The 57,671-nt window shown below is 47.8% G+C and carries 43 protein-coding genes, 3 tRNA genes and 2 pseudogenes (2 of these 48 running past the window's edge); 31 read left to right on the forward strand and 17 right to left on the reverse strand.

The annotated features are described in order from the left end of the window. The 3 genes from pyrH to F453_RS0108700 form a co-directional block, all read right to left on the reverse strand. On the reverse strand, positions 1-272 hold the 5' portion of the coding sequence (gene pyrH / locus F453_RS0108690) for a UMP kinase (protein ID WP_025789973.1). It extends 433 nt beyond the left edge of the window; 272 of the gene's 705 nt are visible here — the first part of the coding sequence; the start codon lies at positions 270-272; its stop codon lies beyond the left edge, outside the window. A 72-nt stretch (positions 273-344) separates the two neighbouring features. Beyond that, positions 345-1,100 carry a biotin--[acetyl-CoA-carboxylase] ligase gene (locus F453_RS0108695; RefSeq protein ID WP_018967676.1) on the reverse strand — a complete coding sequence of 252 codons (756 nt, stop codon included), beginning with the start codon at positions 1,098-1,100 and terminating at the stop codon, positions 345-347. A 2-nt stretch (positions 1,101-1,102) separates the two neighbouring features. Continuing rightward, complete coding sequence (locus F453_RS0108700) at positions 1,103-1,477, reverse strand: YraN family protein (protein WP_018967677.1); 375 nt, start codon at positions 1,475-1,477, stop codon at positions 1,103-1,105. 633 nt (positions 1,478-2,110) lie between these two features. Here F453_RS0108700 and F453_RS0108705 point away from each other — a divergent pair. The 8 genes from F453_RS0108705 (at position 2,111) to F453_RS0108740 (ending at position 15,467) form a co-directional block, all read left to right on the forward strand. Beyond that, positions 2,111-3,091: a hypothetical protein gene (locus F453_RS0108705; protein ID WP_009237318.1), complete on the forward strand. Its 981-nt coding sequence runs from the start codon at positions 2,111-2,113 to the stop codon at positions 3,089-3,091. 155 nt (positions 3,092-3,246) lie between these two features. Beyond that, positions 3,247-6,615: a SusC/RagA family TonB-linked outer membrane protein gene (locus F453_RS0108710; RefSeq protein ID WP_018967679.1), complete on the forward strand. Its 3,369-nt coding sequence runs from the start codon at positions 3,247-3,249 to the stop codon at positions 6,613-6,615. Between the two features lie 8 nt (positions 6,616-6,623). Next, on the forward strand, positions 6,624-8,099 hold the full coding sequence (locus F453_RS0108715) for a RagB/SusD family nutrient uptake outer membrane protein (RefSeq protein ID WP_026292529.1): 1,476 nt from the start codon (positions 6,624-6,626) through the stop codon (positions 8,097-8,099). A 7-nt stretch (positions 8,100-8,106) separates the two neighbouring features. After that, entirely contained in the window at positions 8,107-9,387 is a 1,281-nt protein-coding gene (locus F453_RS0108720) for a DUF4843 domain-containing protein (RefSeq protein ID WP_026292530.1), read from the forward strand. 93 nt (positions 9,388-9,480) lie between these two features. Continuing rightward, entirely contained in the window at positions 9,481-11,250 is a 1,770-nt protein-coding gene (locus F453_RS0108725; protein ID WP_018967682.1) for a PKD-like family lipoprotein, read from the forward strand. A 287-nt stretch (positions 11,251-11,537) separates the two neighbouring features. After that, positions 11,538-12,650 carry a TlpA disulfide reductase family protein gene (locus F453_RS0108730; protein ID WP_018967683.1) on the forward strand — a complete coding sequence of 371 codons (1,113 nt, stop codon included), beginning with the start codon at positions 11,538-11,540 and terminating at the stop codon, positions 12,648-12,650. Positions 12,651-12,771: 121 nt separating this feature from the next. Next, positions 12,772-14,817, forward strand: a complete 2,046-nt coding sequence (locus F453_RS0108735; RefSeq protein ID WP_018967684.1) for a TlpA disulfide reductase family protein — start codon at positions 12,772-12,774, stop codon at positions 14,815-14,817. Between the two features lie 191 nt (positions 14,818-15,008). Then, positions 15,009-15,467: a nucleoside deaminase gene (locus tag F453_RS0108740; protein ID WP_018967685.1), complete on the forward strand. Its 459-nt coding sequence runs from the start codon at positions 15,009-15,011 to the stop codon at positions 15,465-15,467. A 576-nt stretch (positions 15,468-16,043) separates the two neighbouring features. Here the strand turns inward: F453_RS0108740 and F453_RS16240 are convergent. The 3 genes and pseudogenes from F453_RS16240 to rsmI all read right to left on the reverse strand — a co-directional run bounded on the left by F453_RS16240 (position 16,044) and on the right by rsmI (position 18,387). Then, positions 16,044-16,235, reverse strand: a pseudogene (locus F453_RS16240) (hypothetical protein). Positions 16,236-16,840: 605 nt separating this feature from the next. Further along, entirely contained in the window at positions 16,841-17,680 is an 840-nt protein-coding gene (locus F453_RS0108745) for a Cbp1 family collagen-binding glycoprotein adhesin (RefSeq protein ID WP_009237310.1), read from the reverse strand. Further along, on the reverse strand, positions 17,677-18,387 hold the full coding sequence (rsmI, locus tag F453_RS0108750) for a 16S rRNA (cytidine(1402)-2'-O)-methyltransferase (RefSeq protein ID WP_018967686.1): 711 nt from the start codon (positions 18,385-18,387) through the stop codon (positions 17,677-17,679). Before rsmI ends, F453_RS0108745 begins: the two co-directional genes overlap by 4 nt. 96 nt (positions 18,388-18,483) lie before the next feature. Here rsmI and F453_RS0108755 point away from each other — a divergent pair, with 96 nt between their 5' ends. From F453_RS0108755 to F453_RS14240, 8 genes and pseudogenes are all read left to right on the forward strand, one after another. Next, positions 18,484-19,068, forward strand: a complete 585-nt coding sequence (locus F453_RS0108755; RefSeq protein ID WP_018967687.1) for a thymidine kinase — start codon at positions 18,484-18,486, stop codon at positions 19,066-19,068. 159 nt (positions 19,069-19,227) lie between these two features. After that, entirely contained in the window at positions 19,228-20,343 is a 1,116-nt protein-coding gene (locus F453_RS0108760; protein WP_018967688.1) for an AI-2E family transporter, read from the forward strand. Between the two features lie 106 nt (positions 20,344-20,449). Beyond that, positions 20,450-20,522 (forward strand) — tRNA-Lys (locus F453_RS0108765). A gap of 247 nt (positions 20,523-20,769) precedes the next feature. Further along, positions 20,770-21,915 carry an RNA polymerase sigma factor gene (locus F453_RS14710; RefSeq protein WP_018967689.1) on the forward strand — a complete coding sequence of 382 codons (1,146 nt, stop codon included), beginning with the start codon at positions 20,770-20,772 and terminating at the stop codon, positions 21,913-21,915. Between the two features lie 511 nt (positions 21,916-22,426). After that, on the forward strand, positions 22,427-23,986 hold the full coding sequence (locus F453_RS0108775) for a sulfatase-like hydrolase/transferase (protein ID WP_018967690.1): 1,560 nt from the start codon (positions 22,427-22,429) through the stop codon (positions 23,984-23,986). Between the two features lie 314 nt (positions 23,987-24,300). Continuing rightward, positions 24,301-25,158: an enoyl-ACP reductase FabI gene (locus F453_RS0108780; RefSeq protein ID WP_009237302.1), complete on the forward strand. Its 858-nt coding sequence runs from the start codon at positions 24,301-24,303 to the stop codon at positions 25,156-25,158. Positions 25,159-25,445: 287 nt separating this feature from the next. Next, complete coding sequence (locus F453_RS0108785) at positions 25,446-25,847, forward strand: hypothetical protein (protein ID WP_018967691.1); 402 nt, start codon at positions 25,446-25,448, stop codon at positions 25,845-25,847. A 360-nt stretch (positions 25,848-26,207) separates the two neighbouring features. After that, positions 26,208-26,417 (forward strand): annotated as a pseudogene (locus F453_RS14240) (hypothetical protein); the annotation flags it as partial. Positions 26,418-26,755: 338 nt separating this feature from the next. Here F453_RS14240 and F453_RS0108795 read toward each other — a convergent pair. The 7 genes from F453_RS0108795 to F453_RS0108825 form a co-directional block, all read right to left on the reverse strand. Further along, positions 26,756-27,505, reverse strand: coding sequence for an exodeoxyribonuclease III (locus tag F453_RS0108795; protein WP_018967692.1), 750 nt, complete (start codon positions 27,503-27,505; stop codon positions 26,756-26,758). A gap of 8 nt (positions 27,506-27,513) precedes the next feature. Next, on the reverse strand, positions 27,514-28,155 hold the full coding sequence (locus tag F453_RS0108800; protein ID WP_018967693.1) for a DUF4840 domain-containing protein: 642 nt from the start codon (positions 28,153-28,155) through the stop codon (positions 27,514-27,516). 77 nt (positions 28,156-28,232) lie between these two features. Beyond that, a complete protein-coding gene (gene folE, locus F453_RS0108805) occupies positions 28,233-28,814 on the reverse strand; it encodes a GTP cyclohydrolase I FolE (protein WP_009237295.1) in 582 nt (193 codons plus the stop codon). Positions 28,815-28,860: 46 nt separating this feature from the next. Continuing rightward, positions 28,861-29,532, reverse strand: a complete 672-nt coding sequence (locus F453_RS0108810) for an SPOR domain-containing protein (protein ID WP_009237294.1) — start codon at positions 29,530-29,532, stop codon at positions 28,861-28,863. A gap of 167 nt (positions 29,533-29,699) precedes the next feature. Further along, a complete protein-coding gene (locus F453_RS14245; protein ID WP_018967694.1) occupies positions 29,700-31,775 on the reverse strand; it encodes a BT_3928 family protein in 2,076 nt (691 codons plus the stop codon). Positions 31,776-31,863: 88 nt separating this feature from the next. Then, complete coding sequence (locus F453_RS0108820) at positions 31,864-32,421, reverse strand: DUF1599 domain-containing protein (protein WP_018967695.1); 558 nt, start codon at positions 32,419-32,421, stop codon at positions 31,864-31,866. A 229-nt stretch (positions 32,422-32,650) separates the two neighbouring features. Next, entirely contained in the window at positions 32,651-33,058 is a 408-nt protein-coding gene (locus F453_RS0108825; protein ID WP_009237291.1) for a hypothetical protein, read from the reverse strand. A 411-nt stretch (positions 33,059-33,469) separates the two neighbouring features. Here F453_RS0108825 and F453_RS0108830 point away from each other — a divergent pair, with 411 nt between their 5' ends. The 15 genes from F453_RS0108830 to F453_RS0108895 all read left to right on the forward strand — a co-directional run bounded on the left by F453_RS0108830 (position 33,470) and on the right by F453_RS0108895 (position 51,008). Further along, positions 33,470-34,903, forward strand: a complete 1,434-nt coding sequence (locus F453_RS0108830; protein ID WP_018967696.1) for a CCA tRNA nucleotidyltransferase — start codon at positions 33,470-33,472, stop codon at positions 34,901-34,903. Positions 34,904-35,573: 670 nt separating this feature from the next. Next, a tRNA-Ser gene (locus tag F453_RS0108835) sits at positions 35,574-35,660 on the forward strand. 18 nt (positions 35,661-35,678) lie between these two features. Next, positions 35,679-35,753: transfer RNA gene (locus F453_RS0108840), tRNA-Glu, on the forward strand. Positions 35,754-35,981: 228 nt separating this feature from the next. Next, positions 35,982-36,683: an ABC transporter ATP-binding protein gene (locus tag F453_RS0108845; RefSeq protein WP_009237288.1), complete on the forward strand. Its 702-nt coding sequence runs from the start codon at positions 35,982-35,984 to the stop codon at positions 36,681-36,683. A gap of 25 nt (positions 36,684-36,708) precedes the next feature. Beyond that, positions 36,709-37,971 (forward strand): ABC transporter permease, encoded by a 1,263-nt coding sequence (locus tag F453_RS0108850; RefSeq protein WP_018967697.1) that lies wholly within the window; start codon positions 36,709-36,711, stop codon positions 37,969-37,971. Between the two features lie 166 nt (positions 37,972-38,137). Next, positions 38,138-39,379 carry an ABC transporter permease gene (locus tag F453_RS0108855; protein WP_018967698.1) on the forward strand — a complete coding sequence of 414 codons (1,242 nt, stop codon included), beginning with the start codon at positions 38,138-38,140 and terminating at the stop codon, positions 39,377-39,379. 125 nt (positions 39,380-39,504) lie between these two features. Then, the gene (locus F453_RS0108860) at positions 39,505-40,644 is read left to right on the forward strand and encodes an efflux RND transporter periplasmic adaptor subunit (RefSeq protein ID WP_018967699.1); all 1,140 of its coding nucleotides are present in this window, start codon (positions 39,505-39,507) and stop codon (positions 40,642-40,644) included. A 1-nt stretch (position 40,645) separates the two neighbouring features. After that, positions 40,646-43,102 carry a S9 family peptidase gene (locus F453_RS0108865; RefSeq protein ID WP_025789972.1) on the forward strand — a complete coding sequence of 819 codons (2,457 nt, stop codon included), beginning with the start codon at positions 40,646-40,648 and terminating at the stop codon, positions 43,100-43,102. Between the two features lie 463 nt (positions 43,103-43,565). Then, positions 43,566-44,168 carry a cytochrome c nitrite reductase small subunit gene (gene nrfH / locus F453_RS0108870; protein ID WP_025789971.1) on the forward strand — a complete coding sequence of 201 codons (603 nt, stop codon included), beginning with the start codon at positions 43,566-43,568 and terminating at the stop codon, positions 44,166-44,168. Positions 44,169-44,250: 82 nt separating this feature from the next. Beyond that, positions 44,251-45,735: an ammonia-forming cytochrome c nitrite reductase gene (nrfA, locus tag F453_RS0108875; protein WP_018967702.1), complete on the forward strand. Its 1,485-nt coding sequence runs from the start codon at positions 44,251-44,253 to the stop codon at positions 45,733-45,735. Between the two features lie 366 nt (positions 45,736-46,101). Next, positions 46,102-47,334 (forward strand): cytochrome c biogenesis ResB family protein, encoded by a 1,233-nt coding sequence (locus F453_RS0108880; protein WP_018967703.1) that lies wholly within the window; start codon positions 46,102-46,104, stop codon positions 47,332-47,334. Further along, positions 47,331-48,119, forward strand: coding sequence for a cytochrome c biogenesis protein CcsA (gene ccsA, locus F453_RS0108885; RefSeq protein ID WP_018967704.1), 789 nt, complete (start codon positions 47,331-47,333; stop codon positions 48,117-48,119). The genes F453_RS0108880 and ccsA overlap by 4 nt, the downstream gene beginning before the upstream one ends. Positions 48,120-48,633: 514 nt before the next feature. Beyond that, positions 48,634-48,807, forward strand: a complete 174-nt coding sequence (locus F453_RS16245) for a thioesterase (RefSeq protein WP_081619149.1) — start codon at positions 48,634-48,636, stop codon at positions 48,805-48,807. A gap of 641 nt (positions 48,808-49,448) precedes the next feature. After that, entirely contained in the window at positions 49,449-50,162 is a 714-nt protein-coding gene (locus F453_RS0108890) for a hypothetical protein (protein ID WP_018967705.1), read from the forward strand. Between the two features lie 348 nt (positions 50,163-50,510). Continuing rightward, positions 50,511-51,008: a hypothetical protein gene (locus F453_RS0108895; RefSeq protein WP_018967706.1), complete on the forward strand. Its 498-nt coding sequence runs from the start codon at positions 50,511-50,513 to the stop codon at positions 51,006-51,008. Between the two features lie 372 nt (positions 51,009-51,380). Here F453_RS0108895 and F453_RS0108900 read toward each other — a convergent pair whose 3' ends face one another. The 4 genes from F453_RS0108900 to F453_RS0108915 all read right to left on the reverse strand — a co-directional run. Beyond that, the gene (locus F453_RS0108900; protein ID WP_018967707.1) at positions 51,381-51,956 is read right to left on the reverse strand and encodes a chromate transporter; all 576 of its coding nucleotides are present in this window, start codon (positions 51,954-51,956) and stop codon (positions 51,381-51,383) included. Positions 51,957-52,046: 90 nt separating this feature from the next. Further along, the gene (locus F453_RS0108905) at positions 52,047-52,607 is read right to left on the reverse strand and encodes a chromate transporter (protein ID WP_026292531.1); all 561 of its coding nucleotides are present in this window, start codon (positions 52,605-52,607) and stop codon (positions 52,047-52,049) included. Positions 52,608-52,899: 292 nt separating this feature from the next. Continuing rightward, positions 52,900-56,667 carry a phosphoribosylformylglycinamidine synthase gene (gene purL / locus F453_RS0108910; RefSeq protein ID WP_018967709.1) on the reverse strand — a complete coding sequence of 1,256 codons (3,768 nt, stop codon included), beginning with the start codon at positions 56,665-56,667 and terminating at the stop codon, positions 52,900-52,902. Between the two features lie 356 nt (positions 56,668-57,023). Continuing rightward, positions 57,024-57,671 carry the 3' portion of a DMT family transporter gene (locus tag F453_RS0108915; protein WP_009237274.1) on the reverse strand. It continues 240 nt past the right edge of the window, so only the last 648 of its 888 coding nucleotides appear in the window; its start codon lies off the right edge, out of view; the stop codon is at positions 57,024-57,026.

Below are 57,671 nucleotides of genomic sequence, written 5' to 3' on the forward strand. Positions count from 1 at the left end.
ATGGCCTCTAAAGCCGAGCTTAATGCCAACGAATTCATCACCGTTGCGCACATACCCATCTGATCGCCCTTAACGCGATCGAATCCCTTTTGCGCCCCACTAAGTCCGCGGAAGAAGTTTCCGCCACCGATAACGATACCAATTTGCACACCCATCTCGTGCACGGCCTTAATCTGTTGGGCATATTCTTGCAGGCGTTGAGGGTCTATTCCATGGCTTTGAGTACCCATCAGGCTCTCGCCGCTCAGCTTTAATAATATTCTTTTATACATTGTTTATAATGTGTTATTGGTTTGTTTACTCCTATTATAATATGTTCTGTTAATCTCGTTGCCACTCAATCGTTAAATCTCGAACCGCAGTTTGTCGGTCGAGTCGCTGTTGGTGGCATAGGGTTGCGAGTAAGTTCGCAGTTGGCCTTGCCTGTCTCGGAGGGTTATTATACCATTGGTATCCACCCCAACGAGTTCTGCTTCAAATGCACCCATACTGTCGTGGTAGCGATGAAAACCTGTTGCGCGATAGAGTGCAGCGTTATAATGCGCAGTGATAAGTTGGCTTTTCCCCGCCTCCAACAGACTTAATTGTGCGAGAAAACCCTCTACAATGCTCTTGAGCAAAGGCATTAGCGCCACCTGTTTACCCGTTATCTGTGCGAGCGAAACAGGATTTGGTGCGTCGCTAACAAACTGGGTTTGATTGATATTCAGACCAACGCCATATACAAAACGACTAATCTCGCCACGCGCGATGCTCGTTTCGATGAGTGTTCCACTGATTTTGCGGTCGCGCCAATAGATGTCGTTCGGCCATTTGATGCGGATATCGGGGGTGATATGGTCTAAAACGCCCTTGATGGCCAATGCTCCAGCCATTGATAAGACAAACTGTTGCTGCACGGCAACGAACGAAGGGCGTGCCATCAAACTGAAAAGCAGGTTCTGGCAGCGTTCGCTTTCCCAGCGATTAACACCTTGACCGCGCCCAGCCGTTTGCCAGTCGGCGCTCACCACCACCATTTCGTCTGCCTCAAACGCCACTCCTTTTATATAGTCGTTGGTCGAAGCCGTTTCTTCCAAGTGTATATGCCTAATCTTCATGCCTAAGCCAGCAAGGGGTTAAAGGCGTCTTCGATGTGTTCGAGTTGCGCGTTTTCGCGGCTAGTGCCAACGATCGTCACCACGTCGAAGCGCACCTGCTCCACCACATTAAACTGTTTGATGTAGTTGTTTGCGGCAATTCCCAGGTTTCTTATCTTCTGTCTGTTCACGGCATCGGCAGGTTCCGACACCTCATTAGATGTTCGTGTCTTCACCTCAACAAACACAACGGTGGTCATATCGGCTGTAATCGCCACTAGGTCGATATCTCGTTTGCCGCAATGCCAGTCGCGATCGCGAATAACGTAGCCTTGTTTTTGCAGGTGTTCGGCAGCGAAATCTTCGCCCCATTTCCCCAAATCGTTGTGCTTTGCCATGCTGTTTTACGTTTTCTTTATTGCAAAAGTAGCCTTTTTATGGCAGTTTGCAAAGTGTGGGCACGTGTTTTTTAATGGGCGGTTATAAAAATCACCGTCACTCTATTTTTAGCATTTAAACGTTCATTTTATGTCGATTGGTCAGTACAGAGCCGCTTGTAGTGTGGCTACAAGCCTTTTGTAGCGCGACTACAAGTCTTTTGTAGCGTGACTACAAGCCTTTTGTAGTGTGGCTACAAGCCTTTTGTAGTGTGACTACAAGCACTTTTGTAGTGCCACTCCACTTAATGGTAGTGATTTAAACGTTTTGTAACGATGTTACAAGGGCTGAAAAGATGGCGGATATTTGCCTGGATCGAACCATGTAAGAAAAAGATGAAATTCGATATATTTGCAGTTAATATTCAAACGAAGAAGCATCTGCTTTTATGCTTTATGACACATAAACGCCCCTAATTATCATTTTTTAACCAATAAAAAGGTCGTGCATTGGAGATAGGTGCCTAACTTTACACACACTTTTAAGAAAGAAGATGAGATGCCAATTTGCGGCTTGATGCGAGTGATGAAACGCATCATCCGCACCCGATGCCCTTGAATATTATATATTTCTAACCGCTTTAAACAAACTAAATGACAGCAATTACAAGAAAACTTCTTTTGGGAACGTTGCTCGCTTTTTCCTTAAGCGGCTACGCTCAGAAAAAGACAACACTCAGTGCAGAGGTTTATGGCTACAAACAAGAAATGGTTTATTTCGATTGTTTGCAGTCGCCTTTCTTCAATGCCGAGTTTCATTGCAATCCTGGCGATGAACACTTGTACTCGTTCGAGACTAAAAGTCCCGTATGCATGCTTATTAATGGACAGGTGAACGTGCTGCTGTTGCCTGGCGACAGCGTACACGCCGTGGTTCGCTACGATGGTAAACGTCCCTCGGAAGTGGTATTTAGCGGAAGCCCCAAAGCTGTGGCTGCTAACCGCATGATGAGTAACATCGACGGGATGAAACGTCAAATGCGTTATAAGAGTCAGCTGTTGGCCTGCGTTGTGGTAGACGTGAAGCCCCAACAACGCATCGACGACTCGCGAACATTGCTCTCGAAGGTGCAAGAAATGGTAGCTAAGGAGAAGGCTCAGCTGAGCGACGTGGCTGCCGAATACATTCTTGCTACCACCGAAGCTGCAGCATACATATCCTTTATGGAGTATCCGCAGATGTATGCAGAAACCCGAAAGACACCCATAACCGAACAAGGCATTGGCGATTATTGGAAGTTGATGGACGGTGTAAAGACCCGTTCGGGCGAGGGAGCATTATGCAGCCCCGACTACTTAAGTTTTCTAATGCGCTATTGTTTCTACGAAAACGAGAAAAAGGCTGTTGCCAAGAAGGCTACATACGCCCTTCCCCGACAGCTTGAAGGCATGTATAAGGAATTGGCATCTTTCTATCAGGGTGCACAACGCGATGCCGTGCTTTACCAACTACTTATTAGCTTCGTGCGCAATGGTAAGGAATTGGAACGCGCCAAACCTCTTTTTGCCGAGTATAAGGCCAAATACAACGTGAATAAAGGCTATCTCGACATTCTTGAAAAGCTGATGGAATAAGGTTGAACGCCAATATTTGCGTTCGCAAGGTTGGGTTTTACAAAGGGCGGAAAAGGGTTGTCGCCCTAGCTCTTTGTTGTCTAACGCCCATTCCAATTAGCAATCTATCCGCTTTATTAATCCAGAAACGCATCATAAACTAATCCTGCTTATCGATGAGAACAACCGAAAACAACCACCAAACAGCACTTGGGTGGCTCTACATGCTATGTGCCATGTTGCTGTATGTTGCCAGTTCGAATGCCCAAAGTCAGGCACTCGACGACTGGAAGAATACGCCTGTGACACTGCGTGTAAGCAACGAGCCATTGGGAACGGTGCTCGAGAAAGTGGCGAAACAGGCCAATGCCACACTTGAATTTCAAGAAGTGGCACTTGTGGGCATTGCCCGCCCAACCACACTGAATGTAAAAGACGTACCGTTAGACAAAGTTCTGGGACGTTTGATAGGCGACCAAAACGTGCTGGTGCGCTATGAAACGGGGCGCCACATCATCATTTCGTCTTACAACAGGGATGTCGAATCCAATGAAATGCTACGCATCGAGGGCGTAGTTACGGATGCCAAAACCAACGAAACGCTGGTGGGTGCAACCGTTATGCTTACCGATGGCACTAAGTCGGGTGGCGTAAAGGGAAGCATAACCGATGTGAACGGCAAGTTTTCACTGCAAGTTCCACGTAAGGCCTCCATCAAAGTGTCGTACATGGGTTACGAAAGCGTTTCGTTGCAGATTACCCGATCGAACCCCGGCATGAAGATTGCGCTCAAGGCCGACGGACAGATGATGGAAGAAGTGGTGGTTACGGGTATCAGCAAGCGTAGCAAGTCGAGCTTCACTGGCAACTATGTGTCGGTGAAAGGCGAAGAGTTGCGCAAGCTAAATCCCAACAACATCCTGAAAAGCTTGCAGTTTTACGACCCCAGTTTCAAGGTGCTGGAAAGCAATACGCGTGGTTCCGACCCCAATGCACAGCCCGAATTCCTTATCCGTGGAGACCAAAACCTAGGCTCAACGGCATCCCTTAACAACATGGACCTTTTGCTCGACAACGTTTCGAGCCGTCCAAATACTCCCCTCTTTGTGCTCGATGGCTTCATCGTATCAATGAGTCGTATATTGCAACTCGACCCAGAACGCATTGAAAACGTTACCATATTAAAGGATGCAGCTGCTACAGCCATCTACGGTTCGCGAGCTTCTAACGGCGTAGTGGTTATCGAAACCAAGGTTGCACCCGATGGTGTGCTGTCTGTTAGCTATAATGGCGGTTTAACCGTACAAACTCCCGACCTCACCGACTATAAGCTAATGAATGCGCGCGAGAAGTTGCAGATGGAATGGGATGCAGGCGTTTACAGCCCCAGTAATGATAAGAGCATGAACCGCTACAACCAGTTGTTGCGCAATGTGCTGGCTGGTGTGGATACCTATTGGTTGAGCAAGCCCCTGCGCACAGCCGTTACGCATCGTCATTCGTTATCGGCTGCGGGTGGAACAGAGGTTTTCCGGTACAGTCTAGACCTTAATGCGGCCTTCAACCCCGGTGTGATGAAAGGTTCGGAACAAAACACCAAGAGCCTTAATTTCAGCATGACCTATCGCAAGGAGAACGTTTCGGTAGGTGCAAGCCTTAACCTCTCGGAGAGTGGTGGCCATAATTCACCCTACGGCTCGTTTTCAGAATACACCCGCGTAAACCCCTATTATCGTCCCACAAATGAGTTTGGAGAGTATTTGCAGCAGCTTGACAACCACACAGGTGCGGGTAGTGTGCCCATTGCCAACCCGCTTTACAATGCCAATGTGGGCATAAAAGACCTGACCAGTAACACCAACATCACGGCCAGTCTTAACCTAGAATACCGCTTGTTGAAGAACTTACGACTCACCGAGAACCTTTCTTACATGCGCGGAATGGCACGCACGGAAAACTTCTTGCCTGCTGCCCACACCGTATTTATTACCGAACTGGATAAGACTTTGCGTGGAAGCTATACCAAGAACACGGGTGAGATGACCTCGTGGTCGAGCAACTTGGGCTTGAACTGGAACATGGCGGTTGGCAAGCACTTATTTAGCGTGTTCGGAAACTGGACCCTAAGCGAAGACCGTAGTAACTATGTGAACCTCTCTGCCGTAGGTTATCCCGACCCGCACATGGACGATTTCATCTTCGGAAACAAGATGACGACCAGCCCTAGTGGTTCTGAGTCTATCGCAAGATCGATGGGCCTAATCACGCAGCTATCTTATAGCTACGACAATCGCTATTCGGTGGATGTCAATGTGAGTAGCGAAATAACCTCGCGATATGCCGATCACAACCTCACTCCTTTCTGGAGCGTTGGCGCAAGATGGAACGCTTATCGCGAAAAGTGGTTGGCTGGGCGCGTGTCTAACCTCGTGTTTAGAGCCACTTACGGTGTAACGGGTGCGCAGAACTCCAGTCCTGCCGACGCCATCGAATATTACACGTTCAGCCAAACGATGCGTCCTTACGCTTCGTTCTCCACATTGGGCGCCGTGCTTTCGCGTCTAAACAACCCCAATATCAAGTGGACAAAGACCGACAACTTGAGCCTTGGACTTGACGTGGGCGTGTGGAAAAACCGCGTGAACCTCTCGTTCAACTATTACAACAACATCAGCCGACAGCTCTTAACCAACTACGACCTCGCTCCCTCAACGGGTTTCGAGTCGCAGTATATCAACGCTGGCGAGCTTCAGAACCGCGGTTTCGACGCCACGCTCAATGTCATTGCCTTGCAGAATATCCGTAAGCAGTTCTATTGGACTGTGGCCTTGGGTATGAACCACAACCGAAATAAGATACGCAAGATATCCGATTACCTTCGTAAAATGAACGAAGAGCAACTTAAATCCAAGTCTGCTCCGCTGCCCGTTTACCAAGAAGGGAAGTCTACCACCACATATTACGCAGTGCGTTCGTTGGGCATTGACCCCATGACGGGTAACGAAGTGTTCCTCACTCGCAATGGAGAAAAGACCTTTAAGTGGAACGCTGCAGACAAGGTTCCCGTAGGAGATACCACTCCAAAGCTCAACGGAACCATCAGTTCTTCAGTCAACTGGCGAGACCTTTCGTGTACGCTTGGCTTCATTTACAAGTGGGGAGGCATCGTGTACAACCAAACCTTGGTAGACAAGATTGAGAATAGCAACATCGCTTACAACCTAGATCGACGTGCGGCAGAAGACCGTTGGCATAACCCTGGCGATGTTACGAAGTACAAAAGGATAGACCTCAACGGGTCGCAAACGCCTGCTTCCGACCGCTTCATTATGAAAGACAATGAGCTGAGGTTGGCAAGCGTGAACGTAGGCTATCGCTTTAAGCAAACCGACTATAAGCTGTTGAGCCGTCTCAACATTGATGTGTTGTCGCTCAACTTCACCACCAACGACCTCTTGCGCCTCTCTACGGTGAAGATGGAACGCGGTCTTGGCTATCCCTTCTCACGTTCTTACACCCTCACTTGCTCCATCATCTTTAAGTAAATAGCGTTATGAAGCATTTAAAATTTCCTTCCACATTATATAAGGTGTGCCAAATGGGCACATGCTTTCTGGCTTTTTCGCTTGTCACAGCTTGCTCGGGATGGTTCGATGTAAGCCCTAAGACCGACCTTAAAGCCGATGAAATGTTCTCAAGCGAAGCCGGTTTCGAGAGCTCGCTCACAGGTATCTACCTGCTGATGACCAACCAAGGTGCATACGGAGGCAACATGTCGTTTGGCATGCTCGACCAACTGGCGCAGCAATACGACTACATCCCCGATGGAGCCAACGATCGTACGGCCATCTATAACTATGCCACTACGACCTCAGATGGCTTCCGCACCAAGCAGAAAATTGCCCAATCGTGGCTCAAGCTCTATAATGTAATTGCCAATTGCAACAACTTCATTAAATGGCTCGACCGCAAAGGAGAGACCGTTATACGAAATGTCAACACCCGAAACACATTCCGGGCCGAGGCACTTGCAGCAAGGGCATATTGCCATTTCGACCTGCTTAGGGCTTGGGGACCATGGAAATATGGTACGGATGCTGCGGCAGCAGATGCACCATGCATACCTTACCGCTTGGTGGCAGATAACTCCAAGCAGCCACTTTTACCCGCAAAAGAGATTGTGAAGCTAGCATTGAAAGACCTCAATGAGGCAAAAGAACTGCTGGCACACGAGAAAGGATTGCGCTTGGACAACAGCGAACGTCGCTTTCGCTTTAACTACCATGCCGTGAATGCCCTCATGGCGCGTATCTATTGCTATGCAGGCGATGCCACAAATGCCGTGGCTTGCGCGCAAGATGTGGTTGATAACAGCGGATTGACACTGTCTTCGAGTAACCAAGACGACCCCATCCTCTTCTCCGAATGTATCTGTGCGCTCAACATGTACCACCTTTCCGAAACCCTTTCGTCGCTTTGGGCAGACGGAGAGAAGTACACCACCCAATACTTTATCCGTTCAGAGCGGTTCAATAGCTACTTCGAAGTGTCGGGCGATCGTCGTGAAGACATGCGTACAAAGTCTTCTGCGTTCTACGAGCACGCTGCAGCCAAGATGGCTTTGTCGCGTAAATACAACACCAATCCAAAGGAAGCCGTACCACTGATACGTCTACCCGAGATGTATTACATTCTCTGCGAGATGACGCCCGACCTTGCCCAAGCAGCCCGATACCTTAATATGGTGCGCAACAAGCGAGGCTATTCGCGTGCGCTCAACGTAAACTTCGCCGATGAAGCCAGTCGTATTAAGGCCTTAGACCGTGAGTTCCGTAAGGAGTTTTACGCCGAAGGGCAATACTGGTACTTCTTAAAGCGCCACGGAATAACCGAGTTAGTCTACGATAACAGCGTTGTTTTGTCGAAAGAACGCTTCGTATTCCCGCTTCCCGATGCTGAAAAAGAATACGGCTGGACGGCTTCTCACGATGCCGAAGCTGGTGCGAAAAAAACTCAAACCAACCCTTAAACTCACGATGAAAATGAAGAATAAGTTTGGATATGTCGTTGCTGTGGCCATTGGCTGCATGCTCTCTTCCGCTTGTAAGGAAGAAACTGTACCTCTTTATGCTGCCGATGGCGATGGCGTTTATTTTAGTTACGGCACCAAAGAGGCTCTTAATGCCACGGTAAACTTTGCCGACTCCATTCTCACCGCTCCTAAGGAGATTGGCGTTTCCTTAAAGCTCAAGTTGATGGGGCGTGATTCCGACCAGCCTAGAAGGGTGGTTCTCAAGTCCAGAGCTGTGCAGGGTGTGGCCGAAGCCACAGTGGTTTGTCCCGAAGTGGTGTTTAAACCAGGCGAGCACGATAAGACGGTGACGGTGTTGGCGCAACGTCCCTCACAGGTAGACACCACTCTTCAGGCGGAGATTTACATCGACGCCAGCGACCCCGCCTCACAGATCGGGGAGGGTATAAAAGACTTCCAAGTGTTCACCATCCATGTAAAAGAAGCTTATACCAAGCCTTCGCAATGGGATGGTATGGGTGGTTCGTACTTCGGAACTTGGTCGGCGGCTAAGCAGAAGTTGCTGGTGAAGGTCACGAAACGGAACGATTTCTACACCGAACGCGACTATTTCAAGTTCGTGCAGTGGAATCTCGCTGCCATAGATAGCCTTCGTCGCCAACAACAAGCTGCTCCGCAAACGGCCATCGATGTGGATATTCCCTTCACCAACGACAACACCTACGGCAAGCCTTGGTACTGGACATCGCTCCAAGACACCTATCTGGGTGCCTATCAGAGTGGTTCTTTCGTGGGACTTTGCAACAGCATGGACATCACAACGGCTAACGAATATGCCCAATTAGGTGGCAATGAGGCAACGATGAAGGCCTTAAACCTGCGTGCAGTGAACCTGATGATGCAGCGATATAACACCTTTTATCTAGACGGATGGCGACAAGGCAACTCTTACAAAGGCAGTTTCTACATCCCCATGTTGCCTAACGTGGCCTACGAACTGGTTGAGCCTCAGCCCTGGAAAGACCAACAAGGCGGCAAGACGATGATAGAGAAATACTACGGACCCTATTCTGCCGCTAAATATCGCTTTATGATAAACGTGTGGCTTGCACATAAAGGAGCCGATTTTGTACTTAATCAGATGTTCCCCGTCATGAACGAGTGGGGCGATGTACACTGGGATGCCTCGCTTGGAGGTGAAGCTGCCATCAAGGCTTGCAACAAACTGTTCCGCGAAAAGGCATCACAAGGCAGTTACTCCTTTACGTTCCCCGTTGTGCCATAAGGCAAGCGAGGGTATTAAGAAGGTGCGTTTGGTGCACAAAACAATAGGTGCGCCAAACGCAAATCCATAAAATAACGTATAAATTAACTAGAAATGACGAATAATATAACCATACAGGCAAAGAGTAAACATGTGAGAACGGCTCTTTGCTCGCCTTGGAAAAGCGTTGGGAGAAAGGCTGCTTGTCTTTTTCTGCTTGTTGCCGGCATGTTCTCCTCCTGCTACGAAGACAAGGGAAACTACACTTATAACTTCGATGGAATGAACGCCATCGATACGCTTATATTCTCACCCGCTTCGGTAGAAACGCTAACGGGTCAGACCATTGAGTTCACCCAGCCGCTCACCGATGACGAAACGCACAAACGCATTGAAGTTCAAGTGGGACAAACGTTGTTAAAAAACACCGACCATTTAGACTTCCAGTGGATTCGTTCGTTTCAGAAAGGCAAGGAAACTGTAACCGACACCGTTAAAACGAAAGGCTATCTAGATGTTGAATTGCCTGTGGGCAAGGCCACTCGTTTCACGGTACGCCTTCAAGTGCACGATCGTAGCACGGGGCTTTCACGCTATCAGAACTTCGCAGTAGCCACTCGCCCCATCTATAAAAACAGTCTTTTCTTCCTCCATGGCAAGCCTGGTAGCGTGCAATTGGGTAATGTCGAGACGGTAGGCTCTGTCACCAACGTGCGCAGCGATGCCTATAAGCTTATCTATAAAGAAGAGAAAAATCCCTTTGCCGATGCCTACAAGCTGATGTTTCACTACGGGTTGGTATCCGAAGGCAGGGATTTCGTGAAGAAATGCAACTTCATGGTGTTCCTCAGTAAGGGCATAGTGAAAACCTACGACCCATTCGGCATGACACCGCGCTTCACTGCTTACAAAGACTTTGTTGTGCCCGTGAGTGCGCAAGGCGCTTTTTTACCCGACAAAATTGGCATGACTGGCGACCCCTCCAATCAGTCTGACTTCTACTATATGCTGGGTAAAGACGGCCGTTTTCTAACCGCTCGCACCATCCCTGCTTTCAAAACGCCAGCCACCGAAGGGTCGGTCTCTAACTATAGCGTTACCGCTGCTGCCATCACCGCAAACCATTTCGTGTTCTGGGACGGGCGTAACAACCGCTTCCTATACGTAAGCAAAGACGACGGTTACGGCATTTGGGCAGAGCAGCAGGCATATCAAGCGCAGCTAAACAACCCCGTGCTGGATGCACATGTCGATTTCTCGGGACTTAAAACCGGACTTTCGCCTGTTGGAAAGAAGGCGATATACGGCTTCATTCAGTATCGCGAAAACTATGATAAGGCCACTCCTTACTTTATTTTCCGCGATAACGCAGCCCCCAACTATTATCTCTACCAGCTCACGTCCACTGCTACTGATGGCGACAAAGGCTCTGGAGGCAGTAGCGATGCACCAGCATATACCATCAAAGGCCAGCGGTTAGAGGGCTTTACGCCCACCTCTCTCGCCACCATCCTTTATAACACATGGTTCAGCACTAACTACGTATTCTATGCAGACGGGGCTGATGTGGTGCGTTATAACGTAAACAATGGCGATAAGACCGTGCTATATAGTGCCCCAGCAGGCTATACCATCTCGTGTATGAAGTTCCGTTCGGAAGACACCTTTGTCTATTCTGCCGACCTAGGACGTTATCTCACCATTGGTTTGAATAATGGCAACAACGGTGCCATAGCCGAAATAAAGCTCAATACGGCTTCGGATGTGGACGAAAGCTTTACGCCTCTGTTCTACGACACCGATAACGAGGGACGAAAACTGGGTAACATCCTCGACGTCCAGTTTGTTCGCGAGTATTCGTATGCGTTGCCAATTAATAAATAAGGTGTTAAGTTGACGAGTTAACCTGTTGATGAGTTGACAAGTAGGCAAAGTTAACGAGTTGGCAAGGCAATAAACCAACGAGTTGATGCGTTAAAGGCTAGAAAACGCTTGCAAACTTGTCAGTTCGTCAATCGGTAAACCCGTCAACCCGTTAGCTGGTTAACTCGTCAACTGGTCACCCTGTTTACTGGTTCGCTTGTTCACCGTTAATGTGGTCAACTTGTTTACTTCTTCACTGGTTAACTTGTCAACCAGCTTCCATCTTCATGTAATAAAATTATTCACTCATGTATAAATTCTTCTTCACACTTCTTCTCTCGTTCTTTACTTCCACGCTCTTTGCCCAGCAGACAAGTAGCATTGAAGGCGAGATAGAAGGCATTTCCGAAGGTCAACTGCAACTTATTGTACGCACTTCAGAGACCCGTTGGGACCTCGTTCACACCGTGCCGTTTAGCAACGGACGCTTTTCCATGCCCAATGTAGAACTTACCGAACCTCTACCAGCTCGCTTATCGGTGGCAGGTTATCAAGGTGGCTTCTCGTTCTTTATCGAGCCAGGCACCACCTATCGCGTCCTGTTGCGTGATGGTGAGGGATGGTATGTGAGCGGAAAGGGCTTGCAAGATACGGATAGGGCATACCAACAAAAATGCGTAAGTCTGATGCGAAGTGTAGCGGCACTGCAACAACGGGCCGACAGCCTTCGTAAAGCGTTGCGTTATGGCAGTGCTAGTAGGGTGAACGACACCATCGCACAGTTGCGAAAGACGTTGGAAAACGAGCGCCTTAACTTTATTTCCGCCAACAATAACATCCTGTCTGCCGGTCTACTTCTTCAGGAAGCCGAGTCACAAGACGCGTCTTTGGAACTTTGCCGACAACTTTATGCACAGCTGGGCGACAAGGCACAGCAAAGCCGTTGTGGTGCTATCTTGAAGCAGCGTATTGAGCGTTTGCAGCAGGTTAGCAAAGGTAGCAAAGCCCCCGACTTTACCTTGCCTACCTCCGACGGCCGCAAATTCACCCTCAGCAAAATGCCAGGAAAGGTGAAAATCGTAGACTTTTGGGCATCGTGGTGTGGACCGTGCAGACTCAACAATCCTGTTCTACGCCAGCTCTATGCCGATTTTCATGCCGCAGGACTTGAAATCGTGAACGTTTCGCTTGACGAGAAACGCGACCGCTGGTTAGGTGCCGTAAAGCAGGATAAGCTCACTTGGACGCAGGTGTCTTCACTTAAAGGATGGAAAGACGAAGTTGCCAAACTCTACAGCGTTACTGCCATACCTGCCATTTTTGTGCTAGATGCCAACAACAACATACTCGCTACGGGCCTGCATGGCGAAGATTTGCGCAAGTTTGTTACCAACTTGTTTACCGATAAGGGCGCTAAGTAGGGGGAGTATTTGGCATTTGTAGGCTTGTAGGTTGGCAAAACAACCGCTTGCTCAACCCGAAAGTATAGAAAGAAACATATAGGCAATATTTCAAAATAGAAAAATCAACATCCCATACAACATGAAAAAAGGACTTTTATGTTTGTTGTTGTTCTGTGCTGGTTCTGCCATGGCACAGCAAAACAACCGCTATGTAATCACAGGAACGATGACGATAGACTCACTGCGCTATACGCCCGAGCGTATAAAGAAGGTGTATCTAACCCACGAAGTGCAGGGGCAAGACATCGTTGTCGACTCTGCCACCGTTGAAAACGGTAGGTTTAGCTTCAAGGGAAACGCTCCCGGAGTGGTTGCCCCCTATCGTATTTCAGGATTCGACAATGGCACCGTGCAGCTGTTTCTCGAGCCAGGAGAAATCACCGTGTTGCCTTTCGATGGCCGTTTTCCCGTAGGAGCGAGTGTAAAGGGTACACCTGCCAACGACGTTCTCTATGCTTATCAGCAATCAGGAAGCGGTGCAGTCGACATAGCTAAGCTGCGTATGGAAAAGGTTTTGGCCAGTCTGCCTGCCGAGCAACGCAACGACGAGAAGGCATTTTATCCTTACCAGCGTGCCACATACTATGTAAACAGCTTGTCGCACCGCACGTCTGCCATGCGTTTTGTTGCTCGTCACCTCGATTCTCCTGTAACGCTTTATATCATCAAGTACGACCTTTTCAGGTTCTTTACACCCCAAGTGCTAGAAGAGACCTATCTCAACGCCGTACCTTCGGCCGTTCGTAAACATCCCATGTATCGCGAACTAACCAACTTGGTGCGTGCAGCTAGCCTAGAAGTGGGCAGGCCTGCACCCGATATTGACGGCCAAACTCCAGATGGGAAAAACCTAGCCTTGTCTGACTTGCGAGGAAAATACGTGCTGATTGACTTCTGGGCATCGTGGTGTGCGCCATGTCGTCGCGAGTTTCCCGTTATCAAACAAGCACTGGAAGAAACGAAAGGGAAAGTTCCTTTCATGGTGTTGAGCTATTCTATCGACAGTAAGAAGAAGGAGTGGACCGACTGCATAGAGCGCAATAGCCTGACGCACGCCAACTGGCAACACATCTCCGCTTTGAAGGGATGGGGTTCGCCTGCGGCCAAGCTCTACAATGTTGAGGCTGTTCCACGTACGGTCCTTGTCGGCCCTGATGGCAATATCATGGCTTTCGACTTACGAGGCGAACAGCTAATCGATGCCGTAAGGAAAATGAAGAATAGCGACTTGAAGTCGGCCAAAGCTGCAACGGGCAAGCCTAATGGTGTTGACAACCTTGTCAGCCTACCGAAAGAGATGCCCGACCCCTCGCTTTACGAGCAGTACGTGGCACTCGACCGCCAGCGCGAAAAGCAAATAGCTGAAGACCTTTCGCAGCTTCGCAGTACCAAGGGCGAGGCATATCTCAATACGGCAGAAGGTAAAATAGACGTTGAGAGCATTCGTCGTGCTGCCGATATAGCGTGGACGGCCGAACGTTTCCAATTCTTGCTCGACCACAACACTTCGCCCCTGATGCCCTTGCTTATGGAACGCGACATGTTGCCTATCTTTAATAAAGAATATGGTCGCCAGCTCTCGGCTTGTGTAGCGCCGCCAGTGCTCAACCATCCCTATGCCCGTTCGCTCGAGAATAGCGTGCGTTCGCGCAACCTTATGCAGGGTAGCGACGTGCCCGACATTGCCCTTCCGCTGGCCAATGGCACCGTGCGCCAACTCAGCAACAGCTTGGGCAAGTTTGTGTTGCTTACGTTCTGGGCATCGAACAACGCATCGTGCCAACGCGAATTGGCTACACTTAAAAAGCTATATGCCGAAAGTCGTGCCTCGAAAGATAAGTTCGAGATGATTGGTTTCTCGCTCGACACCAACGCTAAGGAGTGGAAGAAGACCCTTAAAACGCTCGGCATAGACGGCCCAGGCTGGTTGCAGGCTTGCGACTTCAAGGGTAACGCGTCGCCCTCGGTGCGTCTTTTCAATGTTGGTGCCACACCCATGAATGTGCTTATCGACCCAGAAGGAAAGGCCATCTCGCTGACATTGCAAGGCGAAGAGCTGGTTACGCGCGTAAAACAGATACTTTCGGGCGACTTGTATTATCAGAAAGAGGAGCCTAAGAAATAGGTGTTGAAAGCGGTGCACTCCACAAAGTGGGCATTGCTTTTAAATATAGGCGTGTTCTATAAAGGGAAGAAACGTTACGTCCGTCCCTTTATAGAATGCGCCTATATGCTATCATACCAAATAATTGTGTTACTTTTGTAGGCGTATAAGGCATATATTGGTATGTGTTAAACGCTAAAAATATGATGAAAATGACGCAAAATAACGAACAGCGACAGATAGACGAGCAGATGATGCGCAAGGCTTTGGCCGAGGCTCAGCAGGCTTTGGCACAGGGCGAAGTACCCATTGGGGCGGTAATAGCTTGCAAGGGTAGGGTGGTGGCACGTGCCCACAACCTTACCGAAACCCTTTGCGACGTTACGGCACATGCCGAAATGCAAGCCATAACGGCTGCTGCGAACATGCTTGGAGGTAAATATCTGCCCGAATGTACACTCTATGTAACGGTAGAACCTTGCCCAATGTGCGCTGGCGCATGTGGTTGGGCGCAATTGGGACGCATCGTCTATGGTACGCGCGATGAGAAACGTGGATACGAACGTTTTGCTCCGAACGTGCTACATGCCAAAGCCACCGTTACGGCTGGCGTGCTTGAAGAAGAGTGTCGCCAACTAATGAAAGACTTTTTTAGTGGATTACGTGAGTAGTTTGTCGCCTTTTCGGTAGGCTTTTTAACATTGTGAGTGCCGTTCTTGGGCATCAACCGCACGTTGGCGGGCAAATAATCGATTCTCGCAAGGGTTGTGTCTGGCAGTTGTTGGCATGGCTTTGCTGATAAATGCAACAAAGAAACTTTGTCTGTCAGAATAGTTCTTTCTTGCGTATTGCGTTGATATTCAATGCCTTTTTGTTTTGTGTTTCTGCCTTGTTGGTGCTGTGTTTGTGCGTGTTTCAACGTTCCCGATAAACCAACAAGCTAATTCAGAAATAGGCAAACAGCCTTATAAACTTGTTAACTAGTCAACTCGTGAATAGAGAGAAGAGCTCTTTTTTCATGCAAACACGCTGTGTCCAGCTTTCTTGTCAAATCATTATTCGCTATGTCAACTATCGCGTAAGCGCTAGTTGGCGAGATCGCTATTCGTTTTTTATCTAATCTTGTCCAAGAAAGCGTCGTGTCTTATCCCAAATTCACGTAACGTTTAATGGTTGTTTGGCACTATCAAGGCAGTTCGTTCCACAGCCTATCACCGCCACCAACCCACCCTTCATAACTCCAAACGTCATCTTTCACTCCTCACCCGATAAGCTCGTATAATGAGCTTTTTAAGCTCCAGCCTTGTTACAGCTAAGTTGGACTCCTGTTCCAGCTAAGTTGGAGCAGGGTTCCAATTCAACTGGAACAGCATTCCAGATAACATGGAACAGCGGTCCAAAACATGTTTAACACGACGGTTAATGTAATAATGCATTATCGAGGCTTAGAAGGTGCATCTCTGGAGCAATGAAAATGCGAACGATGGAATGGCTAATTGGCGAGTTTAGGACAAGAAACCATGTCCTCTGAACAAAATTGGATAGGTAACGAAATGGCTATCTTGCCAGCTAGCATCACGCAGCAGAAAGCATAGCGATTGTGTTTTATCCCGAACTCGTGTAAGACTTTGGTTGGTCATAGGTTAATAACAAAGGTCATGCTGATTAGTGGCAAGTAGGGGGTGGAGCATCTTATCTTATCCGTTTAATCAACATTAGCTTTTCTAGAATGTAGTGGCGAGAAAACGTTGTTTGTAAAAATATTTCCTCGCCTTTAACAAAGGCGAGGGAAAAAGTAGGTGATTAGCGTATTTTTATTTTTGTACACAGTAGGTAATAGCTTGCAACGTAGCGATTGTGTGGTTAAGAAGCTCGGTTGGGTATTAGAAATAAAAAGGGGGATACGCTAGAAATATGCGTATCCCCCGTGTGGGTTGTTAAGTTCTATTGTGCGGTAATGTGCACCTTGGATGCATTCTATTAGTTACCCGTTGTGGAGTTAAACCGCTGCGGGCAGCCAACAAATCATCTTGGTAGATTTGAATTACCTTACAGTAGCCACAAGGTATTTGCTCGTGCTCCAGAACGATTCGGGATTGGTGATGGTGAGCACATACTCTTTGTTGGCATCCTTTTCAAGCGTGTAGCTGTCTGAGGGGTGAACCGTAAGCAGCTTAGCCGACTTAGAATAGAACTTGATTTCTTTCAGCGTGCGAATGTCAATGCGCGTGAAATAAGCCTTGTTGAAGTTGTTTTGCAGAATCTTTCCACCAACAAGAATACCTTGATCTTTCAGCTCTTTCTTTGTGCCGAATACATACCATGCGGTGTGCAATTGCTTGTCTTGGTTGCTGATGGTCTGAGCTTTCTCCGTATTATCGGTCTTTAGCTTAGTAACGTTGGTGTTGAGGTTGTTAATTCTCTCGTCCAACTCCGAAATGTGGATGTCCTTAGCATCAAGTTCTGCACGCAACTGCAACAACTGTTGGTCTTTTTCGTCAAGCTGTTTCATCAGCCTATCCACAGTTTTCTTCAGTTCTGCACCTTTGAACGAACTTTTTTCAAGCTGTGCACGCAGTTTCTTCAGCAAGGCACGGTTTTCTTCCATGCGTTGAGTGATGAACTTGATGTTCTCTTTAATCTGCTCAGACTTATTGGCACCTTCACCGTCTTTGGCGATATTAACGTGGTTTTCGGCCTCGTTAATCTGACGGAATCCATCTTGGATTTCGTTCATTGTTGCCATCATGTCATTCAACTGATTATCCCTTTGTTGGATAATTTGCTGCAAAGAGTCGTTAAGTTGCGGTTCTCCATTGGTTTTACCTTGTTTGCAGGCTGCCAGCGACAATACTGCAAAACACGCGATCACAAGTTTCTTCATAATTTTTCTCCTTTCGATTTTTTATCTTTTTTACTACTAGTTCCTGCTAATACGATTACGATTTCTCCACGTGGGGCTGTCTGTTCGAAGTGTTTAACCACTTCTTGGAGCGTTCCCCTCACGTTTTCTTCATGCAATTTTGATATTTCGCGACAAACGCACACTTGCCGTTCGGGTCCGAGTACTTCGGAAAACTGGGTGAGTGTTTTCACCAAACGGTAGGGCGACTCGTAGAACACCATGGTGCGCTGCTCGTCTTTTAGGCTTTCAAGATAGGTTTTCCGCCCTTTCTTTTGGGGGATAAAACCCTCGAAACAAAACCTGTCGCAGGGCATTCCAGAGGAAACCACGGCTGGGATACATGCTGTTGCGCCTGGCAAACAGTTAACCGTTATGCCCGCTGCCACCGCTTCGCGTGCTAAGAAAAAGCCTGGATCGCTGATTCCTGGCGTTCCTGCGTCGCTCACGAGGGCAATGTTCTGACCCGCTTTAAGGCGTTCGACGATACCAGCGGAAGTGCCATGCTCGTTAAATTTATGGTGCGATTGCAAGTGAGCAACCTCAATTCCCAAGTTTTTGAGCAAGATACCCGTTGTTCGGGTGTCTTCTGCCAGTACCAAATCGGCCTCTTTTAGGGTGCGAATGGCACGTAACGTGATGTCCTCCATATTGCCCACGGGGGTGGGTACAATGTATAAGATGCCCATATTGTACGCAAATATAGTAATATAAATTCCGAGTAGCAAAAAAAGGAGGTGTTTGTTTGCAATTTTTAAAACGTCTTTTTGTACTTTTGCATCAGTATGATTGATAATGTAACTGGCGAGAACCACCGCCAAGGAAGAGTGGAAGTGATTTGCGGCTCGATGTTTTCGGGCAAGACAGAGGAGTTAATACGGCGTATGAAACGTGCTGTATTCGCTAAACAACGAGTTGAAATCTTTAAGCCGGCTATCGATACACGGTATTCGGACGAGGATGTGGTGAGCCATGATCGCAATGCCATACACTGCACACCTGTAGATTCGTCGTCGGCGATATTGTTGCTCTCGGCCGACATCGATGTGGTAGGCATCGACGAGGCACAGTTTATGGACGAAGGTCTTGTGGACGTTTGCAACGAATTAGCTAACCGCGGGGTGCGCGTTATCGTTGCTGGTTTGGACATGGACTTTAAAGGAGTGCCTTTCGGACCAATGCCCGCACTGTGCGCCATAGCCGATCAGGTGACGAAGGTACATGCCATCTGCGTTAAATGTGGTGCGTTGGCATACGTGAGCCACCGTATCGTGGAAGGAGAAAAGCGTGTGTTGATTGGCGAAATGCAAGAATACGAACCCCTGTGCAGGCATTGTTACCAGAAAGCGATGCAAGAGGGGAAAGAGTGATGGTGCTAATGCCACGGGTAAGAATGATACTGTTGAAGAGGCAGAGAGGATAAACTTGGTTGGCTGGAATAGCCTTGTTCGTCTTTATTATTGCCATTATTTGTGGCTGTTTCATCGCCTCCGTTAGATACCTATTATATAAATAAAACAACAATAAATATGCTTGAAGAGAAAATAACCCTAGACAAATTGGTGCGATGGACCATTAGCGGACTGCTTATTTTGGCCGTTTACTTCGTCACCAATAGTATGAGCGAGGTGCTTTTACCTTTTTTCATCGCCTGTTTGTTGGCTTACTTGCTTTATCCTTTGGTGAAATTCACCGAGAAGTACTTGCACATACGCATTCGTGCGTTGTCTATTCTCTTTGTGGTATTGGTTCTAGCGGGCTTGCTTACAGGTGTAGGCCTGCTTATTGTGCCCTCGATGATTGAACAGTTCGATAAGATAAGCGAGTTGGCCGCACGCTATTTGGGCAGTTCAACCCCTGCGAGCGACCTGTCGTCGTACATTCAAAACTGGCTGCGAGAGCACCAAGAAGACATCGACCGCTTTGTGCGGAGCAAGGATTTTAATGAAACTCTGCGTACGACTATGCCCAAATTGTTCAACATCTTGGGACAAACGGCAAGTGTGGTGGTGAGCATCGTGGCCTCGTGCATCACCTTATTATATATGTTCTTCATTTTGCTCGACTACGAGTTTCTTACAGAGAACTGGGTGCGCATTTTCCCCAAGAAGCACCGACCCTTTTGGAACGAACTGGCACAAGACGCTTCGCGCGAACTCAATAATTATATTCGCGGGCAGGGTTTGGTGTCGCTCATCATGGGTATCATGTTCTGCATCGGCTTCACCATTATCGATTTCCCCATGGCTATCGGCTTGGGTATCCTCATTGGAGTGATGAACCTGGTGCCTTACCTACACACTTTCGCGCTTATCCCTACCGCATTCTTGGCCCTTCTCAAGGCGGGCGACACGGGACAGAACTTCTGGGTTATCTTCGGAATGGCCATTTTGGTGTTTATCGTGGTGCAAATTATCTCTGATATGGTGGTAACTCCGCGCGTAATGGGTAAGGCCATGGGGTTAAATCCCGCTATCATTCTGCTCTCGTTATCGGTATGGGGCTCGCTGTTGGGCTTTATTGGCCTTATCATAGCCCTGCCACTTACCACCCTTATCATAGCCTATTGGCAGCGTTATGTTACTAAAGAAGAGGTAGATGATGAGTCCGAAAAGCCCCAGCCAACAGCAAAAACAGAGGCCTAAAACCAAATAAAGCGGCATGCACAAATAAAAAATATGCGAATTGTTTGCTAGATTGCTCGAAAGTATGTACCTTTGCACTCGCAAAACAAAAGACGCTTTGTTGGAAGATCCGCTAGCTCAGCTGGTAGAGCACAACACTTTTAATGTTGGGGTCTTGGGTTCGAGCCCCAAGCGGATCACAAAAAGGGCACTCGTAAGGGTGCCCTTTTTGTGTGTTTGACTGTTATCACCCTTTTGTTCGGTCTTTCTATACTCCTTGGTTTTGGGTAACTGAAATCATATTCTCTAATGGTATATGGGAACAAAACATACCTCTCCTTTATTATAATGTTAATTGCATCTGTACCAAACAATCATTTTCAAAATCTCCTTTTTCGACTTTTAATCTTTTTAATCGTAATAAATAGTAAAAGCAACAAGAGCCAGATGGAACAAAACGAAGTGGACCAAATTGTCGTTCAGTGTCTGGAAGGTAGCAAAAAAGCCTTCCGATGGTTGGTGAGAGAATACCAAAGCATGGTTTTCTCACTAACGCTGAAGATGCTTTGCGATGAAAGGGATGCGGAAGATGCCTGCCAAGACACCTTCGTTAACGTTTGGCTGAACATGCACAAGTATAATTCGGAGAAGGGAAAGCTATCTACGTGGATATATGCCATTGCCTCGAATATCTGTCTCGACAAGCTTAAACGTCGCAAACCACAGCTGCCCATGCCGTCAGACGAATGCACATTCAGGGCTTATGCTGCTAACCCATCTCCCGAACGGCAGCTGATGAACTCGGAATGGGTGTCTATTGTTAGGGTGTTGGCTGCACAGCTGAGTCACAAGCAACAGCTTGTTTTCACCTTGCGTGTACTCGAAAACGTTCCGATAGAAGAAATAGAAAGTATCACCAACATGAACGCTGCCAAGATAAAGAGCAACTTATACGTTGCCCGACAGCGTATCAATTGGCCCATCCCCATGAGTAAATTCTTTACCAAAGACGAGATTGGATTTTGGCTAAGTGGAACACCCGACCTTGTTGGAAGCCTTAATGGCATCGAGATAGACGACATCACGCAGCGACTTAAAACAAAATATACCCAGTGGATTGTTGCCAACGATTTTGAACTGACCTATCAGACGATACTCAAAAACTATTCGCGCATAGCTGCAAAGGCCATAGACAAACAGCGTTTTGTGGCCTTACGCGACACGCTTTTGCGAGAATATTCAAGAGAAACCGACCTAACGGCCATCTATATGTATAAATCCAAGTGGTTTAAGAATTTCTTCCATTCGGACGTTTATTCGGAAATACTCGACAATGATACATTAATGAGAGAAGTGAGCACGACCCAAAGGGATTTTCTTGCCCTATCAATGTTTAAAATCGACTGCCAACTTATACTTCCCCATTTAGATAACTCGCCTCTGCCAAGCAAGCTTACGGGCAATATGCTGATGGCTAATGATGTGGTAATTTCATGCTATGCCAGCCTACCAAACTTATGGGCGTTTGCATTATTAGGCTTGATATTGGTTGTGTCGCTTGTGTTATTGGTGTTAATGAGAAAGAAACGCTGAAGTGTTTTCTGCAAATCGTCTTCAAATATCTTTGATTTTTTGAGTTGTTCATCTTTTGCTTGCCTTTTCAGGAGCAAGCAAAAGATGTTTGTTTTTGGGCGATTGAACCTCAAACGCTCTTGTCCTTATTATCCGTTCCCAAATATTGGCGAGACGTAGTTTATTGTGACACAGTGCGATTTGTCGAAGAAAAAAGTTTGACTTGTCGTAAATAAAATGTACCTTTGTCAATAATTAGGGTGAAAGCTAAAAACGCATGCCGCTGGCTTATGGAGAAGAAAGCCACCCCGCGGCGAGTTATCTGCCACGACATAACGTGCAATCGTATATCAGCCAGTAGGCTATCGTACATGGCGAAGTTGGTAATATCGCGTTTTTAGAGCACACCTAACAGAACTAAAACCCAAATTTAATGATGCATGCGCTCTTTAAAAGAAGTATGCATAAACAATTAAAAGCCATGCCGTATGTAATGTAAACGACGGCTGTAACCAAAACAACACTGCAAACAATGAAGAAAATGAAAACCTATCCTGCGCTCCTTGCTCCCGCATTGCTTACGGCCGTAGGCGCACAAGCTAAACAGGTGAAGAACAATCGTGCCGACGATACACGTCGACCAAACGTCATTATCATTTACGCCGACGACTTGGGCTATGGCGACTTGCAATGTTATGGCGCCAAAAACGTGGAAACACCCAACGTAAACCGTCTTGCTAGCCAAGGCATTCGCTTTACCAATGCGCATGCCGTAGCAGCTACCAGCACGCCTTCACGCTACTCGTTGCTCACTGGCGAATATGCCTGGCGACGTCCCGACACCGATATCGCACCCGGAAATGCAGGTATGATTATCCGACCCACGCAGTTTACCATGGCCGATATGTTCAAAAGTGTGGGCTATACCACCTGTGCCATAGGCAAATGGCACTTGGGATTGGGCGACAAAAGTGGAGAGCAAGACTGGAACGCGCAGCTTCCTGCCGCACTAGGCGACCTTGGTTTTGATTACAGTTACATTATGGCAGCTACCAGCGACCGTGTTCCTTGCGTGTTTATCGAGAACGGACGTGTGGCCAACTACGACCCCTCTGCGCCCATCGAGGTAAGTTATAAGCACAATTTTGAGGGCGAACCCACGGGCAAAACCCATCCCGATCTGCTCTATAACCTTAAATCCAGTCATGGGCACGATATGAGTATCGTTAACGGAATTGGTAGAATTGGCTATATGAAAGGTGGTGGTAAGGCGCTTTGGAAAGACGAAAACATTGCCGATTCTATCACAGCGCATGCCATTAACTTTATTCGCGACAACCAAAATCGACCTTTCTTCATGTATTTTGCCACCAACGACGTGCACGTACCCCGTTTTCCGCACGCTCGTTTTCGTGGAAAGAACCCCATGGGCTATCGTGGCGATGCCATCGTGCAGTTCGATTGGAGCGTGGGGCAGCTGATGAAGGCGCTCGAACAATATGGCTTGGCCGACAACACACTCATTATCTTGAGCAGCGATAATGGTCCTGTAGTAGACGATGGCTATGCCGACAGGGCCGAAGAACTGCTCAATGGACATAGTCCTGCTGGTCCGTTTAGGGGCAATAAGTACAGTTCTTTCGAGGGTGGAACGGCTATTCCCGCCATCGTATCGTGGAAAAAGGGCGTGAAAGGTGGTCAGCAAAGCAACATTTTGATGTCGCAGATAGACTGGTTGGCATCTTTGGCACAGCTTGTAGGGGCTCGATTGCCAAAGGGAGCTGCTAGCGATAGTGAAGCCCGACTAGGAAATCTCTTGGGAACAGATACCGAAGGGCGCCCCTGGGTTATCGAACAGAGCAACACGCGTGTTCTTTCGGTACGTACGCCACAATGGAAATTCATCGAACCTAGCGATGGTGAGAAGATGATTTCGTGGGGTCCGAAGATTGAAACGGGTAATAATCCCATACCACAACTATACGACCTGAGTAAGGAAGTGTACGAAAAAGACAACGTGGCCAAAGAAAATCCCGACGTGGTATACGAACTTCAGAACGTGTTGCGTCGTGAAAGGGCGAAGAAAAGGTGAAAGTTGAAGCAGTGAAAAGGTGAAAAGTGAAAGGGTGAAAAGGTAAAAAGTGGAAGGGTGAGAAAGTGAAAAGGTGAAAAATGACTAATGCCCCCCTGCACATCTGCCTAAATTCAACTTGTTGTCGACCAATTAACAAGTTGACCAATTAACAAGTTGGTGAGTTAGACAGTTGTCAAGTTGATAGGCACAGACATTTTTTCACCTTTTCACTTTCTCACCCTTTCACCCTTCCTACGCCCTTTTCACCTCAAACTCTTGGTGTTCTAGCTTAAAAAGCGTAATTTTGCAGCGAATTATTATCAAATACAATTATGTCATACAACTTATTAAAAGGTAAGCGCGGTATTATTTTCGGTGCGCTCAACGATATGTCCATCGCATGGAAAGTGGCTGAACGCTGCGCCGAAGAGGGTGCAAGCATCGTGCTGAGTAACACCGAAATGGCCCTCCGTATGGGTGAACTAGACGCGCTGGCGAAGAAGATTAACGCTCCCGTTGTGGCTGCAGACGCCACCAGCTACGAAGACTTGGAGAATGTCTTTGTAAAGGCACAAGAACTGTTGGGCGGTAAAATCGACTTTGTGCTCCATTCTATCGGAATGAGCCCTAACGTGCGCAAGCGCCGCACCTACGATGATTTGGACTACAATTGGCTGAATAAGACGCTGGATATCTCGGCTATCTCTTTCCACAAGATGCTGCAAGCCGCTAAGAAAGTAGACGCAATCGCCGAATATGGCTCGGTTGTGGCACTTACTTACATCGCTTCGCATCGTACGTTCTTTGGCTACAACGATATGGCCGACGCCAAGAGCCTGCTCGAAAGCATTGCTCGCAGCTTTGGTTATATCTACGGACGCGAAAAGAATGTGCGTATCAACACCATCTCGCAGTCGCCTACGCCCACCACGGCAGGTAAAGGTATCAAGGATATCGACAACATGATGGACTTCGCCGACAAGATGTCGCCCCTCGGAAATGCCACTGCATTGGAGTGTGCAGACTATTGCGTAACGCTCTTTAGCGACCTTACACGCAAGGTTACCATGCAAACACTCTTCCACGATGGTGGCTTCTCGAACATGGGTATGAGCCTCCGCGCCATGAACCAATACAGCAAGGACCTGGGTCCTTACGAAGACGAGAACGGAAAGATTATCTACGGATAAACCAAATGTTGTCCAGCACTGTCTGTTTGCGTGCAAACACAACTCTGCTACGCAAAAAAGTACCGATGACAACACGCTCTTATACACACTGCAAACGCCGCTCTTGCCCAAAGCGAGGGTGGCGTTTGTTGGTTATTCTAAGGCAATGCACTCACACCTAGGCCTTTTTTAAGGCTGAGAAATTTAGGCGACAGCGTAACTTTAAGCTACACCATTTTTAAACGATAGCATCAAAATAGTTTACATACAAAGGTTTCTTAACCTCATTACCTTATCAATTTACCATTATGGCACATTTCAACATCATTGATAGAATATACTTTGCGGGCGAACGCAGCCGAGATAAAGGAGACAGGAAGGTTAGCGGGCCAGGTGCAATAACGGGTGGTTTAGTCTTTCCCTTGATTGTATTGTTAAACAAATTGCATGAGTTACACCTGCTGCCTAGTGGTAAGCTGCTCTCAATTCTTTATGGAGCTGTTCCCGTTTGTTCTCTTTTCTTCGGTATTTGGGGATATTATGTGAAGACAGGGCGTCACGAACGTGTGATGAATTATTATCGTGGTAGGGCAACAGACACCACCGCATATAACTATGCCTATATTATAGGGTGGATAATAGTGTGTCTGGTTGTTACAATGATAATAGCCGAATGCAATATTTCTCTTCCTTCAAGGCGGGTTTTATAGCCTATTATGCCTAACGATAGAATTTGTGTTGGAAAAGTGAACATTAGTTGAAGCGTTGACTAGTTAGCAAGTTCACGAGTTCACACGTTCGTAAGTTGACGAGGTCATAAACCCTGCATGTTAACCTGTTTACGAGTCGTATTTTGGCGTTCTAAGGTTGTTTTATAGCGTTATTGTGCACGATTTCGGGATAAAACACAATCATTATGCCAGTTGCTTCGTGGCACTAGTTGGCAAGATAGCCGTTTCTTTACTAGGCCAGTCTTGTTCAAAAGGCATGGTGTCTTATCCCGAACTTGCCAATTAACCATTCCCTCGTTCTCATTTTCATCGTTCTGGAAATGCGCTTTCTAAGCCCTGATGATGCATTATTACATTAACCGCCGTGTTAAATATGTTTTGGACGGCTATTCCATGTTATCTGGAATGCTGTTCCAGTTGAATTGGAATCCTGTTCCAACTTATCTGGAACAGGGTTACATCTTAGCTGGAACAAAGCGGGAGCTTAAAAAGCTCACTACAAGAGCTTATTGGGTGGGGAATGAAAGATGGCGTTTGGAGGTAGGGAAAAGTGAATCGTTGGTGGTGACAGGCTATGGAATGAACGGCCTAGATAGTGCCAAACTAGTATCAAACGTTACGCGGGTTCGGGATAAAAGAACTCGTTATGCCAACTACCGCGTAGTGGTTGGTCCGGTGGTAGCCATTTCTTTATCTACCTTTTTTGTTCAAAAGGTATTGTATCTTATCCCGAAGTCACGTTATTGTGCAAGTCATTGGCGGGGAAAATGCACATAAGTGTTGTTTCATATTGTTTCCCCTTCTCGTATAAACATAAAAAATCCACCTCGTTACCACCACACAACAATATGTTGATAGCGGCAACGAGGTGGATTAAATGTATGTAATTACTTTAATTCCAGTTCAACAGGGCAGTGGTCGCTGCCCAATATGTCGGTGTGAATTTTGGCGTCTAACACTTCGGACTGTAAACGATCGGACACAAGGAAATAGTCGATACGCCACCCCGTGTTGCGTTCGCGCGCCTTAAACCTATACGACCACCAGCTGTAAGTAATCTCTTCGGGATATTTCCAACGAAAAGTGTCGGTGAAGCCAGCACCTAAAAGTTGCGTCATCTTTTGGCGCTCCTCGTCGGTGAAGCCAGCGTTTCGCCTGTTGGTCTTAGGGTTTTTCAAGTCTATTTCTTGGTGAGCCACGTTCATATCGCCGCAAACAATCACTGGTTTACGCTTATCCAGGTCGTGCAAATAGGCCTGAAAGTCGTCTTCCCATTGCATGCGGTAGTCCAGTCGGCGCAGTTCGTCTTGCGAGTTAGGCGTGTAAACCGTTACCAAGAAGAATGAGGGCATCTCTAATGTGATAACCCTTCCCTCGTGATCGTGTTGGTCTATGCCAATTCCGTAGGTAACATTCAGAGGCTTATGGCGCGTGTAAATGGCCGTACCCGAATAGCCTTTCTTGTCGGCGTAGTTCCAAAACGATTCGTAACCATCAAACTGCAAGTCTAGCTGACCTGCCTGCATCTTGGTTTCTTGCAGGCAAAAGAAATCGGCGTCAAGCGACTTAAAGATGTTCTCAAAGTCTTTGCCGACCACGGCACGTAGGCCATTGACATTCCAAGAAATAAACTTCATATCAGAACCTACTGCTTTTTACCTTGAAGAGTGAAAGGCGCTTGAACGTTGTAAACCTGATTGTCGATCGTAATTCGTTCAATAAGTAGGCGCGTAACTTGCCTGTCCTTGAGGTATTCCAATAGCTGGCTTATCTTCTGGTAGTTGCCGCTTCCCAAGTTAATGCTCTGCGTAAAGGTGAGCTTTCCATCCTTATCGCCCACTTTAACATCGATATCCTTACCCGCAATAGGGCTTGCCAGATAGTAGCCTTGGTTGAAATAGTTCTCCAACATGTAGCCAGGTAATTTCAATTTCATTTCTACTTTAGCCGGCTCTGCTGCGGTTAGCTTCCTTTTCATCTCTTCTCCAGCTTGCACCGAGCCCGATATTGTTCTGACGGGAAATTTCTCGATAACGAGCATAGTATCGGCTGTGACGCTCCAAGATATGTCTGCGGAGTCTATCTTATTGTCTCCTAGACTCTTGATAAACTTCAGTTTTCCACTGTAATTTCCTACAATGGCATTCATCATTGTTGTGCGTTCAACTGAGGTGATTTGTTTAAACTTCGGTTCTTCGCCGCCGTTTCCGCCACTAAGGCACGAGCTAAGTGACAGCATGGCCACGCCACAAAAGGCGATGGCAGCCAAATTCAATGTTTTTTTCATCGTGTTCTGTATTATTGATAATTATAAGATAAATCTATATTAACGCTGTTTCTTGCATCCCATAAATATAAAAAATGTTATTTGGGACGTATTAAGTTCATAAACTCTTCACGTGTCTTGGCTTGGTTGAAGGCACCGCTGAAGTCGCTGGTGGTGGTGATGGAGTTTTGTTTCTCTACGCCACGCATCTGCATACACAGGTGTTTGGCCTCTACAACCACCATTACACCGAGGGGTTTAAGCGTGTCTTGTATGCAGTCTTTTATTTGTTGGGTCATTCGTTCTTGCACTTGCAGACGATGACTGAATATGTCTACCACTCGTGCTATTTTGCTTAGGCCCGTGATGTAGCCGTTGGGGATGTAGGCCACGTGCACCTTTCCGAAGAAGGGAAGCATGTGGTGTTCGCACATCGAGAAGAAATCGATGTCTTTAACGATAACCATCTGGTTGTATTTCTCTTCGAAAAGCGCATCGGTTAGCACTTTGCGGGCATCTTGCGTGTAGCCGCGCGTTAACACCTGCATGGCTTTTGCCACACGCATGGGTGTTTTTTCAAGTCCTTCGCGACTGGGATCTTCTCCCAAAAGGCTCAATACCTCTTTATAATGGGCAGCCAGTTGGTCGAGCCCTTCTCTGTATTCTGGTTCTAAGTTCATGTTTAGGGGTATGGCGTTTGTGGTGTTACGCCATTGGATGTCAACATTAATACTGCACCGTAATCTTTCCTTTTACGATAACCGCTTGCTTATAGCCTAGGGCTTGAATAGCGCTGAGCATGCGCGTGGCCTCTTCTATGCTGCGGTAGTTGCCCACACGGCAAATCCATCGTGGTGAATAGAAGTGCACGTAGATGGGTTGGTCGGGATAGGCAGCCTTTATTCGGTTGCCGGCTTGTTGTGCGCGGTTCTTGTCTTCGCGCGAGTTGCCGCCCGCAAATGCCTGCACACGATATCCGTCTACTTTGTATCCGCCCTTCATCACCTTTTTACGGGTGTCTACTACGGGGATGTTCAGGTCGTCGCCATCATCTCCAAGGGCGTTGTTCTTTTGTGTCGTTTCCCTCTTGTTAGGGTCGTTCTTATGTGCTTGTTCCATTTCGCGCTTGTCGTTAGGCAGTCGCGAAGTGGTTGCGCTACCGCTATTTGTCGTGCCGTTGGTGGCCGATGGCGTTGCGCGATCGTTGGGATTGGGGTTCGCCCACTTCCCCGCGTTGCCCTTGCCGTTAACCAACTGTTCTATGGCAGCACTCTGGGTGACGGTTACAATACCGTGCGTCTTTGTGTCGCGCCGGCGCAAATGGTCGGTAAAGGTTTGTGCCTCGATAGCTGTGACGGTACAAACCCAGATGAGAAGAAGAGTTACCAGACGTTTCATTATTGTGTAATGTTGGGGTATGCGCTGTGGGTGATGAGGCTTATTTGTAGCCAATCCGCAAGCATTCCGCGTTTGAGAAGTGGATGAATAAAATAGCGAGGCGACACTCACGGCACACTTTCGTAGACCGAAAGTGCCGCTCCGCAGAAATGTTTAGCTATTGTTTGTTACTTCTTCCAAGCGTCGATGATGCCCTTGAAGTCGGCGCATTTCAATGCTGCACCGCCAATAAGGCCGCCGTCGATGTTGGGTTTGGCAAACAGTTCGGGTGCATTGCTGGGCTTTGCACTACCACCATAGAGGATGGAAGTGTTCTCGGCCACCTCGTTGCCATACTTGTCTGCGATGACAGAACGTATGAATGCGTGTATTTCTTCAGCTTGTTCGGCCGTTGCGGTCTTACCCGTTCCGATGGCCCAGATGGGTTCGTAGGCCACGATAACGTTGGCGAACTCTTCGGCAGAGAGGTTAAATACCGAGCCTTCAAGCTCTGCTTTCACCACCTCGTTTTGCTTATTGGCTTCGCGCTCGGCCAAAGTCTCACCGATACAGAATATCACTTTCAGGCCATTTTTTAGAGCCAGCAACACCTTTTCTTTCAATATCTCGGGTGTTTCGTTGTAATATTCGCGACGCTCAGAGTGTCCTAGAATCACGTATTGTGCACCAGTGCTTTTCACCATTTCGGCCGATACCTCGCCCGTGTATGCTCCCTGCTCCTTGTCGGCGCAGTTCTCGGCGCCCAGACCAACGAGTTTGCTATCCAAAACACCTGCCACGCTAGCCAAGTGAATGAATGGAGTGCAGATGATAACATCGCAATTGGGTTTGTCGGCAGCCAAAGCGTCGTTTACTTCTTTTGCTAAGGCCAGGCCTTCTTGCAGGTTTAGGTTCATCTTCCAGTTACCTGCTACGATCTTTTTTCTCATTTTTCTTCTTTTTATCTTTAAGAGGTTATATAATTTACTACGTTTTCTTTGTGTCCTTATCCATTTTGTCCATGTCCACAAACGATCGGCTAAGGTGAGCAAGAACAGTGGTAGTGCAAACCAAAGTACCACCTTCGTGATGCGTGCCGTTACGCTGGTGGGGTCTATTTTGCCAATGCTCAGCTGTCCTAGCGGTGCGTTTAGCCTTTCTTGTTTGGGCAGAGCGTTGTGGCTCCACTTGTTAACCACCACGCCGTCTTTTATCAACATCAGCCCAGGGTTACTCCTTATCATCGTCTTAAGCGTGGTAGCGTCGGTCGTATAGAAAGGATATTCGGCCCCAGTGAGGTCTTGCCAGCGACCGATAGCGGCTTTTCCGCTGGCGGTTAGGCACATCATGGGCACGTTGTACTGTTTGGCGTACTCGTATATCTGGTCTATCGCGCCGAAGTTAGTATCATCGGCTTGCTCCAAGAAGGGCGAAATAAGCAAGAATGTATAGCCTTTGCGGTTCAAAACTTCTTGTGTGATGTCGTCGCCTGTGGCTACGTTAACGATGGAGAAGTCGTGAATGGGTGGCACATAACCTGCTTCGGTTTGCACGGTCTTGCTGTCTATGAAAGTCCAGGTTGAATCTGGATAGTTGTCTAACGTAAATTCGCGCGTCTCACCGTCCTTACTTAGAATGAAGGTGGTTTCGAATTGGGGTTGTTTTGCACCTGGAGGGATTTCCATCCCCTTACGAAGGTCGGCCCCAATGTGATAGGGACGGAAGTCGAAAGGAGGTAAGGTGTACAAGCTCCACGCGCTCGATACGATGATAAAGAGCAGCGTATAGTTGGTAACAATCCATTGGTTGCTCTTCGAAACAAATCTCACCATACGTAGCGGCCATCTTGCCACCACCACGGCAGCCAGCAACAGCACGATGTTTTTTGCCAAAGTCTCGCCGTTGGTGAGCTGAATGGCATCGCCGAAACAGCCACAATCCTCAACGGGACTATAGATGTAAATCCACACCGTGATAAGTGTCATTACGCCAACAAAGCCCAATACCAGTTTGGAAACTAAGCGGCGCTGAATGGCGAAGAGCAGAAACACACCCAAAGCGAACTCTGTAGCCGACAAGGCAACTGAAGCGAAGAGCGTAAACCAATCGGAAACGGTGCCCGAAAGACCCACGGCTGCCACGTAGTCGTCTATCTTATACTGCGTGCCTAGCGGGTCGATGGCCTTGACATACCCCGATAACACGAAGGTAGCAGCCAGCAACAGTCTGCACACATTGGTAAGTATATTTATGAGTCGCTTCACGTTCTAAATACAATTGGCCTGTTAATACGCCAGGCGCGGTTGGTTATCCCTTGCGGCGAAACCGTTCTGCGCGCCGCATACATTGCCTTTATAGGTCTTGGCTCTCTTTCAGCTTGATGGCACCAAACACGGCATAGTTAATGATGTCCATGTAATTGGCGTCGATACCTTCGCTAACGAGGGTGTCGCCATTCAGATCTTCCATCTCCTTTATTCGTTGCAGCTTAGTAAGTATCAAGTCGGTATAGCTGCTAACACGCATCAGTCGCCACGCCTCATCGTAGTCGTGGTTCTTTTTGAGCATCAGTTGCAGAGCCTCGTTGGCATACTCGCGATAGAGGTTCATGGCCTCTTCGGGGTTGAGATCCACCTCGTCGGCAAAGCCTTTGTCCAGCTGTATCAGTCCCACGATACCATAATTAACCAGCGCGATAAACTCTGGTCTGATGCCTTCATCCACCAATGCCGTTCGTTTTATTTCGAGCGAGCGTATGCGTTTGGCCTTAATAAGGAGCTGATCGGTAAGCGATGTGGCCCTTAATATGCGCCACGACGCGCCGTAATCGTGCAGTTTCCGTTCGAAAAGGTCTGCACACTCCTTGAGCGTGTCCTCAAACTGTATCTCTGTCATTGTTTGTTCTGCCATCGTTCTTGTTCTTTTAGGCCTTTGTGAGGTGGGGTAGGGTGCGTCGGTTATTGCCAACAGGCTTGCTTTTACATTGCCGAGCGCAGCCTAATTTCTGCAAAGTTAGTGCCAGTGAGCGCAATGAAAGCTTGCTTTTACATTGCCGAGCGCAGCCTAATTTCTGCAAAATTACACATTATTCAGCAAACGACAAAAGAAAAGGCACGAGTTATCGTGCCGTGCGCGCCAATCACTGCGCCTGTTTTTTCTGAATAGCCTTCACCATTTGGCAAAGCGCCTCGTAGCGAATTTTCAACGAATCGCGTCTAACCAGTAGTTGTGCCTTACGTTGCGAAGTAAGTTTTCCTTGCTTCAAGGCCTGCTCTTGAACTTGAAGTGCCGAGTCGGTGCGTGCAATATCGGCTTGCGCCAGCTTCATTGAAGCCATTTGCCATATCCCTAGAGCCGTTTTTCGTGTGTTGATGGCTCGTGGGAAACGGTCGCGTAACACGCCGATGGAGTCAAGCACGTCCTGATAACGCTCCGCTTTATATAGGCTGTCTATCTTGGCGAGCAAAGGTGCGGCCTTCTCGTCTTCGCTTTGCTCGCAGCTCACGGTTAAGGCAAGCAAGGCCAAAAGCAAAAGTATTTTATTCATACGTTGAGTTTATGAGTTGTTGAGTCTTTGAGTTTATGAGTTATGGGTGTAGAGCCTGTAAGCTATTGGGCATAGAGTATCCGAGCGATCGACATAGTAAACGGAGGTCGATGCAATACGCCAATAACGTGTCCGTTCATCTTACACATGGCGAAACGCCGATTCCTCTTGCACAAATGCACCATAATGGACAAAAGTAACAATAAAAAACGAAACTACCGTACTATCTACACGTATTTTAAGGCTTATTCCATAAAATGCACTTCATTTTGTGTTCGGCTTGTCATTATAGACCTTCGATTGCGCCACAAGCTACTATCCGAGGTTTGCACAATCTAAAAACACGTCCACAACAAGCTACTATCAACTTTTATGCGTAACTTTGCACCTACAAAAAGACTTGTATTTAGAATGAAGATATTATCCGATGCCCAACTGGCAGAACTCCTCGACCAAGACATTTTCCACAAAATAGGCGAAGCGGCAGATGCTCTTGGCGTGCCTTGCTACGTGGTAGGAGGCTACGTTCGCGATCTTTTCCTTGAACGGACGTCTAACGACATCGATGTGGTTGTGGTGGGAAGCGGCATCCAAGTGGCCGACGCGCTGCGCAAAAGCCTAGGAAAGAAGGCGCGCATATCGGTGTTTCGCAATTTCGGCACAGCTCAAGTGAAGTTTCGTGGTTACGAAATTGAGTTCGTGGGAGCGAGAAAAGAGAGTTACAGTCACGACTCGCGCAAGCCCATCGTTGAGAACGGCACGCTGGAAGACGACCAAAACCGTCGCGACTTTACCATCAATGCCATGGCCGCTTGCCTCAACGCCGAGAACTTTGGAAAGCTAATCGACCCCTTCGATGGTGTTTACGATCTTGAAGACGGCATCATCCGCACACCCCTCGATCCCGATATCACCTTCTCGGACGATCCTTTGCGCATGCTGCGATGTGTGCGATTTGCCACCCAGTTGCGCTTTTTCATCGAAGACGAGACGTTCGATGCGCTCACACGTAATGCCGAACGCATCAAGATTATTAGTGGAGAGCGTATCGCCGACGAACTGAATAAGATTATGATGACCCCACAACCCAGTCGTGGATTTGTGGAATTGCACCGCTGTGGACTGCTGCAGCTCATCCTTCCCGAGCTAACTAGGCTCGACAACGTTGAAACACGCAACGGGCGAGCGCACAAAAATAACTTCTATCACACGCTGGAGGTACTGGATAACATTTGCCGATACACCGACAACTTGTGGCTACGATGGGCTGCTTTGCTGCACGATGTGGGCAAGGCAAAGACCAAACGCTGGGATCCAGCGGCAGGATGGACTTTTCACAACCACAACTACATTGGTGCGAAGATGGTACCCGACCTGTTTAGGCGTATGAAATTGCCCCTCGACTCGAAGATGAAGTATGTGCAGAAGCTTGTAGACTTGCACATGCGACCTATCGTTATTGCCGAAGACAGCGTTACCGACAGTGCCGTTAGGCGATTGATGAACGATGCGGGCGAAGATACCGACGACCTGATGACGCTTTGCGAGGCCGACATCACCAGCAAAAACCACATCAAGAAGCAACGCTTTCTGGATAATTTCCGCATCGTGCGCGAAAAGTTGGCCGACCTGAAAGAACGCGACTACAAACGCTTGTTGCAGCCAGTGATAGACGGTAACGAGATTATGGAGATGTTCCACCTTGGTCCGAGCCGAGAGGTGGGCACGCTGAAACAAACGCTTAAAGACGCCGTACTAGACAACCGCGTGCCTAATGAACGTGAACCGCTGATGCAATTGTTGATGCGAAAAGCGAAGGAAATGGGGCTGGAAACTGGTAGATAAGCATAAGGCAATGGGTTTATACGGCCTTTATGAAATAGTAGAGGCAAGCGGCGAAAGCCAAAGTTGCAATGACTTGCGCCGTTTGAAATCATATTACGTAAGGCTGTCGACTATTTTTCCCATTCCCTATATCGTCATCTGTCTTGGTATAGATAAGCTCCTTTTACCTTATAATAGGCTGCCCGTTATGTTACATGTATGATGTAACACGATTACTTGTTATATGTAACATTGTTCCACATCAACTGGAACACGATTACAGGCGACAAGTAACAGGAGTACAAAGCATCTGGATCACGCCGTGAGTTCCTTTCTCTCGTAACGATATGTGTGTTAGTGGTTTGCGAGATGTATTTTTAAAGGGAACGATAGGTGTGTGGCTCAGGCTTCGGCAAAGGCATATAATCAGGTGGAAGATGCAGAAACCAACGCGCAAGACTGTTTCTCCAACTGCAAGTTTGTGACTTCTTGAACGTGGGTTAACGCCACTTGTTCCCATCGTTTAAAGTCGCAGGCAACCCGCAAGCACGCTCTGCACAACATCCTCGATAAGTGGAAGAAAAGTGGTAACAAACAAAAAAGGCACGAAAAAATTTGGAACTACTGAAAAAAAGCAATACCTTTGCACCGCATTTAACAGCAAAGCGATTTTTAAAATATCGACGGATAAGGAAGTTTGGGTGAGTGGCTGAAACCACCAGTTTGCTAAACTGACGTACGGGTTACCGTACCGGGGGTTCGAATCCCCCAGCTTCCGCACGATTAATAATCGCACGGTGGATTCATCTAACGGTTAGGATACAAGATTCTCAATCTTGGCATAGGGGTTCGATTCCCCTATCCACTACCATCAAAAGGGCTTTTGCGAAACGTTCGCAAAGGCCCTTTTTGCGTTAACCAATGCTAAACCGCACAGCTGAAGCAATCTTTATGCGCATCGTTCTTGGACGTTTTGCCTTTTTTTTATATTTTTGCCATCTATAATTTGCTATCGGTTCGCAATTTCAACATATAGAGGACGGAAAGATAAAATGTAACGAAAGTGCAACTTTCTGAGCCTTTCTAACGTCTGATAAGTATGATAGAGCTAAAAGACATCAATAAAACCTATTTCGGTGCACAGCCTTTGCATGTGCTCAAAGGCATTAATCTCACTATCGGCGATGGCGAGTTCGTTTCCATTATGGGTGCATCGGGATCGGGAAAATCCACCCTGCTGAATATTCTTGGCATTCTCGACAACTACGATACGGGTGAATATCGCCTAGGAGGAACGCTCATCAAGGACCTCTCCGAACGTCGTGCCGCCTATTATCGCAACCGCATGATTGGCTTTGTGTTCCAATCTTTTAACCTCATTGGGTTTAAAACGGCTGTCGAGAACGTAGAACTACCCTTGTTTTATCAAGGTGTGTCGCGAAAGAAACGCCACACCATGGCCATGGAATACCTGGAAAAGCTAGGTTTGGCACAATGGGCAAGCCACTATCCCAACGAGATGTCGGGTGGACAAAAGCAGCGTGTGGCTATCGCTAGGGCACTGATAACCAAGCCACAGATAATACTTGCCGACGAACCTACGGGTGCACTCGACTCTAAAACCAGCGTTGAGGTGATGCAACTGATAACCAGCTTGAACCGAGACGAGGGCATAACGACCGTGGTTGTTACTCACGACCCTGGCGTGGCCGAACAAACCGACAGGCTGATAAGGATTAAAGACGGACTGATTGTTGACGAAGGAGAAAACAAAAAGCCCCAAACACACCTGCACATATAACCATACTTAACCGCAAGAAGTAATTATGTACACGCTCATAGCCGAAATATGGTCGACCACTCGACGCAACAAGCTGCGCACGGCACTCACGGGTTTTGCCGTGGCATGGGGCATATTTATGCTGATATGCTTATTGGGCGCAGGTAACGGACTTATCAATGCCGTCACACAAAACATGGACATCTTTCTTGATACCTCGATGATGGTAGAAGGCGGATTGACTAGCAAGGAATATAATGGCCTGCCAAAAGACCGCTCAATCACTTTGAACGACCAGGACATAAACACAACACAAAACCAATTTAAAGAGAACATCGAGACCGTTGGCGCAGAAATAGAATTGGGCGAACAAACCATCACGCTGGGTGACAAATTCGAAACGGCATCGCTAACGGGCGTTTATCCCAACGAAATAGAGATTAACAAGCGTAAGATGCTCTGTGGAAGGTTTATCAATCAAACTGATTTGGAGGAGCAACGCAAGGTTTTGGTGATTAGCAAAAGTCGTGCAGAGGGCCTGATGCCTGACAATTGGCAAGGTGTTGTGGGGAAAAACGTAACCATGGGCGGGCTAGCCTTCCTCGTTGTAGGTATCTATTCCGACGATGAGAGTATGTTCCGCAACAACTCGTACGCACCATTTACCACCATGCGCACCATATATAATAAGGGCGACAAGACGGGAAACATTATCTTTAGCTTTAAGGGGCTAGACACCCAAGCAGCTAACAATGCCTTCGAAGAGAGTTATCGCCGAAAGCTTAATGCTCACCACGATGTCGCGCCAGATGATGAGAAGGGCATTTGGATATGGAACAGGTTTACAGATAGCATGCAGATGAATACTGGAGCGGCAATTATACGCACCGCCCTCTGGATTGTGGGCATCTTTACGTTGCTTAGTGGCATTGTAGGCGTTAGCAACATTATGCTCATCACCGTAAAAGAGCGCACTCGTGAGTTTGGCATACGCAAGGCCATCGGTGCAACGCCGTGGTCGATATTAAAGCTCATCATCACCGAGAGTGTAATTGTCACCCTCTTCTTTGGCTATATTGGCATGATGCTTGGCATCGGCGCGAACCTCTATATGGATGCAACCATCGGCAACTCCTCTGTAGACACGGGCGTGTTCCAACAAAAAATGTTCGTCAATCCTACTGTGGGCTTTGCTGTCTGCGTGCAAGCCACCCTACTTATTGTTATCGCTGGCACCATTGCAGGACTTATTCCAGCGCGCAAAGCTGCCAAGACTCGACCCATAGAGGCACTGAACGCGATGGACTAACAGGACGGAACGACCTGACGAAATGAGGAAAGAAGAAACGAAATGGCAGGAAGAAGAACGGCAAAAAAACCGCGCAACCTGTTTTCTCCCAACCTCATAAGTCCATAAAACGCCACTTCCGGGCTCATAAACTTATAAACTCACAACCTCACCACCTCATATAAAAATGATAGATTTCGACAGATATAAAGAAATACTCGACACTCTGACGCGCAATAAGACGCGAAGCTTCCTTACGGGCTTCGGTGTTTTCTGGGGCATTTTTATGCTCGTGGCACTGTTAGGTGGTGGTAAAGGAGTGCATGAATTGCTGTCGGCCACATTCAAAGGCTTTGCAAACAACTCGGGTATGTTCTTTGCCATGAAAACAACTAAGCCTTACGAGGGGCTAAAAAAAGGTCGGAGCTGGAGCATGTCGTATAAAGACTTGGAGCGAGTGCGCCAACAAGTGCCCGAGGTAGAGATGGTTACGCCCCTGATTAGCAGATGGGGATCTACCGCCGTGTATGAAGACAAGAAAGCATCGTGTGTTTTTAAGGGACTAGAACAGAGCTATCAGGGCATCGAAGCGCCCGACATCTATTACGGACGTTATCTTAACGACATAGATAACCTTCAAAAACGCAAGGTGTGCATCATTGGAAAGCAGGTGTATAAGACCCTTTTCCCGAAGGGCGGAAACCCTTGTGGCAAGGATATTCGCGTTGGATCGGTGTTCTTTAAGATTGTGGGGGTGGATTATAGTCCTGGTAAGATCAACATTAACGGTAGTGCACAAGAGTCTGTTGTTGTGCCGATAAATGTGATGCGCGATGCATTCGCCATGGGCGACACCATTCACTTGTTGTGTTTTACAGCCCATAAGGGTTATAAAGTGAGCGAAGTTGCACCCAAGATACGTGCTGTGGTGACGCGTGCACACCATGTAGACCCTACCGACGAAAAGGCTTTGCCTTCCTTTAATATGGAGGCGCTCTTCGGTATGATGGATAATTTGTTTAACGGGGTTGACTTCTTGGCATGGCTGGTGGGCATTGGTACGCTGCTGGCAGGGGCCATTGGCGTGAGCAACATTATGATGGTGACGGTGAAAGAACGCACCACCGAGATAGGAATAAGGCGTGCCATCGGTGCAACAGCACGTAATATCCTCACGCAGATCATTGCCGAGAGCATTACGCTTATCAGTGTCGCGGGCATGTCGGGCATCGTTTTCACGGTAATGATATTACAACTGGCCGAAATGGCGAGTACCACCGACGGTGTCGTGAATACCCATTATCAGATTAGTTTCACCACGGCAGTGGGTGCAGTTGTGTTTCTTTGTGCGCTTGGAGTGCTCGCCGGACTTGCACCGGCACTGCGAGCCATGAACATTAAGCCTGTGGACGCCATGCGCGACGAATGACAAATGCGCAATCTGCGCCAACAAAACCATATAGAAATAAAAATAACAAGACATAATACATTAACAAAGGAGACCCCGAAAACAACGCCATCGCACCACGAAAGGCTAACAAGGGGAATGACGTTATGAAGAAGAAAATCATTGTGGCAGTGCTTATAGCTCTCGTGTTTATAGGTACATTTGTGTTTCTTTGGGCCAAATCGCAGCCCCAACCCGAGCAATACACCGAACTGACGGCCACTGTAAAGGACCTGAAAAAGACCACGGTTATTACTGGGCGCATTGAACCGCGCAACGAGGTGAACGTGAAACCGCAGATATCGGGTATCATCACCGAGATTATGAAAGAAGCGGGGCAACCCATACAAGCGGGCGAAGTGATTGCCAAAGTGAAGGTGATACCCGACATGGGACAGCTTAGCGGTGCACAGGCGCGGGTTAGGCTGGCTAACATTAACCTGGAACAAGCCAAGGCCGAGTACGAAAGGGAGAAGACATTGTATGATAAGGGACTGGTGGCAGCACAAGAATACGAGAAGGTAAGGCAAGTTTACCAGCAGGCCAAAGAAGAACTGTCGGCCGCCGACGATAACTTGCAGGTGGTGCGCGACGGTGTTTCGAAGAGCAACGCCAAGGCTAGCTCTACGCTGATACGCTCTACCATCACGGGAATTATACTCGATATCCCTGTGAAAGTGGGTAATTCGGTTATCCTTAGCAACACATTTAACGACGGAACAACCATTGCCAGCGTGGCCAACATGAACGACCTTATCTTTAAAGGTAATATCGACGAAACCGAAGTGGGACATGTGAAGCCTGGAATGAACATGAAAATAACCATCGGAGCATTGCAAAACCTGAACTTTACGGCCTCGTTAGAATACATTTCGCCAAAGGCGGTGGAGTCTAATGGTGCTAACCAATTCGAGATTAAGGCTGCCGTGCATGTGGATAAGGCAACAAGCATACGTAGTGGATATAGCGCCAACGCCGAGATTGTTTTGCAAGCGGCCAACAATGCACTTACCGTGCCCGAAAGCGCCATTGAGTTTAGCGGCAAAGACACATACGTTTACATTCCCAAAGGTGAAGGAAAGGAACTTACTTATGAGCGTAGGAAGGTGAAGACGGGGCTTAGCGATGGTATCGACATTCAAATTTTGAGTGGCCTGAAAGCAGGCGATAAGGTTCGCGGACCGAAGGTTGTTGGCGCAACAGAAGCTAAGAATGATGATAAACAAGACTCGAAAAGACATTACTAACATGAATACGCTTAAACAATCACTACTTTTTGCAGCTTGCGCGATGGTCTGCATAACTGTATCTGCTAACGATGTGGATGTGAAAACTTTTCGTTATGCAGGGCCTTTCGACCTGCCTGCACCCATATTGGTGGATAGTGTTGACGCGCAACAAAAGACATTCGCCACCGAAACGCTGCTCAACACGCCCCTGCATCTGAGCTTGGCGCAGCAAGGACGTATCGTAAACACGGGCAACGTACCGTCGTCAGCCAGCCCTTATGCCCTACACCTGTTGCAATTTAACATTCAGAATGCTGCCTATCGCAAGGTGGGTATCGAGCTGAAAGGGCTGAAACACTACCAAGTGTATGTAGATAACAAGCTGGTTTCTCCGTCAGACGTTACCCTGCAACCGCAAACCCACAACGTGGTGATAAAATACTTGAGTCAGAAAGACTCTACGTACAATCTCTCCGTGCGGCTAACCAACATCGGCGACAGTCTTACTGTGAGCACCGATGCACGCCGAACGCTCACGTTGAGCGACATCCAAAACGGCCTGCAATATTATCGTATAGGCTTATCGGCCAACGGACGCTACCTCATCACCAATTATTACGACGTGATGGATGGCGGATATACCCGCTATTCGTGGCGACTTACCGACCTGAAAACGGGTACTATCATGCGAGAGACAGACGAAGCGATGAGTTGGATACCTGGAACGAACCGCTTTTACACCATCCGCAAGGGGCGAGATGGTCGCGACATCATCGCTACTGACCCGTTAACGGGGCGCGAACAACCACTGGCTACGGGCATCGGAGAAGGAAATATCACGCTTGCACCCAATGGCGAGTACCTGGTACTAAGCACTTCGCAAGAAGGACCTAAGGAAGATGCCGACATCTACGAAATCACTCAGCCCGAAGACAGGCAACCTGGCTGGCGAACACGATGGAATTTGTCGCTGGTAGACTTGAAAACGGGACTGACTAGGCCGCTTACGTTCGGCTATCACAATGTGTCGCTCGAAGATATATCGGCAGACGGTCGCTATATATTATATATGGTGTCGCGCAGCAGATTGGAAAAGCGACCCACAACGGTGTCTTCGCTTTACAAGTTAGACGTGAAAACGATGCAAGCCACATGTGTAGCCCACGACGAGGGCTTTCTGTCTGAGGCGCGCTTCTCGCCCGATGCATCGTCGCTTTTGGTTAAAGCCACCGCCGAAGCGTTTAATGGAGTGGGTAAGAATGTGCCCGAAGGCAGTACGCCAAACATGTACGACTACCAACTCTTTACCCTGAATGTGGCCAACAAGACCGTTACGCCACTCACAAAGACCTTCAATCCCAGTGTTGAAGATTTTTCGTGGAACCCACGCGACGGACAAATCTACTTCACGGCATTGGATAAAGACCAACAAAAACTTTTCCGCTTGAACCCCAAGACCAGCAAGTTTACCCGCTTCGATATGCCCGAAGACTATGTTACAAGGCTTGCTTTTGCCCGCAATGCACCGGTGGCTGTGTGGTATGGAGAAAGCGCATCCAATTCGGATAGGCTCTACACGCTCAATTTGGATAATGGAAAGAATACCCTGCTTGAAGACTTGAGCAAGCTGAAACTAAAAGATGTGGACCTAGGAACATGCACGCCATGGAACTTCGTGTCGTCTCGTGGTGACACCATTTCGGGTCGTTGCTACCTGCCCCCACACTTCGATCCCAACAAGAAATACCCCATGATCGTGAATTATTATGGTGGATGTTCGCCCGTGAGCGTTTATTTCGAAAGCCGTTACCCATTGCACCTCTACGCTGCGCAAGGTTATGTGGTGTATTTGGTTAATCCCAGCGGCGCGGCAGGTTTCGGTCAGACGCACGCTTCACGTCATGTCAACACTGCGGGCAAAGGTGTGGCTGAAGATATTATCGAAGGAACCAAGGCGTTTCTTAAAGCCCACCCCTACGTAGACCCCAAACGCGTGGGTTGTATCGGTGCATCCTATGGTGGATTTATGACCCAATACCTGCAAACTCAAACGGATATTTTCGCTGCCGCCATATCTCACGCAGGTATAAGTGACCACACCAGCTATTGGGGAGAAGGCTATTGGGGATATAGTTACAGCGAGGTGTCGATGGCAAACAGCTATCCTTGGACGCGCAAAGATCTCTACGTAGACCAGAGTCCACTATATAACGCCGACAAGATACATACCCCCTTGCTCTTCCTTCATGGCAATGCCGACACCAACGTACCCATCGGCGAGAGCATTCAGATGTTCACGGCCTTGAAATTGCTGGGACGACCCACGGCCTTTGTTGTGGTAAACGGTGAGAACCACACCATTATGGACTACCAAAAGCGCATCAAATGGCAAAACACCATTTTCGCATGGTTCGCCCGCTACTTGCAAAACAACCCCTCATGGTGGCAAGCACTCTATCCAGATAAGAAGCTATAACATACCCCCAATATAGTGAAATCGGGTTAAGTCTAAAGCATTGGACTTAACCCGATTTTGTTTTGGCGACCTGACCTTAGCCATTTAAAGTTTGAAATGCGAAAAGATGACTATCTAAGTTGAAAATATGAACAAGTTAAAATCTCATCGTAAAGGGTAATATAGTTCGCATAATAAACAATAATTATTCCTAAAAGACAAGTCCTCTTCCCAGTATTATCAGGCTATCGCACGATGAAACAGCCACTTACGACTGTTTAAAACTGTAAAAGGGGTTTATCCTTCTGTGTTCGAACACACGGGTATAAACATCCTTATTTATAAGGATTTGCACGTTAAAAATAGTTTAGAATCCGCCTCTTAAAACATGCTAAACTTGCTGTTAGGCGCGAAAATTCATGGTGTCTGTTTAGACTGCGTTGTGCTTTATTTGCTATATTTGCGAAAAGAAAATATAGCGAACATGATAAAGGACAAGCTAAAATCTATCTTATCGGCATTCAGCTATCGCCAAAAGGTGTTCCTTTTGGTGACGGGAGGATTGGTTGTAGGCCTAGGAGGGCTTTTCATGTACCTTCTTAGAATGCACACCTACCTCACCGATGACCCTTCGGCATGCGTAAACTGTCATATCATGACACCTTATTACGCCACGTGGATGCACTCCTCGCATGGTCGCGACGCCACGTGTAACGACTGCCACGTGCCACACAACAACATCTTCGCCAAATATTACTTCAAGGCGAAAGACGGAATGAACCATGTTCGCAAGTTCGTTACGTTTAATGAGCGACAGGCAATAACCGCCGAAGACGCCAGTGCAGGTGTGATTATGGATAACTGCATACGCTGCCACACACAGCTCAACCAAGAATTCGTGCGCTCAGGGCGTATCAATTACATGATGGCAAAGCGTGGAGAAGGCATGGCTTGTTGGGATTGCCACCGCGACGTGCCACATGGCGGAATGAATTCCCTATCTTCTACACCCAATGCACAAGTTCCTTTACCCGATTCGCCCGTGCCAGATTGGCTTCAAGGCATGCTCGGAAAGAAAGGCAAGTAACCCTAGCACGCATATTCGAGACACCCCGCCAATACGCGCGAGGGTAAACATTATGAAACCCGAAACTAAAAACTATTAAGATATGGCAAAGCAATTAAAACGTTGGCAAGGATGGCTGTTGTTCGGAGGATCAATGGTTGTCGTTTTCATCTTAGGCTTACTCGTGTCGTCGCTCTTAGAACGAAGGGCCGAAGTGGTGAGCATCTTCAATAACAGAAAAACCCCAATGGAGGGTATCGTATCTGAAAATTCGAAGTTTGCAAGCGACTTCCCACGCGAATACGAAACGTGGAAGCAAACGGCTGACACCACTTTTAAAAGCGAGTTTAACAGCTCACAGGCTGTAGACGTGCTTGACCAACGCCCCAACATGGTGATACTTTGGGCTGGTTATGCCTTCTCGTGGGACTACGCCACACCGCGTGGGCACCAACATGCCGTGGAAGATTTGCGCCGAACACTGCGCACAGGCGCACCTGGAGTAACAGAAGGTAAAGAACCCCAACCAGGAACATGCTGGACTTGCAAAGGTCCTGATGTGCCTAGGCTCATGAAAGAACATGGCGTTGCCAACTTCTACAAGGCTCCGTGGTCGAAATGGGGAGACCAGGTAATGAACAGCGTGGGCTGTTCCGATTGCCACGACTCCAAAACGATGGACCTCAAGCCCGCTCGTCCTGCACTGTACGAGGCTTGGCAACGCGTAGGTAAAGACGTTAACAAGGCCACTCACCAAGAAATGCGCTCGTTGGTTTGCGCACAATGTCACACCGAATACTACTTCAAGGGCGACGAAAAGTACCTCACCTTCCCACAAGATAGCGGTATGACGGTAGAGGCGATGGAGAAGTATTACGATGCTATGAACTATAAGGACTATACACACGCACTAAGCCGTGCACCCATCCTCAAAGCACAACACCCCGGATACGAAATTCATCAGATGGGTATTCATGGTCAACGCGGCGTTTCGTGTGCCGATTGCCACATGCCCTACATGAGCAAAGGTGGCGTGAAATATACCGACCACCACATCATGAGTCCTTTGGCCAACATCGACCGCACCTGCCAAACCTGTCACCGTCAGAGTGCAGAAACGCTTAGGCAGAACGTGTACGAACGTCAACGCAAGTGCAACGAGATACGTAACCGCGTAGAAAATGAACTGGCTACCGCACACATCGAGGCTAAATTCGCATGGGATAAGGGTGCAACCGAAGCCGAAATGAAACCCGTTCTCGACCTCTTGCGCAAGAGCCAATGGCGTTGGGACTTTGCCGTGGCATCACACGGAGCCGCATTCCACGCCCCACAAGAGATTACACGTATCCTATCGCACAGTCTCGACTTCGCCAATCAAGCACGTTTGAAAGTGGCAAAGGTACTTGCCCGTCATGGATTTACGGCCGACGTACCCATGCCCGACATCTCTACGAAGGCTAAGGCACAAGCTTACATCGGACTGGACATGAAGCAGAAGGAAGCCGACAAGGAGAAATTCTTGCATACCGTGGTACCTCAATGGATAAAGAAAGCCAAGGCAGCGGGTCGCGCACTCGACTTGTAACAGCACCGCTAACGTGGGTTTTGCAAATACTAAGTAACTGATAGCATCCATCATAAAGGGGTTAAGGCCCATAACAAGGCCTCAACTCCTTTATGGTGTCTATACAGTCCCCTCGTAGCTTGTGGCAAATCTATTGGTGGAAAACAACCTCTCTGGTGTCATTTCAGCTTTCGTCATTCCTATATATAATAGGTACGCGCGCGCGAAGAGAAACTCCAGAGGGCGCTTGTTTCAAACAAAGGCTGCGCTCCCGCTTTATAATTGCCCACGATTTATGCCCACGTAGACTGGAATTGGCCTCTGCTTATACTTCCATTCACCGTGAACGATAAAACGATAACAAACAAATAAAAACGATAAACCATTATGTGGAAACGACCATGGAAAATGGTTGAAGGCTTCGCTGTTGGAGCCGGACTTGTGTTAGTTGGCTTGCTGTTGCAATTTAGCGCAGGGCCAATAGCATGGAACAACCTTTCATTTCCCGTCAACTTTATCATCCTGGCAGGCTATATCCTTGTCATGGCCCTTGTGTTTGCTTTTCGCAACAAGGTATATTCTTTCAAGTTTCTCTCCTCGTACGCATCAGCCATCCCTGCGTTAGTCTATGCTGTGGCTCTCACAGCCATCATGGGGCTTACCAAGCAGATGCCCGACGGGCACCCTGCAGCCGATCCGCTGGGGCTTTCGCGCATGCTTTCGTTCTGGCCTTTCGTGCTAGTCTACATTTGGATTTCTATGATTGTGGCTCAAGCCACCATCAACAAGGCCATGCATTTTAAGTGGCGCGATGTGCCTTTCATGCTCAACCACGCAGGTTTGCTCATCGTTATGCTCTGTGCCACATTGGGTAATGCCGACATGCAACGCCTCAAGATGACCATTCACAAGTCGTCTCCCGAGTGGCGGGCCACCAACGAGCAAGGTAAAATTGTCGAAATGCCCCTCGCCATACAACTTAAAGAGTTTAAAATCTACGAGTATCCACCCAAATTGATGCTTGTAAACGGCAAGACGGGCGACCCTATACCCAAGGATAAGCCAACAACCATCGTTGTAGACAGTAGTTTTACCACCGGAAACCTGCAAGGCTGGAGCATAAAGCTTAACAAATGCATTGACGAGGCTGCACCTCTGATGACTCGCGACACCACCAACTACCTGCCTTGGCACTCGTCGGGAGCAATGACCGCGATAAACATCACCGCCACTTCGCCCAACGGAAAGGTGAAGAAAACTGGCTGGGTGACCTGCGGAAGCTATCATTTCCCCTACCAAGTGCTTAGCTTGGATGGCAAGATATCTGTCGCTATGCCCGAACGCGAGCCACAACGCTATCTCTCGCGTGTGGAGTTGATGACCGAAGCAGGGCTGCACGCTTTCGCAGATATAGAGGTGAACCGCCCATTAAGCGTGGAAGGATGGAAAATTTACCAGCTTTCTTACGACACCTCGATGGGTAGATGGAGCGAGACCAGCGTGTTAGAGCTGGTTAGAGACCCGTGGCTGCCCTTCGTTTATGTAGGCTTGGGCATGATGATGCTCGGTGCCGTATTTATGTTTTTGTCGTTACAACGCAGAAAGGAGACCAAAGAATGACTTGGAATCACTTCCCCTATTTCGCCCTAGTGGCCGTTTTGCTATGGGCAGTTGGCGCATACGCTGCCTGGAAAGATAAGAAAGCGCTCACCCTTGGCGCCACCGTTGCGGGCTTGTTGGTGTTTTTCGGTTTCATCGTAGCCATGTGGGTGTCGCTCGAACGTCCGCCCCTGCGCACCATGGGCGAAACGCGCCTATGGTATTCGTTCTTCCTTCCTTTTGCTGGAATGGTGGTTTACTTGCGTTGGCGCTACAAGTGGATACTCTCTTTCAGCACAGTTTTGGCCACCGTTTTTATTGTTATCAACGTGATGAAACCCGAGATACACAACAAAACGCTGATGCCAGCCTTGCAAAGTCCATGGTTCGCCCCCCACGTTATTGTCTACATGTTCGCTTACGCCCTGCTTGGCGCGGCCACGGTGATGGCCATCTACCTGCTTTTCATCAAGAAGAAGCCCGCCACGGACGACGAAATGGATATCAGCGATAACCTTGTATATGTTGGCCTGTCGTTTATGACGCTAGGTATGCTGATGGGGGCACTTTGGGCAAAGGAGGCTTGGGGCCATTATTGGGCATGGGACCCGAAAGAAACATGGGCTGCCGTAACCTGGTTTGCCTATCTGGCCTATGTGCATTTCCGCCGTTCGCGTCCTCATGACCTGCGTCCCGCACTCTATATGCTCATCGTTTCGTTCCTGCTCCTACAAATGTGCTGGTGGGGAATAAACTATCTGCCGTCGGCGCAAGGTTCAAGTGTACATACGTATAACCTGAGTTAGGGATGCGTAAGTAGGTAAACGCGTACGCATATAAATTGGGTTGAAATCACTACATGCCTTTTGTAGTGTGGCTACAAGCCTTTTGTAGTGTGGCTACAAGTGCTTTGTAGTGACGCTACAACTTATTTGTAGTGCGACTACAACTGGTTTGTAGTCGCACTACAAGTCTATTTGTACTCTTCGATCGCTAAACGGCGATGTTTTACGAGCTTATTTCGGGCAGACTACAAATGCGTATAAGGTTCTTGTTCAGCCCATGTCCTATTTTCTTATATATACACGAGTTCGGGATAAAAGCAAATCGGTATGTAAACTACCGCGTAGCACTAGTTGGCGAGACAACCATTTCTTTACCTGTCCTGTCTTGTTCAGAGGGCATGGTATCTTATCCCGAATGTGCTAATTAACCATTCCTTCGTTAGCATTTTCATCGTTCCGAAAATGCGCCTTCTAAGCCCTTATAGTACATTATTAGATTAACCGCTGTGTTAAATGTGTTTTGGACGCCTGTTCCATGTTATCTGGAATGCTGTTCCAGTTGATTTGGAACACTGTTCCAACTTATCTGGAACAGGTTTCCATCTTAGCTGTAACAAGGCAGGAACTGAAAAAGCTCACTACAAGGGCTTATCTGGTAAGGAGTGAAAGATGGCGTTTGGAGGTAGGAGGGGTGAGCTGGTGGTGGTGAGAGGCTGTGGAATGAACTACCTAGATAGTGTCAAGCTAGCATCATACGTTACGAGAGTTTGTGATAAGATACGATGTTGTTTTGAACAAGATTAGATAAAACACAAATGGCTATCTCACCAGCTAGTGCTACGCGGTAGTTTACATACCGATTTGCTTTTATCCTGAATTCGCGTATATAAGGGTTTTTAAAGGCCGTATTGATCGCGTTAGTATCTCGAGTTTTTATGTTACATCAGTAATTCCTCTTTTTTGTTTGTGTATAGTTTTTAACGCAGGCCGTTTTCTTAACAACACTCCCGTTTTGCTGTTTTATTGCTCTGTTTGATACCCACTTATGTCGCTTGCCTTCTAAAGCCCTAAATAGCTCGATGTATAGCTATGCAACATACTCGTATTTTTATGTTAACGTTGCATCAAGCTTTCATTTTTTTCATCATGTCTTAATCTATTTTATATACTTTTCTTTTGGAAGTAGCGGTTTAAAGCCTAACTTTGCATCAGAGGTATTTAGGATGATTAACGGCCGCCGAATGCCTCGTGCAAATGATAAGACAAACCAGAGAAGGCGTTTGGCGGCTTATATTGTATGTGTTTTTTGATCAGTTTTTTAGCATTCAGTGTTTATTAAGGTTAATTAGGATGATGAAGGGGATAACAAAGAGAGTAGGTACGTTAGTGCTATCGTGGGCTTTGGCTGTGGTTGGCATTTGCGCACAAACCGTTGACGACATTTGTGCGCAAAACGTTCATCAGTTGGGCGGAATGGCAGCGGCAGCCAAAATAAAGTCGTTACAACTTCAACAGGTTGTTGTGGCGCAAGGAGGCGAAATGCCCGTCACCACACTTTTGGTGCCTGGCGTGGCCTTTTACCAGCGTGTGAAATCGCCTTTGGGGACAATGATGGTGTGCGCATATCGGGATAAGGGGTGGACATTTAATTCTGCTCCCACACCACAGACGGAACCAATGTCTGCAGATATGATTGAATCGTATATTATCGGATCGAAGTTTCTTGGACCACTGTTCGACTATTATGTGAACAGAAAGGAGTCGGATGTGGTATCGTTGACTCTCATTGGCGAAAAAGACTTGGACGGTGAGGCCTGCTTTGAGCTGGAAGCCAGCTATCGGTCGGGGTATAAGATCTTGGTGTGCATGTCGCGAAAGGACGGCTTGATAAGGCAAACTTCATCGCCCGCCGGAGTGATAAGGTACGAAGACTACCGCAATGTGGGTGGCGTGATGGTGCCTTTCATGGTACTGTCAAGTAACGCGCAGGGGCTAATCCTTACTCGCGTAACCAGTGCGCAGGTGAATGTAGACCTAGAAGGCAAGATTCTTGCTATGCCTTAGGGGGCGAAGGGCATTCTTTGTTGCGTGGCTCAAACAGCTTAAGGCTGACTCTAAAATTTCTACATGACGTATCAATGCTGTGTGGAATTTTTAGAATCAGTCTTAATATCATTGTTAATAGGTATTGTAAAAACAACAGAAAGTTTGTAACTTTGGAGCGACAAAACCTGTGCTTCAGTTCATTTGAGTGAATGAAGTTAGACGAATTTCTTAGCTTGTTGGTTGGGTAACACCACTTTCCAATTCGTTAGTTGGTAAATTTGTCAACTAGTTAATTCCTTTTGACGGCAGGTAAACTTGTCAACTCGTCAACTAACAACATAATATATTCACTAACAACATGTAATTATGAATAGACAAATTGAATTAGTGGCATTGTGGGTGCTTATCATTACGGGATTTCTCGCCCACACCCTAGCCGACGTGATGCCTGCATTTTGGGGCGAGAGTATTGTGGCCATGCCTGGAGCAAATAATTCTTGCGAACTTATTTCCATGATGATGGGGGTCAGCTACACGTTGCCTGTGTTGGGTATTTTTCTTGCCTTATGGGGAAAGCACAAGGCTTGGCGCGTTATACACGCCATTTTGGCTTGCCTTTTTGGTTTGTTCTGTCTACTTCACATGCTCGAATGGCTCGATGATTTCAATCCCATTCAACTCACCATCATGCCTTTGATGGGTATTATAGGCATTATATTGGCCGTGAAGTCCATCAAGTATGTTTGCAAAAAGCGATGCGCTGAAAACGAAGAGGAGGAAAACGAAGCGGAAGAAAGCGAAGAAGTAGACGATGAGGGAGAAGAATGTGCGGAAGAAAACGAGGAAAAGGAATTGGAAGCATAAGAGGAGTTAAGGCTTTATGGAGTTATGGAGTTAAGCCAAATGCGTTGTTGGCGTTAGCTATTTCTTCATCTTTTCACCCCTTTTAATTTTAGGAGTTAAGGCTTTATGGAGTTATGGAGTTAAGCCAAATGCGTTGTTGGCGTTAGCTATTTCTTCATCTTTTCACCCCTTTTAATTTTAGGAGTTAAGGCTTTATGGAGTTATGGAGTTAAGCCAAATGCGTTGTTGGCGTTAGCTATTTCTTCACCTTTTCACCCCTTTTAATTTTAGGAGTTAAGGAGTTATGGAGTTGTGGAGTTAAGCCAAATGCCTTGTTGGCGTTAGCTATTTCTTCATCTTTTCACCCTTTCACTTTTCACCTTTTCACTTTTTCTAGTATAGCAATAGCAACCCCGCAACGGCAGCATAGCCAATCATACGTATGGGATTAATCTTTAAGAACTTCGTTCCTGCGAACGTGGTGGCGAAGAGAAAGAGGCTAATGCCAAACTGCCATGGGTTGATGAAGGGTGAAGAGAAGTTTTCTTCGGTCATTAAGAGCAGGGCGGCAGCGGCAAGCAGTCCCACAACGGCAGGGCGCAAGCCGGCGAATACGTTCTGAACAGCGGATGTGTTCATATATTTCATAAACATCTTACTGATAAGTATCATTAAGATAAGCGATGGCAACACCAACGCGAAGGTGGCTGTGGCACTGCCCAACATGGCCATCCACGTGTTAAACCCTGCATTGTGGGCGGCCGTATAGCCACAATATGTGGCCGCGTTGATGCCAATGGGGCCAGGTGTCATTTGTGAAATGGCAACGATATTGGTAAATTCGGCCGACGAAAGCCATTGGTGATGAATAACCGTTTCGGTTTGAATGAGCGACAACATGCCGTAACCGCCACCGAAACCGAATAGTCCGATGATGAAAAACGTATAGAAAAGTTCGAGGAAAATCATACGATGGATTTATTAGTTGTTGCCTGAATACCTATGGGGTAGGGGTGTTTGCGGTGCAAAAAAAATGCCGTATGACGCACCGCTGCTGTTCTAATTCTCGTTGTGTGAGCCCTCTGTGGGCTTGATAAATTGACCATAGAGGTAGCCACAAAGGCCTGCTCCGATGATGATGTAGATGGGATTGACGCCTATTGCCCAGATAAGCAAGGCGCAAACAACGGGTATCCAAAGGGTGCTTAGTGTGATGTGGGCACTCTTGGCCAAGTTGAATGTGGGGACGGCAATGAGTGCCACCACGGCCGGACGTATGCCTCGGAACGCAGCTGCCACAATATTGTTGTCTTGAAACTGATGGAAAAACATCGCAATGAGCAGGATAATGAGAAACGAAGGTAGGGCTGTGCCTATGCAGCTGCAGAGTGCGCCACGCAACTTACGCATCTTATAGCCGATGAAAATGCTGATGTTGACGGCGAAAACGCCAGGACAACTCTGCGCAATGGCAATGAGATCGAGAAACTCTTCTTTCTCAATCCACTTGTTCTTGTCCACTACTTCGGCCTCGATAATGGGTATCATGGCGTATCCGCCACCCAAAGTGAACATCCCTATTTTAAAGAATGTGCGAAAACTGTTCCAATATATCGACATGTTGTTGATGAATTAAAGCCTCACCCTCAGCCCCTCTCCAAAAAGAGAGGGGAGAGAGATGTCTTGTTAAAGGTGTAAGGTGAAAGGGTGAAAAGATGTCTAATGCCTACAAAGCTACATAATCGTTTCTTGTCGCTTTGCTTCTCCTAAATCTTCAATTTTTCTTGGTTTGTCTAGTTCTTCTAATATTCCTAATATCTTCTAAGATACATAGGGTTATTAGAAATTCTAGCTATCCAAAGCGGAAAAGCATTTGGCCTAACTCTTTTACTCCATAACTCCTTAACTCCTCTTATGCTTTCAATTTCTTTTCTACCCATTTCCTCGCGTTCACGAAGGCCTCAATCCAAGGCGTAACTTCGTCTGATTGACGCTTGCGAGGATAGTAGGCGTTCTGCCAAGGGAAGATGGAGCGTTCCAAATGGGGCATCATGGCCAAGTGTCTGCCGTCTGCCGAGCAGATGCCCGCTACGTTGTAGTCCGACCCGTTGGGGTTTCCTGGATACTCGGCGTAGTTATATTTTGCCACGATGTTGTACTTGTCTTCGGACTCGGGCATGTAGAACCGACCCTCACCATGGGCTACCCAGATGCCCAACTTGCTGCCACTAAGCGAATGTAGCATAACGCTGTTGTTCTGCGGAATGGTTAATCCCACGAACGAACTTTCGAACTTACGCGACGTGTTGTGGGTGAGGTGCGAGCGATGGTCGTGTTCGGGATTGATAAGATTTAGTTCAACCATGAGCTGACAACCGTTGCAGATACCCAGCGAAAGCGTGTCGGGACGTGCGTAGAACTTGTCGAGAGCCTCTTTAGCCTTTGGATTATAGAGGAATGCACCCGCCCAACCCTTGGCCGAACCTAGTACATCCGAGTTTGAGAAACCACCGCAGAACACAATCATGTTCACTTCTTCGAGCGTTTCGCGCCCCGAAATAAGGTCGGTCATGGCAACATCCTTCACGTCGAAGCCCGCTAGATAGAGTGAATAAGCCATCTCGCGCTCACCATTAGTTCCTTTTTCGCGGATGATGGCAGCCTTAATACCCGACGGCTTGCGGCGATCTGCACTGATGTTATAGTCACTTAGCTTGCCCGTAAAGCTGTCGTTGAATTTCAGTTCGATAGGTTGTTTCTTATAATTGAGCCACCTTTTCTTGGCCATTCCATTGTGGCTCTGCATCGTATCGAGGCGATATGAGGTGCGATACCACGTCTCACGCAGCGAGTCGATGTCGAAAACATATTCGTTTTCGCCCTTCTTCACAACCAGCGTACGACTGTTTGGCACTGAATAACCAATCTTGGTGTAGCCAATGCCTTCGTCTTCGAGATATGCGCGCAGGTCGTTGCGCAGGTCGTCGCTTACCTGTATCACCACGCCAGGGTTCTCTGCGAAGAGGTTTTTCACCACATCGTCGCCCGCTAGGTCGTGTAAGTTAAGGTGCATGCCACCCTTTCGGTTGGCAAAAGCCATTTCTAGCAGCGTGGTTATTAATCCGCCAGCCGAAATATCGTGACCAGCCAATATCCATCCACGTCTAACCAGCTCTTGAATGGCATTGAAACAGTCGGCAAAATATTCGGGATTGGCAACCGTTGGCACATCGTCGCCAACGAAACCAAGGCTTTGTGCGAAGGCACTTCCACCCAAACGTTGCTCGTCGAACGAGAAATCGATATAGTAGAGCGATGAATTCTTGTCGTTAACAAGTACTGGCGACACCACCTTACGCACATCCGACACCTCGGCACCACTGCTAACGATAACCGTTCCAGGTGCAATAACCTTTTGGTTGTTGGGATATTGCTGGGTCATTGATAGCGAATCCTTGCCCGTTGGTACGTTAACGCCCAGCGTGCAGCAAAAATCGCTCAACGCTTCAACAGCTTTATAGAGGCGTGCATCTTCTCCAGCTTGCGACCTACAAGGCCACATCCAGTTGGCCGAAAGGCTTACGCCGCCTAGTCCGTGGGTTAATGGCGCCCATACAAGGTTGGTTAACGACTCGCTAACAGCCAAAACCGAGCCCTTTTCAGCAGATGCCAAGGCGGCTTGAGGTGCATGACCGATGGCGGTTGCTATGCCAGCGCGTCCGCGATAGTCAAGTGCCACCACGCCACAGTCGCTCAATGGCAGTTGAATTTCACCTTGAGTCTGTTGGCGAGCTACCTTACCCGTCACCGAACGGTCAACTTTGTTGGTGAGCCAATCCTTACATGCCACGGCCTCGAGCTGCAAAACGCGCTCAATATGTGCAGTTAGGGCCTCTTCGCCCAGCTTATTCTTGTCGGCTTCGCTGCCTATTGGTTGATATTCCACATTCTGATAGTGGCGTTCAACGGTGTTGTCTACCATCACCGTCTTGGGCGAATGGCCGAACATCTGCGCCACATCAAGGTCGAAAGGCTTAGTGCCATCGGCCTGTTTGAAGGCAAAATGGGCGTCGCCCGTTGTCTCGCCCACCACATAGAATGGTGCCCGTTCGCGTTGGGCAATCTCCCTTACGCGCTCAATATGTTGCTCGTCGATAAGCAAACCCATACGTTCTTGACTCTCGTTGGCGATAATTTCTTTGGCCGAGAGGGTCTTGTCGCCGATGGGCAGTTGGTCCATGTTGATTTCTCCGCCACATTCTTCAACCAGTTCGCTAAGGCAATTCAAGTGACCTGCCGAACCATGGTCGTGTATTGATACAACTGGGTTGTCGTCGCTTTCTACCAATGCGCGCACAAGATTATAGGCGCGCTTCTGCATTTCGGGGTTGGCGCGCTGTATGGCGTTAAGCTCAATACCGTTAGAATATCGTCCAGTGTCTACCGACGATACCGAACCGCCACCCAATCCGATGCGATAGTTGTCGCCACCAACCACAACCACCTTGTTGCCTTTTTGTGGTTCGCCCTTCAAACAGTCGCGTTTCGTGCCGTAGCCCACACCGCCTGCCAACATGATAACCTTATCGTAGGCGTAGAAAGGTTCATTGGCCACAGTGCCAGCATCGGTTTTCTCCTGATGTTCGAAAGTAAGAACAGAACCCGTGATAAGTGGTTGCCCGAACTTATTACCAAAGTCGGATGCGCCATTAGATGCCTTAATAAGTATCTGTTCGGGCGATTGATAGAGCCATTCGCGTACGGGAAGCAACTTTTCCCAATCGCGTCCGCCGTCGAAACGGGGATAAGCCGTCATGTAAACGGCCGTTCCTGCGATGGGCCACGACCCAACACCGCCACCCATTCGGTCGCGAATTTCACCGCCCGTACCTGTTGCGGCCCCATTAAAGGGTTCTACGGTGGTGGGGAAATTGTGGGTCTCGGCCTTCAGCGAGATAACGCTCTCAATGTCCTTCACCTCAAAATAGTCGGCTTTCGACTGGTCTTTGGGTGCGAATTGCTCCACCACCGGACCTTGTGCAAAGGCAACGTTGTCTTTATAAGCCGAGAGAATGTTGCCTGGATTTTCGGCCGTGGTGCGCTTGATCATGGCGAAGAGCGACGATTCTTTCTCTTCTCCGTCGATAATAAACGTGCCGCCGAATATCTTATGACGGCAATGTTCGGAGTTGATTTGGGCAAACCCGAAGATTTCAGAGTCGGTTAGCGGTCGGCCTAGCTGCTTCTCGATATCGTGAAGATAAGCCATCTCGTCCGTAGAGAGTGCTAAGCCCTCCTTTTCGTTATACTCTTCCAGGTTGTCTACGTGCTTTACAGGTTCGGGTTGTCTGTCAACGCAGAATACTTCTTGGCCAATGCCCTCGTACATACGTTGTAGCATGGGGTCGTAGTCGGCATTACGACTGGCCACGGGGAAGAATTCCTCAATACGCGAAATGCCGTTGAGATTCATATTTTGGGTAATCTCAACGGCATTTGTGCTCCAAGGCGTCACCATCTCACGGCGCGGGCCCACGTAAAAGCCTTCCAGCTCTCGGGTTTCCATCAGCGTAGCGTCGCCATATAGCCAGGCTAGCTTAGCCGTTTCGTCGTCGTTCAGTTGGTGGTTCACCTCTGTGGCAATCACCGTTTCTTTCTGCGTCTTGAAAAAAAGAATCATTTTTGTTTCCTTTATTTTATGGGATGGTTATGTGAATACACTTACTTTTCTGCTTTTTAACCTACGTTGTCGCTCGTCTTTTGTTGTTGCGTGGAAAGGGGTTTGATGCGAAAACCAATTCGCCACTTTTCGTTTGGTTCGTTGTACCTAGTTCGAACGTTTCTCTCGCCCTACGCATTCTTCTTGCAAAGTTAGCGTTTTTGCCTTATATATATGGTGTGGGCCACGTTGTTTTTTCAGTTATTTAGTATTAATCTCCACTTTTGTTTGCTAATTGCCGATTACTTATCGTTTTACGGCTTGTTTGCATACGTTGGGCAAGTAGGTTGGCACGAGGATGTTTCGTGTTGTTTGGCTTACCCTGTCTTGCGTTTGCTTAGCACCAAAATAAATACCGAAGCGATGATGAGCACAAACCCAATGACGATGGGGAGAGTGAGTGGCTCGCCGAAAAGAAGTATGCCCACGCACATGGCCGTCATGGGTTCGAAGGCGCCAAGCACAGCTGCCATGGTGCTGCTTATCTGTTTTAAGGCCATGATAAGCGTAACGTTGCTTATGGCTGTTGGCACCAAGCCCAGCAAAAAGAGGTTGATGAGCTGGCTACGCGTATCTATTGGGTCGATGCGACCTCGCGTGAAGGTGGCGTAGAGCGTGAGAATGAGCATCGCGAAGAAAAAGATATAGAACGTTAGCTTCAGCGATGGCATCTGGCGGATGCGCATTCGGGGGAAGATGACCATGTAAACGGCATAGAGAAAGCCTGAGAGTAGAAGCAGAAACAAACCTGTTAAGCCCTCCATACTACCGTCGCCGTCGAGTATTCCCGAAAGGAAAAACACGCCAACAACGGCTATGCCGATAGCAAGGGTTGTGGTAAGCGACAGCCGTTCGTGCAAAAACACCACCGAAAGAAGCAGTGTCCATACGGGATAAGAGAAGAGCAAGGTGGTGGCGATGCCGCTCGCCATGTAGTTATAGCCTTCGATGAGGGCGATAGACGA

It is taken from the genome of Hoylesella loescheii DSM 19665 = JCM 12249 = ATCC 15930, assembly GCF_000378085.1.
Taxonomy (GTDB): domain Bacteria; phylum Bacteroidota; class Bacteroidia; order Bacteroidales; family Bacteroidaceae; genus Prevotella; species Prevotella loescheii.

Coding starts and splice junctions, on each gene's coding strand:
- F453_RS0108695 (WP_018967676.1), bottom strand. CDS start 1,100: ATGAAGATTAGGCATATACACTTGGAAGAAACGGCTTCGACCAACGAC.
- F453_RS0108700 (WP_018967677.1), bottom strand. CDS start 1,477: ATGGCAAAGCACAACGATTTGGGGAAATGGGGCGAAGATTTCGCTGCC.
- F453_RS0108705 (WP_009237318.1), top strand. CDS start 2,111: ATGACAGCAATTACAAGAAAACTTCTTTTGGGAACGTTGCTCGCTTTT.
- F453_RS0108710 (WP_018967679.1), top strand. CDS start 3,247: ATGAGAACAACCGAAAACAACCACCAAACAGCACTTGGGTGGCTCTAC.
- F453_RS0108715 (WP_026292529.1), top strand. CDS start 6,624: ATGAAGCATTTAAAATTTCCTTCCACATTATATAAGGTGTGCCAAATG.
- F453_RS0108720 (WP_026292530.1), top strand. CDS start 8,107: ATGAAAATGAAGAATAAGTTTGGATATGTCGTTGCTGTGGCCATTGGC.
- F453_RS0108725 (WP_018967682.1), top strand. CDS start 9,481: ATGACGAATAATATAACCATACAGGCAAAGAGTAAACATGTGAGAACG.
- F453_RS0108730 (WP_018967683.1), top strand. CDS start 11,538: ATGTATAAATTCTTCTTCACACTTCTTCTCTCGTTCTTTACTTCCACG.
- F453_RS0108735 (WP_018967684.1), top strand. CDS start 12,772: ATGAAAAAAGGACTTTTATGTTTGTTGTTGTTCTGTGCTGGTTCTGCC.
- F453_RS0108740 (WP_018967685.1), top strand. CDS start 15,009: ATGACGCAAAATAACGAACAGCGACAGATAGACGAGCAGATGATGCGC.
- F453_RS0108745 (WP_009237310.1), bottom strand. CDS start 17,680: ATGAAGAAACTTGTGATCGCGTGTTTTGCAGTATTGTCGCTGGCAGCC.
- rsmI (WP_018967686.1), bottom strand. CDS start 18,387: ATGGGCATCTTATACATTGTACCCACCCCCGTGGGCAATATGGAGGAC.
- F453_RS0108755 (WP_018967687.1), top strand. CDS start 18,484: ATGATTGATAATGTAACTGGCGAGAACCACCGCCAAGGAAGAGTGGAA.
- F453_RS0108760 (WP_018967688.1), top strand. CDS start 19,228: ATGCTTGAAGAGAAAATAACCCTAGACAAATTGGTGCGATGGACCATT.
- F453_RS14710 (WP_018967689.1), top strand. CDS start 20,770: ATGGAACAAAACGAAGTGGACCAAATTGTCGTTCAGTGTCTGGAAGGT.
- F453_RS0108775 (WP_018967690.1), top strand. CDS start 22,427: ATGAAGAAAATGAAAACCTATCCTGCGCTCCTTGCTCCCGCATTGCTT.
- F453_RS0108780 (WP_009237302.1), top strand. CDS start 24,301: ATGTCATACAACTTATTAAAAGGTAAGCGCGGTATTATTTTCGGTGCG.
- F453_RS0108785 (WP_018967691.1), top strand. CDS start 25,446: ATGGCACATTTCAACATCATTGATAGAATATACTTTGCGGGCGAACGC.
- F453_RS0108795 (WP_018967692.1), bottom strand. CDS start 27,505: ATGAAGTTTATTTCTTGGAATGTCAATGGCCTACGTGCCGTGGTCGGC.
- F453_RS0108800 (WP_018967693.1), bottom strand. CDS start 28,155: ATGAAAAAAACATTGAATTTGGCTGCCATCGCCTTTTGTGGCGTGGCC.
- folE (WP_009237295.1), bottom strand. CDS start 28,814: ATGAACTTAGAACCAGAATACAGAGAAGGGCTCGACCAACTGGCTGCC.
- F453_RS0108810 (WP_009237294.1), bottom strand. CDS start 29,532: ATGAAACGTCTGGTAACTCTTCTTCTCATCTGGGTTTGTACCGTCACA.
- F453_RS0108820 (WP_018967695.1), bottom strand. CDS start 32,421: ATGGCAGAACAAACAATGACAGAGATACAGTTTGAGGACACGCTCAAG.
- F453_RS0108825 (WP_009237291.1), bottom strand. CDS start 33,058: ATGAATAAAATACTTTTGCTTTTGGCCTTGCTTGCCTTAACCGTGAGC.
- F453_RS0108830 (WP_018967696.1), top strand. CDS start 33,470: ATGAAGATATTATCCGATGCCCAACTGGCAGAACTCCTCGACCAAGAC.
- F453_RS0108845 (WP_009237288.1), top strand. CDS start 35,982: ATGATAGAGCTAAAAGACATCAATAAAACCTATTTCGGTGCACAGCCT.
- F453_RS0108850 (WP_018967697.1), top strand. CDS start 36,709: ATGTACACGCTCATAGCCGAAATATGGTCGACCACTCGACGCAACAAG.
- F453_RS0108855 (WP_018967698.1), top strand. CDS start 38,138: ATGATAGATTTCGACAGATATAAAGAAATACTCGACACTCTGACGCGC.
- F453_RS0108860 (WP_018967699.1), top strand. CDS start 39,505: ATGAAGAAGAAAATCATTGTGGCAGTGCTTATAGCTCTCGTGTTTATA.
- F453_RS0108865 (WP_025789972.1), top strand. CDS start 40,646: ATGAATACGCTTAAACAATCACTACTTTTTGCAGCTTGCGCGATGGTC.
- nrfH (WP_025789971.1), top strand. CDS start 43,566: ATGATAAAGGACAAGCTAAAATCTATCTTATCGGCATTCAGCTATCGC.
- nrfA (WP_018967702.1), top strand. CDS start 44,251: ATGGCAAAGCAATTAAAACGTTGGCAAGGATGGCTGTTGTTCGGAGGA.
- F453_RS0108880 (WP_018967703.1), top strand. CDS start 46,102: ATGTGGAAACGACCATGGAAAATGGTTGAAGGCTTCGCTGTTGGAGCC.
- ccsA (WP_018967704.1), top strand. CDS start 47,331: ATGACTTGGAATCACTTCCCCTATTTCGCCCTAGTGGCCGTTTTGCTA.
- F453_RS16245 (WP_081619149.1), top strand. CDS start 48,634: ATGTTATCTGGAATGCTGTTCCAGTTGATTTGGAACACTGTTCCAACT.
- F453_RS0108890 (WP_018967705.1), top strand. CDS start 49,449: ATGATGAAGGGGATAACAAAGAGAGTAGGTACGTTAGTGCTATCGTGG.
- F453_RS0108895 (WP_018967706.1), top strand. CDS start 50,511: ATGAATAGACAAATTGAATTAGTGGCATTGTGGGTGCTTATCATTACG.
- F453_RS0108900 (WP_018967707.1), bottom strand. CDS start 51,956: ATGATTTTCCTCGAACTTTTCTATACGTTTTTCATCATCGGACTATTC.
- F453_RS0108905 (WP_026292531.1), bottom strand. CDS start 52,607: ATGTCGATATATTGGAACAGTTTTCGCACATTCTTTAAAATAGGGATG.
- purL (WP_018967709.1), bottom strand. CDS start 56,667: ATGATTCTTTTTTTCAAGACGCAGAAAGAAACGGTGATTGCCACAGAG.